The following is a 56,699-nucleotide window of genomic DNA, read 5'->3' on the forward strand; positions in this document are numbered from 1 at the left end:
TCCCAGCCGGTCAGTTGCGATGCAAGGCGCACATTCTGGCCGCGACGACCGATTGCCAGGGATAGCTGGTCATCCGGAACCACAACTTCAATACGTTCCGCATCTTCATCAAGCACAACCTTGGCGACTTCCGCCGGCTGCAGCGCGTTGACGATGAAGGACGCCGGTTCAGGCGACCACGGAATGATGTCGATCTTTTCACCCTGGAGTTCACCGACAACCGCCTGAACGCGCGAGCCGCGCATACCAACGCAGGCGCCGACAGGATCGATCGAGGAATCGCGCGAAATCACGGCAATCTTGGCGCGCGAGCCGGGATCACGGGCAACCGACTTGATTTCGATGATGCCGTCGTAAATCTCAGGCACTTCCATGGTGAACAGCTTCGCCATGAACTGCGGATGGGTGCGGCTCAGGAAAATCTGCGGGCCGCGCTGTTCGCGGCGCACGTCATAGACATAGGCGCGAACACGGTCACCGTAGCGGAATGTCTCGCGCGGGATCAGTTCGTCGCGGCGGACGATGGCTTCACCACGGCCGAGATCGACGATCACATTGCCGTATTCGACGCGCTTGACGCTGCCGTTGATGATTTCGCCGACACGATCCTTGTATTCGTCATACTGGCGGTCACGCTCGGCTTCACGCACCTTCTGCACGATAACCTGCTTGGCGGACTGGGCGGCAATACGGCCGAAATCCATCGGCGGCAGCTGATCGGCAAGGAAATCGCCGGGCTGCGCATCGGGATTGCGGTCGCGCGCGGCATCCATGCTGATCTGCGTCACCGGATCTTCAACATCTTCGACAACTTCCAGCAGGCGCTGCAGCTTGATCTCGCCGGTCTTGGCATTGATATCGGCGCGGATATTGGTTTCCTGACCGTAACGCGAACGCGCGGCCTTCTGAATGGCATCGGCCATTGCCGCAATGACGATCTCGCGGTCAATCGACTTCTCGCGGGCCACCGCATCGGCGATCTGCAGAAGTTCTAGCCTGTTTGCACTGACTGCCATGTCTTTCTCCTTGAAGTTCCCCTTGGGGGTTCATCGCACCGCTTCTCCCGCGGCGTATGAAGATCAATCCTGTTTTGTCTGTTCCCGCTCAGCGGATTCGGCGTCGTCAGGCGCTACGGCGCCCTCCTCGGGAATCCGGCCTTCGCGTAAGTCCTTGTCGCGGCGCAAGGCATCGCGAATAAGATCGTCCGTCAAAATGAGCCGTGCATCCGAGATCAGCTCGAATGGCACCTCGATCACCGGCTCATCACCATAACTCGCCTGATCGCTTTCTATCGTGACACTGCCGTCGGTAACGGCAGCGATGCGGCCGCGAAATTTCTTGCGCCCGCTCAGAACCGCAGAAGTATCAACCTTGACGACATGACCGGACCACGTGTTGAAATCCGACTTGCGCACCAGCGGGCGATCGATACCCGGCGACGATACTTCCAAGTGGTAATGACGGTCGATTGGGTCTTCCACATCAAGAACCGGCGACATCGTCCGGCTGACCAGTTCGCAATCCTCGACGGTCATGGTGCCGTCGAAGCGTTCGGTCATGATCTGCAAGGTCAGGCCGTTCAGTCCGGAAAGCCGAACACGCACAAGGCGGAAACCAATGGATTCCAGCACTGGCTCGATAATACCGGCAATACGGGCATCGACGCCCGTCTCGGTGATAATGCGCTCTTCATGCGCGGTTGTTTCAACCGCTTGGTGTTCTGTTTTGGTGCCGTCTGTCACGCAGAATTTTCCCTGTTTCGGCCCCAAGAAACAAAAAAGAGCGGGACCTGTGTGGACCCACCCCTGTTCTATCGACCAAGAATATGACTTCTATATATCGAAATGAGGGGAGAGTTTCAAGCTCTGTGACGAATTTCTGCGCGGCTGCAGCCGTTCTGCGATTTCAGCGCCGCATGCAGCCGCACATACCGCTTCCCGCCTGGCAAGAGCCGGCCGTTCAACCTGCGATATGCCGAGCTGGTCAAAAATCATCCAGACAAACGGATTCAGGCTTTTATAAGGGCTGAAAATGCCGAATTCATGCTGCCGCAATGCATTTTCGCATGGCTGCCGTGCGCTGCAGGACCTAACCCTTTCGAGTTAACTCGCCTATCTATGCTGCATCGCAACATAACTGCGAAAGGAATGAGCCATGACCAAGAGACATATGCCTTACAAGATCAGCCGCTTTCTCAACGTATTCGGCAGTGCCGTTGCTGTTGCTTCTGCAACACGCCTCGGTCATCAGCCGGTCCCGTCGGATCTGCGCAATCTCGGCATTGACCCTGTTCAGTTCAGCACAATCCACCGGAACTAATCGATAGAACCGGTGGACCGGGCTGATCGCTGATCAGTCTTCGTTTGCGGCAAGCTGCGACAGCACCTTGCCTTTGCCCCGTGCCCGCAAGATCAGTGGCACGACCACGGCACAGACCGCCAACACCAGCAGAATGATCGCAATGGGCGACCCGACCAGCACGGTAATGTCGCCCTGGCTGATCGCCAGCGCACGGCGCAGTTGCTGCTCGGCCATCGGCCCGAGGATCAGGCCGACCACAACCGGCGCGATCGGATAACCGAACCGGCGCAGAATATACCCCATGACACCGAATGCCAGCAGCATGCCAAGCTCGAATGTCGACGGGTTGGCACCGATGGTGCCAAGCGTGGCAAACACGAGAATGCCGGCATAGAGCCAGTGCCTCGGGATGGACAGCAAGCGCACCCAGAGCCCGATCATCGGCAGATTCAGCACCAGCAGCATGAAATTGGCCACGAGAAGACTGGCAATCAATCCCCAGACAATTTGCGGATTGGTGGCGAACAGCAACGGTCCGGGCTGCAGACCGAACTGCTGGAAACCGGCCAGCATGATCGCTGCGGTTGCCGTCGTCGGCAGCCCAAGCGTCAGCAGCGGGACCAGTGTTCCGGCAGCCGATGCATTGTTGGCGGCTTCCGGGCCTGCCACACCTTCAATGGCGCCATGGCCAAATTCCTCCGGCTTCTTCGCCAGCTGCTTCTCCACCGAATAGGACAGGAATGTACCGATCTCGGCGCCGCCTGCCGGCATGGCGCCGATGGGAAAACCGATGATCGTGCCACGCAACCATGGTTTCCATGACCGCGACCAGTCTTCCCTGTTCATCCACACCGATCCCTTGACCGGCTCGATCTTTTCATCCCCGCCGTAGCGGGCAGCCGCGACACTGAGGGTCTCGCCGATTGCAAACAGGGCAACAGCAAGAGTGGTGACTTCCACACCATCCAGAAGGTCGGGAATACCGAAAGCCAGACGCGCCTGCCCGGTCTGGAGGTCGATACCAACCAATCCGAGGGCAAGGCCGAGAAAAAGCGCAGTGAGACCGCGCAGGGTTGAATCGCCGAAGGCGGCGGATACGGTCATGAACGCCAGGATCATCAGGGCAAAATATTCGGCCGGACCGAACGACAGGGCAAATTTGACGATTGTAGGCGCAATCAGTGCAAGCCCAAGCGTTGCGATCAGGCCGGCAACGAAGGAACCGATGGCGGCCGTTGCCAGCGCAGGCCCTCCACGGCCGGCGCGGGCCATCTTGTTGCCCTCCAGCGCCGTGACGATGGAAGCGCTTTCCCCAGGCGTGTTCAAAAGGATCGATGTGGTCGAGCCCCCATACATGCCGCCATAGTAAATGCCGGCAAACATGATGAGTGATCCCGCGGGGTCAAGCTTGTAGGTGACCGGCAAAAGCAGCGCCACCGTCAGCGCCGGCCCGATGCCGGGCAGAACGCCGACAGCGGTACCGAGCGTGACACCGACGAGCGCGTAAAACAGGTTCATCGGCTCCAGCGCGACCAGAAAGCCGTGGGCGAGGAGTGTAAATGTATCCATGGCTGTGATGCCTTTTAAATGAGGTGCTCAAGCGGCCCGGCAGGAAGCGACAATTGCAGCCCCTTGGCGAAAATGATCCAGACGACGAAAGAAAGGGCGATCCCGATCGGAATGGTCATCCACAGCGGCCTTTTGCCAAAACCGCGGGCTGTCGCCGCAAACAATATGCCGGTTGCAATGGAAAAGCCGACCGTGTTCAGGAGCAGCATCTGCGCGGCAAGCCCGCCGACAATCCAGATGACAGGGCCAAATTCCTGCGCCTCGCGCTCGGGAAAATCCCCGCGCCAGGCTTCAATGCCGGTCCAGACGGACAACACGAAAAGGCAGCCGGATATGGTGTAGGGAAATGCGCCGGGGCCGATGCGCGTGGTGCTTCCGCCGTGGGCGGTCGCGGTGCTGTAGACAATGACAGCCGCAACCACGGCGAGAACGACGGCTATGACAAGCGCCGCCCGGTCGGGGCGGCGCGTTGCGGATGCAGACACGTTGTTTGTCATTTTACAAGGCCGATATCTTTCAGGATTGCCGATGTAGCTTCGGTATCTTTCGCCAACTGCGTCTTGAACGCATCACCTGCAAGATAGGTGTCTGCCCAACCCTTGGTGGCAAGCTGATCCTGCCACGCCTTCGACTTCACCATCTTCTCGACATCGGCGCTGATCACAGCTTCCTGTTCTTTGGAAATGCCGGGGGCCGCAGCAACCATGCGCCAGTTCTGGATGGCCACATCAATGCCGCCCTCCTTGAACGTCGGTGCATCGACGCCTGCTACCTTCGCATCGCTGGAAATGCCGATAATGCGCAGCGTACCAGCCTTGATCTGCGATTCGAATTCACCATAACCGGAAATGCCCACCGTCACCTGATTGCCGAGAATAGCAGCCAGCGCTTCGCCGCCGCCAGAGAAAGCGATATAATTGACCTTGGTCGGGTCAACACCCGCTGCCTTGGCGATCAGGCCCGCCGTGATGTGGTCCGTACCGCCAGCCGAGCCGCCGCCCCACGACACCGAACCTGGATCGGACTTCAGCTTTTCCACGAGATCGGCCATGTTCTTGATGGGCGATGCGGCGGGGACAACCAGCGCTTCGAATTCGCCGGTCAGCCGGGCAATGGGGGTAACCTGGCTGAGATTGACCGGCGACGCATTGGTCAGGATGGCGCCGACCATGACATATCCGCCGACGATCAGCTGAGCCGGATCACCTTTCGCCGAATTGGCAAACTGGGCAAGACCAATGGTGCCGCCAGCGCCCGGAACATTGACCACCTGAACGCTTCCGGAAATCTTCTCATCCTGTAGCACGGACTGGATGGTGCGGGCGGTCTGGTCCCAGCCACCGCCGGGGGCAGCCGGTGCCATGATCTTGTAATCGGCAGCAAAGGCCGAACCCGACACAATCATCGCGCCGGCAGCAGCGAAAGCAAGCAACATTTTACGCATTGTAGAAATCCTCCCGTGACAGCATTTCGCCGTCTGTTTTTGCTGGATCTTTGAAGAAGCCGGGAGGCGGTAACAGTCAAAGTCGTGAACTGACGCTAAGCCGCGCAGTTCAACGTACACCAATAAACTATAGGACAGCCTCCCAGCGGTCTCCTCATGCTCAGATTGACAGGAGAAAACTGTCTGGAAGCTGTCACGTATTGGGGAAGACCGGCCAATATCGGCCGGATCGGCAAATCAGCGGCGTGAAAAAGTCAGGTAGGCACCGACACGCCCTTCGCGATGCGCTTTCTGCTCATAGCGGGTGCTGGGCCAGGCCTCATAGGGCGTGTGCCAGTCGGCGGATGTCTCAGCCTGCCACGCGAACGCCCCATGAGCGCGGCAATGCTGCAATGTCCAGTTGACGTAAGTATCGATATCCGATGCAAAACGGAACGGGCTGCCCGGCTTCAACACCCGGGCAAAACGGTCAAGGTTCTTCTGGCTGACGAAACGGCGCTTCCAATGTTTCTTTTTCGGCCAAGGATCCGGATAAAACAGATCGATACCGTCAAGCGATGCGTCCGGCAGCCAGTCCAGGACCTGCGTTGCATCGTCATCGTACAGGCGGATGTTCTGCAGGGGATTTTCGTGCAGATCGACAACCAGCTTTGCCATGCTGTTGACGAAAGGCTCGACACCGATAAAGCCGGACTTGGGAAAACGGGCAGCTTCATGCAGCAAATGTTCGCCGCCGCCAAAGCCGATTTCGAGCCGAACCTTGTCGACCTCCGCAGTAAAAAGACTGCGAAGGTCGCCGGGTGCAGGTTCCGACAGATCCAGTTTCAGCAGCGGCAGCAACTCGTCGCGGATGGAGCGTTGCAGGGGCCGCAGTGTCTTGCCATTGCGTCTGCCGAAAAACGCTTCCGTTGAGCGCTCGCGCCTGGGCTCTTCTGTATCTGTCATCATCTTCAATCAAACTGGCTGCTTACGCAGCCAGTGCACTCTTCAACTGCTTGGCCAGATCGGTCTTTTCCCAGGAGAACGAACCGTCACGACCGGGCTTGCGGCCGAAATGGCCATAGGCGGATGTCTTGGCGTAGATCGGCTTGTTCAGGTCAAGATGCTTGCGGATGCCTGTCGGCGACAGGTCCATGACCTTGCGCAGGGCAGCTTCCACGGCATCCTCGTTCACCTTGCCGGTGCCGTGCAGGTCAACATAGACCGACAGAGGCTGGGCTACGCCGATGGCATAGGACAGCTGGATCGTGCAGCGATCGGCAAAGCCGGCGGCGACAACATTCTTGGCGAGATAGCGTGCCGCATAGGCAGCCGAGCGATCAACCTTGGTGGTGTCCTTACCGGAGAAAGCACCGCCGCCATGGGGCGCCGCACCGCCATAGGTGTCCACGATGATCTTGCGGCCTGTCAGCCCTGCGTCACCATCCGGTCCGCCGATGACGAACTTGCCGGTCGGGTTGATGTACCAGACGCAATTGTCGGCAATCTTGAGATCGCCCAGCGCTTCACGGATGTAGGGTTCAACGACCTTGCGAACCTTCTTGGAATCCCAGCTTGCATCCAGATGCTGTGTCGAAAGAACGATCTGCGTCGCTTCCGCCGCTACGCCATCGACGTAACGAACCGTCACCTGGCTCTTGGCATCGGGGCCAAGCCGGCCAGCCTCGCCCTCGCCCTTGTGGCGGGCAGCGGCGAGAAGCTCGAGAATCTTGTGCGAATAATAGATCGGAGCCGGCATCAGGTCCGGTGTTTCCCGGCAGGCATAGCCGAACATGATGCCCTGGTCGCCTGCACCCTCTTCACCCTGACGGTCAGACGCATTGTCGACGCCCTGCGCGATGTCGGCCGACTGCGGATGGAGCAGCACGTCAATCTTTGCAGTCTTCCAGCTGAAGCCATCCTGCTCATAGCCGATATCGCGGATCGCACGGCGGGCGGCAGCGCGGAAGCGGGAGGGATTGATGACCGGATGCCCCTTGGCGTCATGAACAACGGCGCCGTTCTTGTCCTTCTTGAGCAGCGTGTCGGGGACACGCACTTCACCGGCAATAACAACCCGGTTGGTCGTTGCCAAGGTTTCACAGGCAATACGCACAGTCCACGGATCAACACCCGTTTTCTTTGCTTCCTTATAAATCATGTCGACGATTTCATCGGAAATACGGTCGCAAACCTTATCTGGATGACCTTCCGATACAGACTCACTGGTAAAAAGATAGGAACTGCGTGTCACGGGAAACCCCTCTTGAAACAAACGTACGCCCATTCCACAGGGAACGAGCCTGCGTAGTGTTTGCCAAGGTCCAAGGATTCAGTCAATCGCTTTCGTTTTCAAACAAACAGCATTGGAAGAATTTTTCTACTGTTTGAACGGAAAGATCGGCAGGCTAACGGGAATCTATCCTTCGGGATCTTCTTCGTGACTCAATGTCCGCACCAGATCGAGGATTTTCCGGCGAATCTTCGGGTCGCCGATCTTGGCGAAGGCACGCGCAAGCTGTATCCCCTCGGAGCTGTTGAGAAAGCCCACAACGTATGTGTTGTCACTTTCCTCCTCGAAACCCTGCACCTTTTCCGGCTGGTCGGGCATATCATCAAAGAAAAACGTGACGGGTACGTTGAGAACGTTGCCAATCGCTTGCAGACGGCTGGCACCTACCCGGTTGACACCCTTCTCGTATTTTTGAATTTGCTGAAATGTAATTCCCAGGCTATCGCCTAGTCTTTCCTGGCTGAGGCCAACCATGTTCCGGCGCAGACGGATTCGGGCGCCCACGTGGACGTCAACTGGGTTCGGTCGCTTTTTATTATCGGGCATGAAAATCTCATTCGTATGAAATGGGGCTGAAAACTAATTTTATCATCAATGTATCAACAGACCAAATATAACGGTATTCGACAGGGCAAAGGTAAAAAAGTCAACCGAGACGCCTTCTATCCCGATAAAAATACGCCAGTACGGCAGCAAAAAGCAGACCGAGTACAATCAGAAATTGAAATCTGCGTAAGCCTTCACTTAATGGTAGTTGAACCCTACCGGGAAGCGCCACATCGACCACACCCACTGCATTCAATGCCAGGGCATCGATGATTCGACCGTAGGGATCGACAACCGCTGATAGTCCATTGTTGGCGGCGCGGACAAGCGGCAAACCCTGCTCGACCGCGCGCAATTGCGCCTGGCGGAAGTGCTGATACGGACCTGGCGTATCGCCATACCATGCATCATTGGTCACATTGATGATCGCGTCGGCCGCCGGCCCCTGATACCCCATTTCAGCCGGAAAGATCGCTTCATAGCAGATGAGCGGCAAAGCGGTGAGATTATCGCTCACCTTGAGCGACTGCTTGGAGGCGCCTGCGGTAAACCCGCCAGGCATTCCAGCAATTTCGTTCAAACCCAGGCTGCGCAGAATGCCTTCGAGCGGCAGATATTCGCCGAACGGAACCAGATGCACCTTGTCGGCAGCACCGGTAATCTCACCGGCATCATTGATGCTGTAGATCGTGTTGTAATATAGCGGCGGCTGATTGCCTCCCGGCTCCTCCATCCGCACGGCCCCGGCGAGCAGGACTTGCCCCTCTTTCAGCATTCCGGCAATGGCCCGCAACGCGTCGGGTGTTCTCGTCAGGATATAGGGGACCGCTGTTTCCGGCCAGACAATCACGTCGGGTGCCGGGGCACCGGATCGGGGCGGCTTGCCGCTCATGGCGAGATATTTATCAAGAATATCGCGGCGCGCTTCCACGTCAAACTTCAGATCCTGCGCGATCGACGGCTGAACGATACGAACATTGGGGCCTTTTGCGACAAGGCTGGCTGTCTGCAGCCTGTAAAACCCGTAACCCGCATGGGCGCACACCAGGATCAGCGCGACAACCAGGCCCGTTCTGATATCCCGGCGGCCAGCAAGCAGGGCAGGCATGGAAAACACCGCGACGGCCAGCGCATTCATGCTCAGGAGGCCGACAAAAACCGATGACTGCATGAGAACGGGAACCGGCATCGCCGCATAGCCGATCGCATTCCAGGGGAAACCGGTGAGCACAATGGAACGCAGCCACTCGGTAATACCGAAGGCAAACGCCAGCGACAGAACACGGCCCATCCCTTCACTCCAGAACAGTCGGGCCAGCGCTGCGGCAAAAGCGTAGAAAACGGCGAGAACGGCCGGCAGTCCAAGCACGGCAAGCGGAATTGCCCAGGCAAAGCCGGCAGCGTCCACCAGCAGTGCATTCCCCAGCCACCAGAGGCCAAAGACGAAATAGCCGAAACCAAACCACCAGCCAATCATGGCAGCCGGCCAAAGCCTGCGGAGAGGCCCGGCACCCGCATTGTCAACGGCACCGTCAATCAGCCAGACAAGAACCGGAAAGGAGATGAAGCAGACGGCAAAAAAATCATAGGGCGGCAGCGCGAAACTGGCCAGCGCACCCATGAGAAATGCCAGCGCAACACGCTTCCATCCCCACAGCAGGATGATTTTTCCGGCCAGACGCTGGATCATGCCATGCCCCACCCTCGGTGATTTTTCGTCAGTATAAGCGGGTGAGACTTGCGCCAATCATTCGTCCATTTCAGCAGGTTCATCCGCCGCGCCCGGACGCGGCGCGCGCGGGCGGCGCTCGGCATGGCGCAGCGGCACGATGCGAACCTTGCGGATACGGCGCGGGTCGGCTTCGAGCACATGGAACTCATAACCCGGAACCGCCTGGACCATCTCGCCGCGCACGGGAATACGCCCGAGAATCGAGAAGATCAGACCGCCGACCGTGTCGACGTCTTCGCCATGCTCGCCAACGACAAAGCCGGGCCCGATCTTTCCGGCGACCTCTTCAAGATCGGCGCGGGCATCGGCGATGAAGACGCCTTCCGGCTCCTCCATGATCATCACTTCATCGTCGTCGTGCTCGTCTTCAATATTGCCGACGACCATTTCGACGATATCTTCCAGCGACACCAGGCCGTCGGTCCCGCCGTACTCATCGATAACCAGCGCGATCTGAATGCGCTGTGCCTGCATGCGGCCCATCAGGTCATTGGCAAGCATCGAGGGCGGCACGAAAAGGATCGGCCGCATGAGACTGAGCTCTGCAATGGTCTTGGTCAGCTCAACATTGCCCAGATCAAACTTGGCAGCAGCCGGTGCCTTGGGTGCCTTCGCCGAAGTTCGGCGCTGGGTCTTCACCCTGGAAATCTTGGTGATGTAATTGACCACATCACGGATATGCACCATGCCACGCGGATCATCCAGGGTTTCCGCGAAAACCGGCATGCGCGAATGGCCGGATTTCTCGAAAACCTCCAGCAGATCGCCGAGAGTCGTGGTGATATCGACCGCCTCGATATCAGCGCGGGGGATCATCACATCCTCCACGCGCAATTCACGCAGGCGCAGGATGTTGTGAAGCATGGCGCGTTCTTCCGGCGAAAACGCCGTATCGCCATTATCCGTGCCTGCCAGCGCCGCATCGATATCCTCTCGCAGGGATGTGCCCGGGCGAGCGCGCAGAAATGGAAAGATTGCAGTGAGAAGCGAGCGCTTTTCGGTTGCGGGCGCTCTGGTGCTACTTTGCCCCTCGGCGTCACTCTCCTGCCCGGTTATGCCCTTGGCGGGCGCGGCAGGATCGTTCTGGTGCGACGTGTCAGACATGGTCCTCAATCGGATTGATCGTCAGTGACCGATAGCGCATATGGGTCGGGAATGGCAAGATGCGCGAGAATTTTACGCTCCAGATCTTCCATCTCTTCCGCTTCGCTCTCGATAATATGATCATAGCCCAGCAGATGCAAAAAGCCGTGTACGATCAGATGCGTCAAATGATGGTCGAAAGGTTTCTGTTCATCGGCAGCTTCACGCTCGACCGTTTCCCGAGCGATGACGATGTCGCCGAGCATGGGGCCGGGTTTCTGGCCGGGCTTGATCGGAAAGGCGGGGAATGACAGCACATTGGTTGGCTTGTCCTTGTCGCGCCAGTCATTGTTGAGTTCGCGGATCGCCGCGTCGTCGGTGAAGACGAGGCTGAGTTCACTCACCGGTTGCGGGCCGCCGTCCAATGTCTGCCATGCAGCAGCAATGGCCATTTCGGCAAGCGCCTGCAGGGTGGCCTCCTCGGGCCAGCCGTCGGTTTCAACGAGAATATCGGTATCGATCAAAATTGTACCATCAAGCGTTGGATATCTTTCGAGCACTCAGCCCGTTGAGTCGGATAATGCGGTTTTCAAGAACCGGAGCGCCGTGGACATTGTAGTCCATAAACGCCGGAAGTGCAGAAAATCGCATCAGACCGCCAACGGGATGAAGTGATCGAAATATCTCAGGGCTTGGCGCCTTCCTTGTCGTAGGCACGGACGATTGCCGCAACAAGCGGATGGCGGACAACGTCCACATCCGAGAAGCGGACTGTGACAATCCCGCTGACGCCGTCGAGAATTCTCAGCGCTTCAACCAGACCAGATTTCTGGCCAGGAGGAAGATCGACCTGACTGGGATCACCGGTGATGATCATGCGTCCGTTTTCACCAAGGCGGGTGAGAAACATCTTCATCTGCATGGCTGTCGTGTTCTGCGCCTCATCAAGAATGATGGCAGAATGCGCCAGCGTGCGTCCGCGCATAAAAGCCAGCGGTGCAATTTCGATGACACCGGCAGCAATGGCCCGCTCGACCTTGTCGGCGGGCATCATGTCATACAGCGCATCATAGAGCGGCCGCAGATACGGATCGACCTTTTCCTTCATGTCACCGGGCAGGAAGCCAAGACGTTCACCAGCCTCCACGGCCGGACGCGACAGAATGATCCGGTCCACCAGGCCACGCTCCAGAAGCATGGCGGCATGGGCAACGGCCAGATAGGTCTTGCCAGTACCGGCAGGGCCGACGCCGAACACCATTTCCGAGCGGTCCATTGCCCGCATATAGGCATCCTGCGTGGGCGTGCGGGCAAAAATCGTCTTCTTGCGGGTCGATATCTGGGCTGCAGCCATCTTGCTCTTGTTTTCCATGCTGGGAAGCGTCAGTTGATCGTCGGCGGCAATAGCCATGCGCAATGCGCCATCCACATCGGATGCCGAAATATCATGGCCCTTCTGCAGCTGTTCATAGAGCTGATCGAGAGCCCTTCGGGCCTGTTCGGTCGCGCCCGGTTCACCGCGAATTGCAAGCTGGTTTCCCTTGGAGCGGACATCGACACCCAGTTTCTGCTCGATGCGGGCAAGGTTCTCGTCGAACTGACCGAACAAGGCGCTTGCCAGCCGGTTATTGTCGAATGTCAGTACGATATGCGCCAGATCCGAGGCCCCTGACGGAGCGGGTTTCAGCTTTTCGGTGGCGGTCAATCGGCTCTCCTTACCAAAAGGTGTTCAGTGCTTATATAGTCCCGTCGCTCGTCGTTTCCATCTCACGAACCCCAATCAGGCTGTTGGTTCCCGTGCTGATGATTCGTACGCTGATTATGTCGCCGATTTCCCCGCCATGTACATCGATAATTACAGGTTGTAACCAGGGAGATCGGCCAACCATCTGTCCGGGTTCCCGCCCGGCCTTTTCGATCAGCACGTCCATGGTTTGACCGACCAGACTGCGCTGGAATGCATATTGCTGTTCGGACAGCAGTGCCTGCAGGCGCTGCAATCTTTCGTCCTTCACGGCTTCGGGGACATGGTCTTCCATATCTGCACCGGGCGTGCCGGGGCGGGGCGAGTATTTGAACGAATAAGCCGCGGCATAGGTGACGTCGCGCACGATCTGCAGTGTCGCTTCGAAATCCTCGTCGGTCTCGCCGGGAAAGCCGACGATGAAATCCCCGGAAAGGGCAATGTCCGAGCGCGCCTCGCGAATCCGGTTGATCAGCCGCACATATTCCGCAGCCGTATGTCTGCGGTTCATGGCCTTGAGAATGCGGTCCGACCCAGCCTGTACTGGCAGATGCAGATAGGGCATGAGCATCGGCAGGTCGCGGTGGGCATGGATCAGCGTGTCGTCCATATCGCGCGGATGGCTGGTCACGTAGCGCAGGCGCGCAATGCCGGGTATCTCAGCCAGCCGGTAGAGCAGCTCGCCCAATCCCCACTCGCGCCCGTCGGCACCTTCGCCATGCCAGGCATTGACGTTCTGACCGAGCAGGGTTAGTTCGCGCACACCGGCATCAGCCAGCTTTTCGGCTTCCTTCAAGATCTGCGCGACCGGCCGCGAGACTTCCGAACCGCGGGTATAGGGCACCACACAGAATGTGCAGAACTTGTCGCACCCCTCCTGGACAGTCAAAAAAGCCGTCACACCACGGCTTCTTGTCTGCTCCTTGCGGGGCGCCGGCAGATGCTCGAACTTGTCTTCGATCGCATATTCCGTCTCGACGACCCGCTCGCCCTGCCGCACACGGGCAAGCGCCTGCGGCAGGCGATGATAGGTCTGCGGACCGACCACCAGATCCACCACCGGCGCGCGGCGGGTGATCTCGTCGCCTTCCGCCTGCGCCACGCAACCGGCAACACCGACGGTCAGCTCGCGGCCTTCTTTGGCGCGGGCGTCCTTCATCTTGCGCAGGCGGCCGAGCGCTGAATAGAGTTTTTCGGAGGCTTTCTCGCGAATATGACAGGTGTTGATCAACACCAGATCGGCGTCCTCCGCCGTATCGGTGGGGCTGTAGCCTTCCGCCGCCAGACTGTCCGTCATACGCTGGCTGTCATAGACATTCATCTGACAGCCATAGGTCTTCACATAGACCTTGCGCGTGTTCGCAAGTGCTGGCGAAATGGGTACGGTTCCGGATGTCGCGTCCGGCTTATGCGAGGTGCTGATATCATCCATGCGAGGCTTCTAAAGCTTTTTGAGGCCTTTGAGAATAGCAGAGTCACCCGGAATGGCTGACTCCGGCGTTTCTCCTGCCGCCGTGACAAGATCCCGGCCAAGGAGCGACGACAACATCATCTCCCTCACCCGCTTCTCCATCAACCGTGCCAGCATCTTGCGGTTTGTCTTGCTGTCGATGGTCATCGGTTCGCCGAACCAGACATCGACATCGATCGCACCGTCCTTCAAAAGCCCGATCAAGCTCGGTCCCAGCGGCACGTCGCCCGGCCAGGAAATGATCGGGCGATGGAAGCGGCCCATCGGCACGCCATGCACCCGCGTATAGGCAATCGCGACGGGTTGCACCGTCACTGTTTCCACGCTGGTTTCGCGGATTGCCACCTGGGCGGCACCGAAAAGCGACGTCTTGAAGGGCAGGACACGATTGCCGTCGGACGTGGTTCCCTCGGCAAACAGCACCATGACGTCACCGGCGGCCAGACGCGTTGCAATCTCGCTCGCCTGATCATGGGTCTTGCCGCGCTTTTCCCTCTCCACGAAGACGGAGCGCTGCAGTTTGGAGAGCATGCCGAACAGCGGCCAGCTCGCCACTTCGATCTTGGCGATGAAGGACAATTCCTTGAGCGCACCCAGCACCACGATATCGGTCCACGATGCGTGGTTTGCCGCCAGCAGCAGCGGGCGCTGCGTTGCCATGTCCCCATGCATGTGGATGCGCAAGCCAAGCAGTTTGGCGACGATGCGGTGATAGAAAATCGGAAACCGCTTGCGCAAGCCCCAGCCGGCCTTGAGGAAAAAGTACTGCAATGGCACCGAGATCAGGGTGACCAGCGCAAAAGCCGTTGCCGTGACAGTAAAACGGACCCAGGACATCATGTCAGCGTGCCCGCTTCAGGTCACGGCGCATGGTCAGGGCCGCGGAACGGCCGCCCGCAGTTTCATAATAGCCGGGACGTTTGCCCACCTGCTTGAATCCAAGACGGCGGTAGAGCGCCAGGGCCGGCATATTTGTCTCGTCCACCTCCAGAAACAGCATTTCCGCCCGGGCATTGTGCAGATGGCGCAGGGTCGCGTCCATCAAGGCATGACCAAGACCACGCCGTTGCGCGGACGGCGCCACCGCAATCGTCAGGATTTCCGCCTCGTCGACAACGAGCCTTGCCAGCACGAAGCCGCCGGGAGGCGCAGATCGCCTGCCCTCTTCCCGCGCAATGAAACCGAAGACATTCCCTTGCATCATCAGCGCGTGGAATTCCTCATCGCTCCATGGCTGGCTGAACGTCAGGGCGTGAAGCTTTGCCAGGTGTATCGAATCCGTGCTTGCCAACGGTTCAATGACAAAAGGACGGTTGCGCAGATTACCCAGGGGAAAGCCCATCATTCCGAGACCTTCCTTCGCAGGACAAAACCCTGCTGCGGCTTGACGTCGAGCCCGCGCAGATAAAGCGGCTTCGGCGCTTCACCATCAACCGCGCGCAGAGCGCCCAGCCGGGCAAAGGCTTCAATCGTTCCCGTCGACGTGGTCACGGCCACATCGAGCTTGTGTTCCCTGCCATCATTGACGAGGGCCGCTCCCGAACCGGACAGCACGACATCGTCCGGCCGTTCCGACAAGGCAGAGAACACGTCCGGTAGGGTTGTCACACCGGGCGCCGAACCGGCAGAACCATCCGGCGCAAAGAACTGCGCATAGATCTCGTCGCGCCGTGCATCGATGATCGACAGGACAGGACGTTCCGGAAACACACGCCGTGCATCAAAAGCCAATGCTTCAAGCGTGCTGACACCCACGACCGGACATTGCAAGGCAAGACCAAAGCCGCGCGCCGTGGAAACGCCGACACGCACGCCGGTGAACGATCCGGGACCGATGCTGACCGCGATCTTGCCGACGGCACTGATCGATACTGCTGCATGGTTCAACGTCTGTTCAATGAAGGCCATCAAACGCTCCGCATGTCCCTTGCCAATATCCTCACTCGTTGCGGCAAGCACTGTCCCGGTTTCGACATCGAGAACAGCAACGGAGCAAAGAGTGGAGGCCGTATCAAGCGCAAGCAGTTTCATGGCCAATCGCGTAAACAAGAATCAGCCAGCAAACAAGTAGTGTTCGGGGCGGCACGCATTAATCTGGTCAAAATTGCACAAGGCTATTCAGTCCTGTTGTTGATTGCCGCCTCGATCGCGAACACTGAATCCGGTGCCTTGTCCGCATCACGGAAAGTCAACGTTGAGTTGCAGGCGAGCGGCAGCGGCAGCCAATCTCTTGTCTCTGCTCCACAACCGCGTGCCGGGTGTTAGCCGCGTTGCCGCCAGCAAGTGCGCGTCGACATAGCCGATACCAAGACCGAACAACGCTTCGGCATCGATAAAATGCAGGACTTCCTCCTCGTTGGCTATTTTCACCTTCGGCAGATCACGAAGGGCAGCCAGGATGAGGTCACGTTGCCGTAAAATGCCTAAAGCAATTTCACCCACAATGAATGGGTGGACCATTATCTGATTGGTGTTGAGACGCAGTTTTAATTCGGCATCGCCTAGGCGCAAATGATCGATCCATATCGATGTATCGGCGAGGATCACGCCTACGCGTCCGATCCGATGCGGCGGCGGGGTATCGTGTTCAAACCTGGTTCGCTCCCTCCAAGGAGCGCCAAGCGGCGTGCGCTTTCACGTTCGATCAAAGCCTTGAGGGCTTCCCGAACGAGGGCGGACTTTTCATGCAATCCCGTGAAATCCTGTGCTTTGGCAATAAGCTCATCATCAAGAGCAAGTGTGGTGCGCATTTCCGGCTTCCTGGTTCAGGCATAATTTTAGCATCGAATGATGCGGCAAACAATGCATACCAAAGTCGAACCAGGCGCCGCCAACCGCTCGCAGGATTGACCAAGGATGCTGATTAGTTATCCATGATCAGTGCCAGCGGCGCCCTGAACCGCGCCACAAGCCCTTCTTTCTCATATTGAATATCGGCATCCCCGGTGCCCGACAGGCCGAAACGGATCAGGCGCGAGCCAAATCCTTTCTTTTCGGGAGCAGTTGCGGCCGGGCCGCCGCTCTCGCGCCATGTCAGGACAAATTCCATCTGCGACGGAGCACGCTGGATTTCCCAACTGATCTCCACCTTGCCCTGTGTGTTGGACAGCGATCCATATTTCAGCGCGTTCGTGGCAAGTTCATGCAGCAGCAACGACAGGGAAAGAACGGCCTTTGGCCCGAGATTGAGATTGGGTCCGCGCAAGACAAACTGCGCTGTTTCGCCGTGCAGCGCCAGGACGCTCTCCAGCACCGAACGGATACGCGCCGCCGACCAGTTCTGGTGCAGCAGCACATTATGCGCCGAGCTAAGCGCCATCAGGCGCTGCTTGAATGCCTCGACCGCGTCCTGCGGCGCATCGCGCAGCGTTTGCGTTGCAATGGCCTGAACCATGGTAAGCGTGTTTTTCAGGCGATGGCTCAATTCCTGATTGAGAATACCCTGTTCATGCTCAGCCTGCAGCTTGGCAATCGCCGCGTAGGTTCGGTCGGCAATGCTGACGACAAACTGAATCTCGTCTGTCTGCCAATCCCTCGGATTCTCGCCGTGAACAAACATCAGCCCCACGAGTTCACCGGCGTGCATCAGCGGTACATTGATGAACGACCGGGCTTGAAGGGCGGCATAGCCGTCATAGTCCTGCGCCAGCCAGTCCGTTCCTGGTATGTCGGAGACGGCAATCGGAATCCCGATCTGCGAGTTCTTGATCGTTGCCTTGAAATTGACCAGGGAGTGGCGGCCGGCCATGGACTTCAGTGCGGCCGCTGTCCAATCCCGCTCGACATTGAAAAGATCCGCCGTCAAATCGATGATGGCAAATCCGGCGCGACCGGCATTCAGGTTTTCACCGAGAATCCGTGAGGCAATTTCCGCAGCTTCGCCCGTTGTATGGGCATCGCGAATACTGTCACCCAGTTCGAGAAGGGCAGCCTGGCGGATCTCCGCCTGCTTGCGCTTGGTGACATCCTGGACCGTGCCGCGGAAGAACGCGGGTTGGCCAACGTCGTCATAGGCAAGCTCGCCACGGCGGCTCAGCCAGCGCAGCGACCCGTCATCGGCACGGCGGATCCGGTATTCGATATCAAGCATGACGTTGCCATCGAGGCGCGATGGTTGATCGGAGACCAGATGCCTGTCGTCCGCATAGGTCAGCACCTCGAACGTCGGAGCGGAATATTGCTCGCTCTCCGGCAGTCCGTATAGCCGGCACATTTCGGGTGTAACGCGCGCAATATTGGTTTTGAGATTGAGTTCGAATGCCCCGATGCCCCCCGCCTGTTGCGCCGGACCAAGCCATCCGTCGACCCGGTACTGCTTGTTGCGCGCCGCTTCACTCGACAGGGCTCGTTTCAGGCTGGAGCGAATCGAACGCCGCTGCTGGAGAACAACGTCGTTGCGGTCTTCCAGCACCCGGCGCAGTTCGAGGATGGTAATGACCTGCTCGGCAAGGTCTTGAAGGGCCTCGGTCTGCGCATCGGTAAGCCCGCCGGGGCGCGGCACGCTGTCGATCACGCACAGGGTTCCGATCGCCTCGCCGCTGGGTGTATTGAGAACGGCCCCGGCATAAAACCGGATATGGGGTTCTCCCGTCACCAGGGTGTTGTGCCTCGTGCGCTCATCCAGTGTGAGGTCCGGAATGACGAGGACAGAGCCCGTCGGCAGCGCATGTGCACAAACCGATTGCTCCAAAGGTGTTTCACACGTCTCAAAGCCGGACCGCGCCTTGAACCATTGCCGGTCTCCGGCGACCAGGCTGATCAAAGCAACCGGTGTCTCGCAAATCTGCTTGGCAAGAGAGACAATATTATCGAATGCCGGCTCTGACGGCGTATCGAGAACATCATATTCAGCAAGGGCAGCCAGCCGATGGGCGTCCTGAAGAACTGAATGGGGCAAATCGCTCATGGATAAACCCAATCGCCAGATTATGTGAGAGACACGGGAGTTTTCGTGATTATCAAATAGTCTAATTTTACTCCGTGACAATTGCTATTTGCGAATTCCCGCGATCCGCGTCGCCGCAGAGAGGGAAATGCTCATCCAGCCCGATATCCGGAAGGGCTCAGCCATTATCAGGATATGGGACAGCTGCCGGCGGTCACGTCGAAACTCCTGGTGGCAAACTCGCGTCCATGCGTGTCCTGCAGGGAAAAGGTCCAGACACCGGAAACCAGTTCGTAGCTCTTTTCGAACACCCAGCCCGCATAGCGCTGCTGACGGATGGCGCCGTCGGGCCAGCTGCTGCGCTGCATGCTGCGGCCATCAGGCGTGTGAATCACCGGATGCCGGACAACGATCATGATCGGCACGACCTGGAAATCGGGAACATTGAACGCGGCATACATCACGCCGAAACTGGTCCCGAGGCAGGCGGTTATTTTGTCGGCCCTGACAACGTCCACCGGCCCGTCGACAAGCCGGTTATAGCCTGTCGGCGTATCAGGCGCCGCTTCAGTGCCGACATCCTTGGCCCGCGTCAGACCCCAGTTGAGGATTTCAATGACCGGTTCTGCGCCCTGCGCCCTCGCAAGCCCCGCCCCGGTCAACAATGCCGGAAACACCAGGGCCAGGAGGCGAACAGCGCGCATCGGCTGCTATGCAGCCGCGCGCTTGGCTTTCAGTTCCAGTCTGCGGCGGTGCAGGACCGGTTCGGTGTAGCCGTTCGGCTGTGCCCGCCCCTTGAACACCAGATCGCAAGCCGCCTGAAACGCCACCGATGCATCGAAATCCGCAGCCATCGGCTGATAGTGCGGATCGCCCTCATTCTGCTTGTCGACGACCCCGGCCATGCGCTTCAGCGTTTCCAGAACCTGTGCCTCGCCGGCAACGCCGTGATGCAGCCAGTTGGCGATGTGCTGGGCGGAAATGCGTAACGTGGCGCGATCCTCCATCAGGCCGACATTGTTGATGTCCGGCACCTTGGAGCAACCGACGCCCTGATCCACCCACCGCACGACATATCCCAGAATGCCCTGGGCATTGTTGTCGAGCTCGCGCTGGATATCTTCCGGTGTCCAGTTGGGCCGCGACGCGACCGGCACCGACAGGATATCGCCGAGTTTGGCGCGGCCGCGCGACTTCAGCTTTGCCTGTACCTCGGCCACATCAACCTTGTGATAGTGGGTGGCATGCAGCGTGGCGGCCGTCGGTGACGGCACCCATGCGGTGTTGGCACCGGCCTTCGGATGGGCAATCTTCTGTTCAAGCATGGCTGCCATCAGGTCCGGCATGGCCCACATGCCCTTGCCGATCTGCGCGTGGCCGGAAAGGCCGCATTCAAGCCCGACATCGACATTCCAGTTTTCATAGGCGCCGATCCACGATGCCTGCTTCATGTCACCCTTGCGGATCATCGGACCCGCCTCCATCGAGGTGTGAATCTCGTCGCCGGTGCGGTCGAGGAAGCCGGTATTGATGAAAACAACCCGCTCCTTCGCCGCGCGGATGGCTTCCTTGAGGTTGACCGTCGTGCGGCGCTCCTCATCCATGATGCCCATCTTCATCGTGTTGGGCTGCATGCCGAGCAGGGCTTCAACGCGTCCGAACAGCTCCGAGGCAAAGGCGACTTCTTCCGGGCCGTGCATTTTCGGCTTGACGACATACATCGAACCGGCGCGCGAATTCATGCGGCGGCCCTTGGGGCCGACGTCGTGCAGGGCGATCAGGCCAGTGATTGCCGCATCCATGATGCCTTCCGGCACCTCGTTGCCATCCTTGTCGAGGATGGCCGGATTGGTCATGAGATGACCGACATTGCGCACCAGCATGAGCGAACGGCCGGGCAGCGTCAGCGGCTTGCCGTCTTTCCCTGTGTAGTCCCGGTCGGGATTGAGCTTGCGCGTGACGGATTTGCCGCCCTTTTCAAACGTATCCTGCAAATCGCCGTTCATCAGGCCGAGCCAGTTGCGATAGACAACAACCTTGTCTTCCGCATCGACGGCAGCAACGGAATCCTCGCAATCCTGAATCGTGGTGAGTGCCGATTCCAATACCACGTCGGCAATATTGGCCGGGTCGGTTTTTCCAATGGGATGATCGGCGTTGATGACGATCTCCACATGCATGCCGTTCTTCACCATGAGAATGGAGGATGGCCTGGAAGCATCGCCCTTATAGCCAACGAACTGTGCCTGCTCCTTCAGCGACGGTGAGACCCCATCGGCGGTCTTGAGCACAAGCGTGCCGTGATCAACGGAAAGACCGGTCACATCAGCCCAGTGTGCGCCATCGAGCGGCGCACTGTCATCGAGAAAGGCCTTGGCCCAGGCAATGACCTTGGCGCCGCGCAGCGGATTGAATGCCTTGCCCTTTTCCGCGCCGTCGGTTTCCGGAATGGCATCGGTGCCGTAGAGCGCATCGTAAAGCGAACCCCAGCGCGCATTGGCCGCGTTGAGCGCATAGCGGGCGTTCATGACAGGCACCACGAGCTGCGGTCCGGCCGTTACCGCGATTTCCGGATCCACATTGTCGGTCGAGACGGAGAATGTTCCGCCCTCAGGCAGCAGATAGCCAATTTCCCGCAGGAACGCTTCATATTGCTCTGGCGTATATCCTGTCTGCCGCTTTTCGCGATAGAACGCATCGAGCTTTTCCTGAAATGCATCGCGCTTGGCGAGCAAGGCCCGGTTCTTCGGCGACAGATCATCGACAATTGCTGCCAGACCCTGAAAAAAGGCGTCGGCATTGACCGATGTTCCGACCACCGCTTCATTAGCCACGAAGTCGTAGAGCTCTTTCGCCACCTTCAGACCATCGATCTCGACCCGCTCGCTCATGCCATACTCCTTAAGATTTTCTGTTAGCGTACCCTTGAACACACCAAAGCATTCCCCGTCAATTCGGCCTAAATGAACATGATTTATGCCAGAAGGGAAACAATCAATCAGTGGGCAATGCGAGGTCTGCCGGTTGCGGTTGCGACCAGCACCGCTTCGATGAATTTTCGCTGGTCTTCAACGGTCGCAGCGCTGATGTTTCGGGCGATGGTGACCTGTGCCTCGTCGGTGCCAGCTTCCAGCGCGAAACTGCGAACCTGCCCTTGCAGCGTTTCTTCGGCGAAGGCAATCGCGAGATCTTCCTCCTGAAAATCCTTCACCGCCTCTCCCGCTGCCACGCGAAAAATCCCTTCGGCGGGCTGGCTGATGTAGGCTTCGACCGATACGCGCACCTGCCCGACCACGGCACCGAGCGCATTGGCAACGTCCGTATCGACGGGAACAATGCTTGGCGCACCCAGCATGGCTCCAACGGCGGGATAATAGACGGGAGCGGAAGCACCCAGGCCGATCAGCGGCCGGTCGATATCAAGCTTGACGCCGGCAATACCGCCCTGCCCGGAAAGCGCGCGCTGGGTCAGCGGACTGGCCACCATGTCAGGTCCATCCAATCCATCTTCGGCAAAGACGGTTTCCAGCACCACTTCCGATGAACGGCGGATGAGCGCGTCATAGGTGCGCCGCGAAATTTCCTCCGGCGTATCGCACAGCGGGCGGCCCGCGCCGTCCTTGCGCCTGGCATAGAGAATGGCGCCATAGCGCGCCGCTTCGCCGTTCCAATTGTTCTGCAGATGGAGAACATGGCAGGCATCGGACGGCGTGAAACCGGAGAGATGGACAAGCCCCCGCGCGACCAGCCGATTGATCGTCGCGGTCTGGGAAACGGAGTTCAGAAGCCGGTCGAGCGGCTGCGGTTCCCGGGTAATCCGCTGGTAGAGCTCGGCTTCGCCCTTGCTCAATCCGGATGCCATTTGCTCGGGAACGCCGGTCAACAGAGCGAACCGGCCATCCAGGCGGCCGGGATTGGCCGTCTTCACCTGCCGCGCCAGATGATCGATGACGATGGCACCGTGATTGGCCGCAAGCAGGGACAGCGGCACCAGCCGCCTTGGTCCAAGCATGATGCGCGGTGCCATGGCATTGTCGTCCAGCGACACCTCTGAATCGCCGCCCAGCCCGAACGTGCGCATGGCCACCGCCTCGACCATGGTGCGGAAACCGCCAACGGTGGCGCCATTGGGATCGAGCCGGGGACGGCCATTGTCGAGAACGGCAACGTCCGTGGTCGTCCCGCCAATATCGGACACGATGGCGTTGTCGAGTCCCGTCATGTGGCGTGCGCCGACAAGGCTGGCAGCCGGTCCCGACAGGATCGTTTCGATCGGGCGGTGCCGTGCAAAAGCCGCCGAGACCAGTGCGCCATCGCCGCGCACCACCATGAGCGGCGCGTGAATGCCGCGCCGGTCGAGGAAACCTTCCGTTGCCGCCACCAGACGGTCAATCATGGCGATGAGCCGCGCATTGAGGACCGTTGTCAGGGCCCGGCGCGGGCCGTTCAGCTTGGCCGAAAGTTCGTGACTGCAGGTAACAGGCAGACCCGTCTCAGCGCGCACAAGATCACGAATGGCAATTTCATGCTCGGGGTTGCGCACCGCAAAATAGGCGCAGACTGCAAAACCCGTCACCTCCTCCTTGAGGCGCGGCAAGGCCTCCTGCAGCGCCGAGACGTCGAAAGGTTGCGGGCGGCCGTAGACATCGTGCCCGCCGGGCAGGAAGACGACGGGATCGGAGCCAAGGGCAGACCCGAGGTCCGCCTTCTCCAGGTCGGCCGGCGAGAACCCGACCATGACAAGCGCGATCCGCCCGCCCTGTCCTTCGACAAGGGCATTGGTGGCCAGGGTCGTCGACATGGACACAAGGCGTATATGCCCGGGATCAACCGAAGCCTCCTCGACAATGCGCTCGACCGCGCCGGAGATGCCGACACTCAGATCGTGGCGTGTCGTCAAAGCCTTGGCCTTGGCGATAACGCCGCGCGCTTCCGACCAGAGGACCGCATCCGTATAGGTGCCGCCCGTATCAATACCGAGGAAAATTGCGTTCTCTACCTGTGAATCAGCCATGATGCCCTGCGCCGTTTGTGGCAGGGTTATCCCATGACGGCACCAACGACTAGCGTCATTCCGACCATTTGCCGCCGCAACGACACAACACTGCCGGAACCATTCAACTCCTGCTACGTTGACGCGTGGGTAAAGGGGGCTTTAATGGCATCACAATCTGGCAGTCATGCGGGATCGAAGAAGGTTATCTATGCCGCCATCCTCGGCAATCTTCTGATCGCGGCTACCAAGTTCATTGCCGCCTTCTTCACCGGCAGTTCCGCCATGCTGTCGGAAGGCGTTCATTCGCTGGTGGATACGGGAAATGGCGGCCTGCTTCTCTACGGTCTGCGGCGGGCCGCCAAGCCAGCTGACAAGGCGCATCCGTTTGGCCATGGACGCGAGCTTTACTTCTGGAGTTTCATTGTTGCGCTGCTGGTGTTTGCCGTGGGTGCCGGTGTCTCGTTCTATGAAGGCCTCACCCATATTCTCGAGCCGGAGCCCATCGCCAATCCCACTGTCAATTATGTCGTGCTTGGCTTTGCGCTGCTGTTCGAGGGCATCTCATGGACAGTCGCGCTGAAAGAATTCCGAACCATGAAGGGCAAGCTTGGCTATCTCGAAGCCGTGCAGCAGAGCAAGGACCCGAGTGTCTTTACCGTCCTCTTTGAGGATACGGCGGCCCTGCTGGGACTCATCGTAGCGTTTGCCGGCATTTCAGCGGCGCAATTCTTCGACATGCCCGAATTCGACGGGGTTGCCTCCATCGGCATTGCCATCATCCTCGGTGCAACCGCAATTTTCCTCGCCCGGGAAAGCAAGGGCCTACTGATCGGCGAGTCCGCGCTGCCGGAAGCGGAACAGCAAATTCTTGACATCGCCGGCAAGGACCCAGCCATTCAGCAGGCAAATGGGGCGCTGACCGTCCATATGGGACCCAAGCAGATCGTTGCCGGGCTCAGCATTGAATTTGAGGATCATCTTACCGCACCCGACATCGAAGCCTGCGTCGAGCGTATCGAAACAGCGATCCGTCAGGCCAACCCGGACATCGTGTCCGTCTTCGTCAAACCGCAGACTGCAAGTACCTGGAAGACGCGGCGGCAAAAAATCGTTGAGGGCTAATCTTCATCCACCACGCGCAGGCGCAACTGGCCCGTTGCCGATGCTGCCGAGCGGTTGGCATCCGGCCCCTTCGCGGGTTCACCGGCGGCCGGATCGACAAACTCCAGCGCCTCGATCTTCTGGCCGCGCTTCGTCACCTTGCTGGACGAGACGAGAATATCGTCAATATCCTTGCTCGCCTGACCGAAATGCGTCTGCAGCCGCCGGACCCGGTCGTCCAGGCGCCCGACATCTTCCATCAGGCGGATCACCTCACCCTGGATGAGATGTGCCTGTTCGCGCATGCGCACATCCTTGAGCACCGCCTGAATGACCTGAATGGACAGCATCAAAAGGGATGGCGAAACGATGACGATGCGCGAACGATGGGCTTTCTGCACAATGCCTTCGAAATTCTCGTGAATTTCGGCAAAAATGGATTCCGAGGGGACAAAGAGAAATGCCGTATCCTGGGTTTCGCCATTGATCAGGTATTTCTCTGAAACATCGCGAATATGGATTTCGATATCCCGGCGGAACTGGGCAAGCGCCAGTTTCTTCGTATCCGGTGTCTCGGACTCGCGGATGGCGTTCCATGCTTCAAGCGGAAATTTGGCGTCGATGACCAGATTGGGGGCGCCATTCGGCATGCGGACGATACAATCCGGGCGGCTTCCATTGGAAAGCGTAGCCTGGAACTCATAGGCCCCTTGCGGCAAGCCATCGGCAATAATGGTTTCCATGCGCGCCTGACCGAAAGCGCCGCGCGTCTGTTTGTTGGCGAGAATCGCCTGCAGCTGGACAACCTGTCCTGCCAGCGACTGGATATTGTTCTGCGCGGTATCGATGACCGCCAGCCGCTCCTGCAATTTGGCCAGGTTTTCATGGGTCGACTGCGTCTGTTCCGTCATGGTCTGGCCGATACGGCTGGTCATGCCGTCGAGGCGTTCGCGGATCGACTGATTGAGCTCCGCCTGGCGCGAACCGAAAAGTTCCGCCATGGTCTGCATGCGGCCTTGCATCTCTGACTGGCTCTTCAGTATTTCGGCCATCCGCACTTCCGCATCACGCGCACGGTCTTCCGCCTGGAATTCCGCGATCAGCCGTACCCGTGCCGAACGCCAGAGAGCAATCCCGCACAGGACAATGGCAAGTGCAACGATGACAGCCGCCATTACCAACGCGCTACCGACCGATATCGACGTGGCACCGAGCTGAAACAATGGCTGGTCGAGTGAATGTGATGTTTCCATGGGAAGCAGACTAACCGATTCGGATGGCAAATGTGAGATCAAAACGAGAACATTTTCACAAATGCCATTTATGCCGGGATTGACGGTTGAAAGCCGAGATATTAGGTGATGCTCATGTCTATCAAACCGCTTGTCATTCTTCCCGATCCGCTGTTGCGCCAGGTTTCCAAACCCGTGGAGCGCTTTGACGCCGATTTGCGCAAATTCTCCAACGACATGCTCGACACCATGTATGACGCGCCGGGGATCGGCCTCGCCGCCATTCAGGTGGCGGAACCGCTGCGCATGCTGGTGATCGACCTTGCCAAGGAAGACGAACCGAAGGCACCCCAGGTTTTCATCAACCCCGAGATTTTGTCTTCCAGCACCGAACGCAACGTCTATGAAGAAGGCTGCCTCTCCATTCCGGACTATTATGCGGAAGTGGAACGTCCGGCAAAAGTGCGCGTTGCCTATTTCGATATCGAAGGCAAGAAGCACGAGATCGAGGCTGACGGTTTGCTGGCAACCTGCCTTCAGCACGAGATCGACCACCTCAACGGCGTTCTGTTCATCGATTACATCTCGCGCCTCAAGCGTGAAATGGTGATGAAGAAATTCAAGAAGCTTGCCAAGGATCGCGTTCCGAGCCGGCTGGCGGTGTAAGCCATGAGCCTGCGTATCGTCTTCATGGGAACCCCGGAATTCTCCGTGCCGGTTCTCAACGCGCTCATTGGCCAGGGCCATGAGATCGTCGCCGTCTACAGTCAGCCGCCGCGTCCGGCAGGCCGGCGCGGACTGGAACTGACCCCCTCGCCCGTTCATCGCAATGCCGAAGAATTCGGCATTGAAGTGCGCACGCCCAAAAGCCTTCGCAGCCCCGAGGAACAGCAGGCGTTCCGCGATCTCAATGCGGATGTTGCCATCGTGGTGGCCTATGGCCTGATCTTGCCCACCGCCATTCTCGAAGGCACGCGCCTTGGCTGCTACAACGGCCATGCCTCGCTTCTTCCGCGCTGGCGCGGCGCCGCACCGATCCAGCGGGCCATCATGGCGGGTGACAGCGAAACCGGCATGATGATCATGAAAATGGATGAGGGGCTGGATACCGGCCCGGTCGCCATGGCCGAAAAGGTCAAGATCACGCCCGACACGACCGCGGGCGAGCTGCACGACCAGCTCAGCATGATCGGCGCCGACCTGATGGTGCGCGCCATGGCCGCGCTGGAACGGGACAGCCTCACCCTGACACCGCAATCGGAAGACGGCGTCACCTACGCGTCGAAGATCACCAAGGTTGAAACCCGTATCGACTGGACCCTGCCGGCCATTGACATCCATAACCGTATTCGCGGTCTGGCACCGTTTCCGGGCGCCTGGTGCGAGATGGAGATCGGTGACGGCCTTGAACGCGTCAAGTTGCTGCGCTCGCTGCTTGCGACCGGCGCCGGCGTGCCGGGCACGGTGCTCGATGACGATCTGCGCGTCGCCTGCGGAGAAGGTGCGGTGCGTCTGCGCGCGCTGCAGCGGGCGGGCGGCAAGGCGATGGACGGGCAGGAATTCCAGCGCGGCGCCAAGATTGCGCAAGGGGCGAAGCTGCCATGAGCAGCATCACCATTCGTCGCGTACAGCCCGCGGACCGCGCCTTGATCTCAGCTATCGTCGAAGACGCCTTTGCGGGACCGGATGAGGCAAGGCTGGTCGAGCAACTCAGTGGCAACGGCGATATCGTGCTCGAACTGGTTGCGGAGTTCGATGGTGCCGTGGCGGGCCACATCCTTTTTTCAAGGCTGCGCGTTGAGAATGGAACCAGCTTTGACGCGGTTGCACTGGCGCCGCTCAGTGTTGTCTCCGGTCACCAGGGCAAAGGCGTCGGATCGGCACTGATCAGGGCCGCGCATCAGGAATTGGTGCTCATGGGCGAAACCCTTTCCATTGTCCTCGGCGATCCCGGCTATTACGGCCGCTTCGGCTATACGAATGCACGGGCATCGGGTTTTGCCAGCCAATATCAGGGCGAGTATCTCCAGGCGCTGGCTTTCGCTGATGCACCTCTGTCGGGAACGCTGGTCTATTCCAGAGCGTTCGAGGGCCTTTGATGCCGCGCTACAAACTCACCATCGAATATGACGGCACCCCCTATGCGGGTTGGCAGCGGCAGGAAAACGGCCATACCGTTCAGGCAGCCATCGAGCAGGCCATCTTCAAGTTCTGCGGCGAAACCATCTCCCTTGGCGCAGCGGGCCGCACCGATTCCGGCGTGCATGCGATTGCCCAGATTGCCCATGTGGATCTGACCAAGGACTGGAGCAGCGCCAAGGTGCGCGAGGCGCTCAACGCCCATCTGGTCGTGGCCGGAGAAACGGTCGGGATCATCAATGTCGAGCGGATGACCGAGAATTTCGATGCGCGTTTCTCCGCGACGGGCAGGCATTATCTCTACCGCATCATCAATCGCCGTCCGCCGGCACCGCTGGAAGCATTCCGCGCGTGGTGGGTGAAGAAGCCGCTCGATGCGGAGGCAATGCACGAAGCGGCACAACGGCTGGTCGGAACCCACGACTTTACCACCTTTCGCGCCACCCAGTGCCAGGCAAAAAGCCCGGTCAAATCGCTCGATCACCTCAGTGTGCTTCGCAACGGGGAAATCATCGAAATCAGGGCATCCGCGCGCTCGTTCCTGCACAACCAGATCAGGTCATTTGCCGGAACGTTGAACGAAGTGGGTTGCGGGCGCTGGACAGCCGATGATGTCAGCGATGCCCTTGCCGCCCGGGACCGCAAGGCCTGCGGGCCTGTCGCGCCGCCTTACGGGCTCTACCTCGTCGGCGTGGATTATCCGAGTGTGACCGGCTCCGGCATGGCAATGCCCAGCACACTCTGAAGAACAACCACCAGAACAATATATCCCGTGACCAGAATGGCGAAGAACGCAGTCGTATAGGCGTAGGTTTTCTTCAATGCCACATGCGTCAATCGATAGGTCAAAACAAGCGCAACGGCGTTGAGGATGAGGTCGACACCCAGCGAGAGCTGGGGCCGGGTCGGAATGAAAATGTGAACCAGTGTGGCCGGCACAACCAGCCAGTTCACCAATGCGGAACCCCAGTTGCTGGTGATCACATAGACACTGAAACGGTTGCGCAGGCCAATTCGCGGTGCAACAAACAGCAGCACCACCAATGGCAGGACCCACGCGGTCAAATCGACAAAGGCGATCCGGCCGATCAGGGACAACCGGGTTCCTGTTTCGGGCCGGAAGGCCACCGCATCATTGGCAAAAACAATCCAGCTCAAAATCAGGGGCGGCAGCGACACCGTGATGGCCTGGAATGATTGCCAGAAACCGTCTTCCGAAAGGTCGAACAATTCCAGACCGTCGGCATGGCCGTTCATGATCCGCCATGAGCCCCAGAAATAACGCTGGATGTCTTCAAAATTCAGCATGGTCGCTCAGGCAAAAAAGTCGGCAATGAACCGCTCGTAAATTTGTGTCAGCGTTTCCAGGTCTGCGACCGCCACGCGCTCATCCACCATGTGCATAGTCTGCCCCACAAGCCCGAATTCGACCACCGGGCAATAATCCTTGATAAAGCGCGCATCGGATGTACCGCCCGAGGTGGACAGCTGCGGCCGCTTGCCGGTCACGGCTTCGACCGAAGCCGTCAGCGTGCCGATAAGTTTTTCATCATGGGTGAGAAAGACGTGGCTCGGCCGGTCGCGCCAGACAAGCTCGTAATTGACCGGGGTTTTCCGGCCCGGCCGCAATTTGCGCCGCCCGGATGCCTTGTCGAGACGGTTGTGGATTTCCGCCATCAGCGTCTCATCGGTCCATGTGTCGTTGAAACGGATATTGAACGTTGCGGTTGCCTTGGCCGGGATGACGTTGACCGCCGGATTTCCGACATCGATCGTCGTGACTTCCAGGTTGGTCGCCTGAAAGTTCTTCGTCCCCTTGTCGAAAGCCGGATAAAGCAGGCTGTCCACCAGCGTCACCAGCCCGCGAACCGGGCTGTCGGCCAGATGCGGATAGGCCGCGTGTCCCTGGACGCCATGGACGGTGATTGTTCCAGAGAGCGAACCGCGCCGGCCGATCTTGATCATATCGCCCAGCTTGTCGGGATTGGTCGGCTCGCCGACGATGGCCGCATCCCAGGTTTCGCCCCTCGCCTTGGCCCATTCCAGCAGCTTGCCGGTACCGTTGATCGACGGGCCTTCCTCATCGCCTGTGATCAGGAAGGAAATCGAGCCCTTCAACGCACCGTTCTTCGCGATGTGCCGGGCAACGGCGGCGGCAAAGCAGGCGATGCCACCCTTCATGTCCACCGCACCGCGACCGTACATCTCGCCCTTGTGGATCGCCGCCGAAAACGGCGGATAGGTCCAGGCCGCCGCGTCACCGACGGGAACAACGTCGGTATGACCGGCAAACATCAGATGCGGCCCGTTGCCCGAACGTCTGGCGTAGAGGTTTTCAACGTCCGGCGTCCCGTCTTCGCTGAAGATGGGGCGCTCGACGGAAAAGCCCAGCGGCGCCAGCATGGCTTCGAGCATGGTGAGAGCACCGCCCTCCGCTGGCGTAACCGACGGACAAGCAATGAGTTGGGCGAGGTTTTTTACGGGATCTGTCGAGGATGTCATGTGCAAAGCGATAATCCAAAAGCAGCATCCTGTCACGCACTGGATCACAATGCGTGCATCTGTTTTAATGGCTGACGATTGCGTCAAACCGGGGCCCGCCAATGCTTGAAAACACCAGCCGCATTGTTGTCGCAGGTGCCGGTTCCATTGGCTGCTATGTCGGCGGGCAGCTTGCCGCCGCTGGAAAAGCCGTCACGTTCCTAGCACGGCCTCGGGTGGTGGACGAAATCCGGCGCGCCGGCCTGAAGGTGGTCAATCTCGATGGCACGGAGCGGCTTCTATCGCCGGACCGGCTTTCCCTCACGCAGGACCCTGCCACTGCCTTCGACAAGGCGCAGATCATTCTCGTTGCGGTCAAGAGCGGCGCGACACAAGAGATGGCGGGACTGATCGCCAGATACGCTCCTGCTGACAGCATTGTCGTCAGCCTGCAGAACGGCGTTGGCAATGCTGACGTTCTGCAAAAGAACCTCCCGGAGAGCATGACGGTGATTGCCGGGATGGTGCCGTTCAACGTTGTCCAATCGGATGCGGGCGCACTGCCGCTGAGCGTACGCCGCACCACGCAGGGCACGATCCTTGTCGAAAACAAGGTCGAAGGCCTGGCCGAAGCCCTGTCGACGCCGGACCTTCCGGTCAGCCACCACGAGAATATGCAAGGCATTCTCTGGGGCAAGCTGATGATGAACCTGAACAACGCGCTCAACGCTCTATCAAACCTGCCGCTTGCCGCACAGCTTGCGGACCGTGACTGGCGCGTCTTGCTTGCTGATCAGATGGGCGAAGGCCTCAAAGTCATGCGTGCACATGGCATTGTTGCAGCCCCGGTCCAAGGCGTATCACCCGCGATACTCCCATGGATTCTGCGATTGCCCGATTTTCTCTTCCGCCGCATCGCCCGCCGGATGCTGGCCATAGACCCGCGTGCCCGCTCATCCATGTGGGAGGATTTTTCCCGCGGCCGGACCACCGAAATCGATTACCTCCAGGGTGTCATCGTGGAACTGGCTCGGGAAAAGAATGTCCCCACGCCCCTCGCGCAAAAGGTCATTGCCTGCGTCAAACAGGCCGAGGGGCAGCCGGTCCGCTGCCATGCGGTGGCCGAGATCCGCCAGAAATTCGTCGCGTAAACGGTTCAGTCGATCGGCTTTCCCGTCTTGTCCTTCATGGTCAGAAGCGTCAGCGCGCTCACCAGCGCCGCCGCCATCACATAAAAACTCGGAGCCAGTTTCGTACCTGTTGCCTCGATCAGGAGCGTGACAATCACAGCGGCAAAACCGCCGAAAATGGTCACGGCGAAATTATAGGCCAGTGACAGCCCGGTGGAGCGCAGCCCGGCAGGAAACTGCTCGGCCAGCAGTGCTGGTGCCGGACCGGTGAATGCGGCGAGAAGCAGCCCGAGAATGCCCTGGACAATAGCCAGGGTCATCAGATCTGGCTTGGCATTGACCCACGCGAACAGAGGATAGATCAGCACGCCGATGGCAATGGCGGCGGCCAGCAACAGCCGCTTGCGCCCCACGCGGTCCGACAAGGCTCCGGCAATGGGACAACCCAGCATCAGCACCAGCCCGCCAATGGTCGTCGCAACGAATGCATCGGCGAGCGGAATGTTGAGCTGCTTGACCGCATAGGTCGTCATGTAGAACAGCAGCACATAGGTGCATACCGTCCAGAGAATGGTGACGCCAAAGCCGGATGCGATACCGCGCGGATGATCCTTGAGCGCGTCACGCAGCGGCGACTCGCTCTTCTGCGTGTGGCTGTCGGTAAAGACCGGCGTCTCATCGACGCGGGCACGGATATAGAACCCGACCGGTCCGATCAGCAAACCCAGAAGGAACGGCACCCGCCAGCCCCAGCCGTCGATGGCAGCCGGATCAAGCGCGTGCGTGACGATGGTGCCGCAGATACCGCCGAGCACGACGGCCAGTGCCTGACTTGTCTGCTGCCAGCTGGCATAGAACCCGCGTTTTTCCGGCGGCGCATACTCGATGAGAAAAGCCGTCGCGCCACCAATCTCTCCACCGGCGGAAAAGCCCTGGATCAGCCGTGCCAGAACAATAACCAGCGGCCCGACAATGCCTGCTTGCGCATAGGTCGGCGCAAAGCCGAGCAGTGCCGTGCCGAACGCCATCATCAGGATTGTCAGGGTCAGCGCCGCCTTGCGCCCCTTCCGGTCGGCGTAGACACCAAGAACCACTGCCCCGACCGGACGCATGAAAAAGCCGACGCCATAGGTGCCGACCGTGAGCAGGATCGAGGTCAGGTCATTGATCGCGGGAAAGAACAGGCGCGCGATGATCGGCGTGAAGAAGCCATAGACGGTAAAATCAAACCATTCGAGGCCATTGCCGATGGTGGCGGCGGCAATGGCATGGCGCCGCTTGGCGTCATAATCGCGGGTCAGAAGGGAAGCCTGCACAGTCATACTGGTACCTCAGCTGAGATGGAATCGGCTTGGGCACCAGCTTCTGTCGGGAATCTCCGTCTGTCCAGATGTAAATCGCCTAATCAGTCGCGCAGCAATTCATTGATCGAGGTCTTGGAGCGGGTCTTCTCGTCGACGCGCTTGACGATCACCGCGCAATAGAGGCTCGGGCCCGGTTCATTGTTCGGGAAAGGCTTGCCCGGCAAGGTGCCCGCGACAACGACCGAATAGGGCGGTACCTCGCCATAGAAAATCTCGCCGGTGGCGCGGTCGACGATCTTTGTCGATTTGCCGATGAACACGCCCATGCCGAGGACCGCGCCTTCACGCACGATGCAGCCTTCGACCACTTCCGAGCGGGCGCCGATGAAGCAATTGTCTTCGATGATGGTCGGGCCTGCCTGCATGGGCTCGAGAACGCCGCCGATGCCGACGCCGCCGGAAAGGTGCACATGCTTGCCGATCTGCGCGCAGGAGCCCACCGTGGCCCATGTATCCACCATCGTCCCCTCGCCGACATAGGCGCCGAGATTGACGAAGGACGGCATCAGGATGGCGCCGGGAGCAATATAGGCCGAACGGCGGACAATCGCGCTCGGCACCGTGCGGAAGCCCGCCTTGCTGAACTCGGTCGCGCCCCAGCCATCAAACTTGGAGGGAACCTTGTCCCACCACGGTGCACCGCCAGGTCCGCCATCGATGATGCCCATGTGATTGAGACGGAAGGAAAGAAGCACAGCCTTTTTGAGCCACTGATTGACGGTCCATGCACCATCCGCCTGCCGTTCGGCAACACGGGCTTCGCCGCTGTCGAGAAGCAGCAATGACGTGTCAACCGCGTCGCGTATTTCGCCGCGCGTTTCGGTGTTCACAGCATCGCGTTCGTCAAAGGCCTTGTTGATGGTCTTTTCAAGACTGGCCAGGTCGGGCTTGGACATTTTCAGGTCACTCCATTGCACGGGCGGTTAAGGCTGATGTAAGGCCTAGTAAGATAAGTCTGTGAGAGGGTCAATCGCAGCGCCACAATGTTGGACGACGAATAGGATTTAATGTCTGTAAGCGTCACTTGCGTCCGCAGAAGGAGAATATAATTGAATACCGATGAAAAAAACGGCTGGACGCCATTTTCCCACTCCACAGAAGCCGTACGGCGGGTAGAGACCGCTCCCGAGACCCCGCAAACACAATCGGACACCTATCGTCTTGCCTTTGCCGATCCGGAGTTCATGACACGCCGTGATCTGCGCGCAGTACGGTTGCAGCTCGAATTGCTCAAGCCGGAAATGGCACTGACCCAGCGGGGTATCCGTTCGACCGTCGTGCTTTTCGGCGGCGCGCGTATTCCCGAGCCCGGCGGTGAAGCCTGGGCTGCGAAGAACGAAGTGCAGAAGAAGAACCTTGAAGCCAATTCGCGCTACTATGCCGAAGCGCGCAAGTTCGCCCAGCTGTGCTCGACCTATTCCGCGACCACCTACAACCGCGAGTTTGTCGTTGTTACCGGTGGCGGTCCCGGCGTGATGGAAGCGGGCAATCGCGGTGCAGCCGATATCGGAGCGCCGACGATCGGTCTCAACATCGTCCTGCCGCACGAACAGGCGCCCAACGAATATGTGACGCCCGAGCTCTGCTTCAACTTTCACTATTTTGCCATCCGGAAAATGCACTTCCTGATGCGGGCAAAAGCGCTTGCGATTTTCCCCGGCGGCTTCGGCACCATGGACGAGACATTCGAGACGCTGACACTCATCCAGACAGGGCGCATGGAGCGCATCCCGGTCCTCCTCTTCGGCCGGTCATTCTGGGAAAAGGCGATCAATTTTGAATTCCTGGCCGAACAGGGTGTCATTTCGCCGTCGGACAGGGAATTGATCACCTTTGTCGATGACGCCGAAGAGGCGTGGGACGTGATCAAGACCTTCTACGAGCTGCCCTGACCCTCTGCCTCGTCGCGGCTGCGGGGGGCCGGGCCAGGACCCGGTACCCCGCAGCGTCGATGAACGCTTCGACCGATGTAAATCGCTTCAGGCGGGCATGCCTGCGCGGACCTGCCCCGGCTGGATCGCATTGAGGAACGATGCCAGATCGTCGGTCACGTAATCGACATGATCGGTGTAGTCCGGATCGCGTTCCCATATCTCGGAGAACGTCGGCTCGAAATTGTGCGGCACGATCAGGACTGTCTTCATGCCGAGCGCCTTCGGCTCGACCAGATTGCGCGCGAGGTCCTCGAACATGGCGCTGCTCTTGGCGTCGATCCCGTGCAGATCAAGAAAACGGTCATAGGCCTGCCGCGCCGGCTTGGGCATCAGTTCGGCCGCGACAATATCGAAAATATCGTCGAACTGGTCGAGGACACCGAGTTGCCGGGCCGCCCGCTCCGCGTGGCCACGGTCGCCATTGGTGAAAATGAACTTGCGCCCCGGCAGATGTTTGATCGCCATGGCCAGTGCCGGATTGGGAACCAGCCATGAATAATCGATATCGTGGACCTTCTGCAGAAAATCGTCCGGATCGATATTGTAGCGATCCATCAGCCCTTTGAGGGTCGTCCCGTAATCCTTGTAGAACTGCTTCTGCATCTGGCGGGCATCCGCATGGGAAAGTTGCAGGAGATCCGCGATATAGCCCGTCATCTTCACGTCGATCTGCGAAAACAGATTGGAATGATGCGGGTAGAGCGTGTTGTCCAGATCGAACACCCAGTCCGTTACATGGGCAAAATTCAGAGGATCGGGATTTTTCGTCATGCATACTCGCCATTGCAGGGACATCGGTAACGGGACAGGCAGTCTGTTGCCATAACGACTCAATAGACGAAAAAAGTCCGAACTACGACCGTTTTTACATTTTCCGCTAACAGCCGCTTCATGAATGCAGCATAGTAATCAGGTAGCAGCATTAGGGGTGAAATGTTCAGAATTCTGTACAAATGTGCGCTTGTCACACTGATCGCGATTGTCTGTTCTTTGCTGATCACCGGGAGCATCATGAGTGCTTTCGACATGCACAACAAAATGGGCTTCGTGATCGCCACGATCTGTCCGTTGACCATTACCCCGCCGATCTCGCTGATGGTGTTCCGGCAGTCCGAGCGACTGCGCGTGACCCTGCTTCAACTCAGTCAGGTCATGCTGCAGCTTGAGGAAACCAATGCCAAGCTGCTGGAGAAAGCCTCCCGCGACAGCATGACAGGCCTGCTCAACCGTGAAGCTTTTTTCACCCATGTGGACAGGGTCCGCCGGCAGATACCGGGATCCCTGCTGATCATTGACGCGGATCATTTCAAGAAAATCAACGACCAGCATGGCCATTACAATGGCGACGGCGCGCTGACCGCCATTGCCCACTGCATTTCACGCAGCATCGGCGAGAACGACAGCATCGGCCGCATCGGCGGCGAAGAGTTTGCGGTTTTCCTGGCGACGGAACACGAGGATGAGGTACGCGCCATTGCCGAAATCATTCGCAAAGATGTGACGTTGATTGAATTCCGGACGCCTGAAAATGAGCGGGTTCCGCTCAGCGTCAGCATTGGCGGGGTGATCGATGTCTCGACAGGGGCGATCGCCGATCATTTCCAGACCGCCGATCGCAGGCTTTACGAGGCCAAGCGCAATGGCCGCAACTGCGTCATCGTGAAACCAGCGATGAAAACCGCAGCCTAGATTGCCGATGGGTCCAGCGGCGCGCTGTCCTTCCACCGGGCAACAAGGGTAGCCATATCGGCGGTTTCGAAGGCATCGCGCAGCGCGGCAAAGCTTGGGAGAACAAAATAGGCGCGCTGGAACTTGTCGATCTCGTAGGCGGTCCGCATGACCGTTTCCAGATCGAATGGAACGTGGTGTGCATCCGGGCTTTCGACCGCAAACCGCAATTCGCTGAACGATGACATCAGGCCGGCGCCGAAAGCCTTGAGGGGGGCGCCCTCTTCCTGCATCAGACCGAATTCAGCCGTGTACCAGTAAAGCCGTGCGACCATCTGTTCACCGCCGATCCGGACCGCAGCGGCACCCTTTTCACCGTAGAGTTGCATGAAATCCGCAAACACCGGCTGGCTGAGAATGGGAACATGGCCGAAGAAGTCATGGAACATGTCCGGCTCGACGATGTAGTCCAGCTCCTTCTTGCTGCGCAGCCAGTTGGTGACCGGGAAGCGGCGGTTGGCAAGATGATCGAAGAACGGCTCGTTCGGGATAAGACCGGGGACCGCCACGATCTCCCAGCCCGTCAATTTGCGCAGCCGTTCGCTTACTTCATGAAAGTCGGGGATACGGTCGAGCAGGCCCAGCGCATCGACGCCGTCGAGGTAACTGTGATGGGCAAGCCGCGATGTGAGCTTTGTCTGACGGTCACAGAGGGTACGCCACACCTCCTGATCTTCCGCCGAGTAGTCATATTGCTGTTCGACGGTAAAATCCGGCTGGCAGGCATGATAGTCGCCGCGCAACCCTTGTGCTGCACATTCACGGGCATAGGCCTCAACACTGATGGTCATGAATTCCTCCTCGATTCCCATTCTGACATCCAGAATACTCCGAGAAATCGAGTGAATTTGACCTTATTGCCTCAATGAACCACTATCTGGAGAGGAAAATATAATATCCCGGAGAAAAACAAGTGACATCCCCTCGATTTGACGAATTTGAAATCAAGATGCTGCAGGTCCTGCGCGACAATGGCCGCGTGCCGATCACCGATCTGGCGCAGGCCATCGGGCTTTCGGCCACGCCCTGCGGCCGACGTTTTGACGCCCTGCAGGAAACCGGCGTCGTCAAAGGCTTTGCCGCCGTGATCGACCGCCGGTCCATCGGGCTCATGGTCGAGGTCTTCGTTCAGGTGCGGCTGACATCGCACAGCGATGAATCGCCGGAACGGTTCATCACGGAAATACAGCGCATGGACGAGGTATCATCCTGCTGGACGATGACCGGCGAGCACGATTTCCTGCTGCACGTGATGGTGCCGACTGTCGATGATCTCAACGATTTCGTCATGCACCGGCTGATGCGCCTCAAGGGTGTGCGCGACGTGCACACCCAGCTCGTGCTGCAGAACATCAAGGGGCCGGGCAAGATTCCGCTCGACCATCTGAAACGATGATCAGGGAACGATCAGCGTTCCCGCACCACGTTCCGTGAAGAGCTCGAGCAGAACCGAATGCGGGGTCTTGCCATTGAGGATGACGACCCCTTCGACACCGCGATTGATCGCATCGATGCAGGTTTCGACCTTGGGGATCATGCCGCCTGAAATCGTGCCGTCCTTGATCAGCGCGCGGGCCTGACCGACGGACAGTTCCTTGATGAGCTTCTTGTCCTTGTCGAGAACGCCGGGGACATCCGTCAGGAACAACAGGCGCGAAGCGGCCAATGCACCGGCAATGGCGCCCGCGAAGGTGTCGGCATTGATGTTATAGGTATGGCCGTCGCGGCCTGGCGCAACCGGAGCGATGACCGGGATCATCTCCGAGCGGGCCAGCAGGTCCAGCAGGGTGCGGTCCACTTCCACCGGTTCACCAACAAAGCCAAGGTCAACAATCTTCTCGATATTGGAATCAGGATCGACAATCGTCTTCTTGGCCTTTTCGGCGAAGACCATGTTGCCATCCTTGCCGCACAGGCCAATGGCCCATTCGCCTTCCGCATTGATCAGCGCAACGATTTCCTTGTTGATCGAACCGGCAAGAACCATCTCGACGATTTCGAGCGTCTTCGCATCGGTAACGCGCAGGCCGCCTTCGAATTTCGATTCGATGCCCATGCGCGCAAGCATCGATGCAATCTGCGGGCCGCCGCCATGCACAACGATCGGATTGATACCGGATTGCTTCAACAGGGCGATATCGCGGGCAAAGGCCTTGCCAAGCTCCACGTTGCCCATGGCATGGCCGCCATATTTCACAACAACGGTCTTGTTTTCGTACCGCTGCATATAGGGAAGAGCCGCGGATAGAAGGCTTGCCTGAATTTCTGCGGTGTGCTCAGTCTCGGACATGGGGGAAGCAAGCTCCAGCTTGAAAAGGACGGGGTCTCATAACCCTAAAGACGGTCATGGGCAAACATGATTTAGGGTGGGCGGGAACGTTTTTGCATGCGGCCCATTGACAGGACAACATATCCGCAGATTTAACTTAGGGGCAGGACTCTGGATAGTCAAAGAGTTGGAAACGCCGGTCGCATGACACCCGAAGGCATATCAGAGCTGATTTCACGGGTCGCTTTGCGGGATCGCTCGGCGTTCGATAAGCTTTATACCTCCACGAGCGCGAAACTATTCGGCGTATGCCTGCGTATCTTGGGCAATCGCTCGGAAGCAGAGGATGCACTGCAGGATATTTTCGTCAAGATCTGGAACAAGGCTGACCGGTTTGCCGTCACGGATACAAGCCCCATCTCGTGGCTGGTGGCTATTGCGCGCAATCATTCGATTGACGTACTGCGTGCCCGCAAGCCAGCAACAGCCGAACTGGAAAAGGCGGTCGGTCTCGCGGAACCGTCCCTCAATCCCGAGCAGTCTGCCATTGCATCCGGTGAAACAAAGCGCATCAACGAGTGTCTCGATCAGCTGGATTCTGACCGGGCCGCAGCCGTACGGGGCGCCTATCTGAACGGCGAGAGCTATGATCTCCTGGCGATCCGTCACCGGGTGCCATTGAATACGATGAGAACCTGGTTGCGCCGCAGCCTGATGAAACTGAAGGAATGTCTGGAACGATGAGCACGATACCACCCGATGACACAATGCCGGAAGGCGACGATTTCGTCGCAGCCGAGTATGTGCTGGGCGTGCTGCCGGATCAGGAGCGGCAGGATGCCGCCCGCCGCATCGAAACCGATGCTTCCTTTGCGCGCCTCGTATCCGACTGGCAGAACCGGTTCGACCCATTGAACCTGCAATTTCAGCCGGTGACGGCGCCCAGCTATCTGAAGAGCCAGATCGACCAGCGCCTGTTTGGCATCGACTCGGGCCGCGTGGCGGCCGGCGCCTCCTTCTGGAACAGTCTGGCATTCTGGCGAACGGTTGCCGTTGCAGCGCTTGCACTGGTCCTGTTCAACTTCGGCAGGGAGTACGTTCTGCGCCAGACCGGACCAGCCCCTGCGCAGCTTGTTGCCTCCATGGCAAGCGACAGTGGCCCAATGCGAAGCCTTGCTGTTTTTGACAGCAAGTCGAGAAAGCTCAGGATTACGCTGGTTTCCGGCGATATTCCGCAGAACAAGTCGCTGGAACTCTGGCTGATTGCGGGAAAGGACGCTCCGGTGTCGCTGGGCGTTCTCAAATCGCCCAAGGTGACGGAGTTCGATGTACCCGCGCCAACCGCCGCAAAGCTTAGGGATGGAACGACCCTGGCCATTTCGGTTGAACCGGCAGGCGGCTCTCCAAGCGGAGCGCCCACCGGCGCTGTCGTCGCAGCGGGCGCTGTGAGCAGCATCTGAAATCAAGGAAGCTGGTAAGGCTCTATTCTTCGAGGAGAAGTGCGATTGCGGCGCGCAGCTCATCCAGTCCGCCGCCCTTTTCCGACGATGTGGCAAGGATCGTTGGATAGGCAGCGGCGCGCTTTTTGATGGCCTGCGCCGTTTCTTCCATGAGGCGCGGCACACCGGCAGGCTTGATCTTGTCGATCTTGGTCAGAACGATCTGGTAGGACACCGCCGCACGATCCAGGAGATCGAGCACTTCCGCATCGTTCTTCTTCACACCATGACGCGCATCGATAAGCAGATAGACGCGCTTCAGCGTCGTACGGCCGCGCAGGTAATCGAAGACAAGCCGCGTCCATGCATCGACCTGTTCCTTCGGTGCTTCCGCAAAGCCGTAACCCGGCATATCGACCACAGCGAGCGGCGGCAGATCGCCATTTTCACCGGAATGGCCATCCGGGACGAAATAGTTGAGTTCCTGCGTGCGCCCCGGCGTGTTGGAGGTGCGCGCCAGACCCTTCTGGCCGATGATCGCATTGATGAGCGACGACTTGCCTACATTGGAGCGCCCGGCGAAGGCGATTTCGATGGGTCCTTCGGGCGGCAGGAATTTCATGGACGGAACGCCGCGAATGAAAACCCAGCCCTGCGCAAAGAGCATCCGGCCCTTCTCGATCAGCCGGTTCGTATTGTCGTTGGTTTCGCTCACGTTGTTTTCCGTCCGTTCATGGGGTGGCCGCAGCCATCTGCATTCAATGTTATCGCCGCCTTGTCAACTGAACGGCGCCGTTCACCGGCAAATGAAAAGCCCCCGGTATGACGCGGGGGCTTTCGGCATTCGAGTGAAACCCGCCTATTCCGCGGGTTTGGGTTTCTTCTTGAAGAGCCCCGCGAGATTGTCCCACAGTTCGATCTTCGCGCCCTGCCGCTTCATGATGATGCCCTGCTGGGTGATCGACAGGAAGTTGTTCCACGCCCAGTAAATCACCAGACCGGCCGGGAAGCTGGACAGCATGAACGTGAAGATCAGCGGCATCCAGTTGAAGATCATGGCCTGCGTCGGATCGGGAGGCGTCGGGTTCATGCGCATCTGCAGGAACATCGTCACACCCATGATCAGCGGCCAGACACCGATCATCAGGAACGCCGGAACAGTCCATGGAATGAGACCGAACAGGTTGAACACCGATGTCGGATCCGGCGCGGCCAGATCCTGGATCCAGCCGAAGAACGGCGCGTGGCGCATTTCAATGGTGACGTACAGCACCTTGTAGAGCGCGAAGAAGACCGGAATCTGGATCAGGATGGGCCAGCAACCGGCGATCGGGTTGATCTTCTCGGTCTTGTAGAGCTCCATCATGGCCTGCTGCTGCTTGACCTTGTCATCCGCATATTTTTCGCGGATTTCAGTCATCTTCGGCTGAACCAGCTTCATGCGCGCCATCGACGCATAGGACTTGTTGGCAAGCGGGAAGAACAGCGCCTTGAGCAGGACCGTGACAACGAGAATGGCCACGCCGAAGTTACCGATGGCCTTGTACAGCCAGTCGATGAGGTAGAACATCGGTTCGGTGATGAAGTAGAACCAGCCCCAGTCGATCAGATTCTTGAACAATGGAATATGCAGGTTGTTCATATAGCCGTTGATCTTGCCAACTTCCTTGGCGCCGGCAAAAACGAGGTTCTCGATCGTTGTGGATTGACCTGGCTCAATCGTTGTCGGATCGGACAGATAGTCGCTCTGATACTGCGGACGGCCATTGTCGAAGTAGGACATGCGCGCCTTGAAAGGCTTCGTTTGCGATGGAACAAGCGCAGCGGCCCAATATTTATCGGTGATGCCGATCCAACCGCCAGTATCCGTTTTCTCCGGAGAAACCTCTTTTTCCTTCTCGATCGCCGCGAATTTGTATTCGACCAGCTTTCCAGCGATCACGCCGATCGGACCTTCATGCAACACATAGGTGCTGGCATGCAGAGGCTTGTAGAACCGCGTGACACGACCGTAGGAGGCCAGTGAAACCGGTACGGACGTCCCGTTCGTCACGGCATCCTTGACCGTGAACATATAATTGTCGTCGACACTGAAGGTACGCTTGAAAACCAGGCCCTTTTCGTTGGTAAACGTCAGGGTAACCGGGGTCGACGGGCTAAGCTTGCTGTTGCCGTCCACTGTCCATGCGGTCGTCGGACCGGGAACCGTGCCCGATGTCTCGTTGCCGGTGAACCCGATTTCGACAAATTGCCCGTCTGCCATTTGCGAAGGGCTTAACAGCTGAATGGTCGGTGAATTGTTGTCGACAGTCTCATGATACTGCTTGAGCTGCAGGTCATCCAGACGCGCGCCGGTCAGGCTGATGGATCCGCTGAGGCTTGGCGTGTCGATCTGCACGCGCGACGTCTGCCCGAGCGCGGCGGCACGGGTGATGCTGCCGGCCTGAGCGGCATCCGGCGTCTGGCCGGGAATATTGGCACCGGGTGCGGCGGGTGTGGATGCCGGCAGATTGTTTGCTGGCGTAGCGGGCTGCCCGGCGGCCTTGGTCTGCGCCTGGCGCGTGGCTTCAATCTGTGCCTGCTGCCGCTCGGCCTCGATCTTGGGGCCCATATAGAACACCTGCCACAGTCCCAGAATAACGACGGACAAGGCGATGGTGATAAAGAAATTACGATTGGTTTCCATTATCGGGTCCTGTTGGGCCGGTCATGTCTTGGGGAAACGCCGGTTTGGTATTTTTTGGAAACCCGTTTCGAGAGTTCCCGGGATAAGTCCGCAAATGGCGCATCAAGCGCGTCACGGCGAGCAACGATCACATAGTCGGTTCCGGGGGCCATGTCACCTGCAACATTGACGCGTACAGCCTCTTTCAGCCGGCGCTTGATGCGATTGCGGATAACGGCATTTCCGTTCTTTTTTGTGACTGTAAAACCAACACGCGGCGGACCTTTCCGGTCTTCGCGCTCCTTGACTTCGAGCAGAAAAAAGCCGCCGCGGCGTTTTTCTCCGGCCCGAACAGCCAAAAACTCCGCTCTCTTGCGAAGGCGGAGTGGTTTTTGATCATTCATTCCTGTAATGCCAACTTCGGCCAACCGCGCAAACCTGCGCGGAACGCCTTATGCCGACAACCGCTTGCGACCGCGAGCACGACGTGCTGCGATAACCTTGCGGCCGCCTGCAGTAGCCATACGGGCGCGAAACCCGTGACGACGTGCGCGGACAAGTTTGGATGGCTGATAAGTACGCTTCATTTGTTTAATACCGCGGTGTGCGGCCCTTCTTGTGGTCTGTTCTTTGACAGGAGCATATCAGGACCGCCATTGGCGCATAACAACACGCCGCCGGGGCGGTCAACCCGGACGTGCGCGGCTTATAGAGGCATGATACAGAGAAGTCAATTGATACCGGACAATTCACGCATAGGCAAAAATCGGGAAGTGATTTATTGTACCGGCGCAACGTTTGTCCTACATCGGGCATTGATGGAGCAAATATGGCGGTAACGCAACAGGATCAGCAACCGGCAGGCGCGCGTATGCACGCGGGTCGGCGCTTGCCGATCCTCAAACGCCTTTCGGGCAAGCTGTTGCGCCTCACCATCCTGTTCGGCCTCTTGGCCGAAGTGATGATTTTCGTTCCGACCATGGCCGATATGCGCATGCGCTGGCTTTCGGACCGCCTCAATACCGTTGCTGCAGCAAGTGTCGTGCTGGCGGCAAGCGACGACAAGGATATTCCGCAGAGCGTACAGAACGATGTGCTTCTTGCCACGGGCACCAAGGCGATTGCCCTGCGCGAAATGGGCGCGTCACGATTGCTGGCGGTGTCGGACATGCCGTCCAAGGTCGACCGGCATATCGACATGAGCGTCACTGACCCGTTGACCACGATCCGCGACGCATTCGATACGCTCATCAATGGCGGCAACCGCATCATCCGCGTTTACGGTCCTATCGGCGAGACGGGCAAGGTCATCGAGCTCATCACATCCGATGCGCCCCTGCGCAACGCGATGTTGCGTTATGCCCGCAATCTGACGCTGATTTCGATGTTCATTTCGGTCATTACCGCCGGCCTGGTCTTCCTTGCCATCAGCCACCTGCTTATCCGGCCGATCCAGCGCATGAGCGCAAACATGCTGGCCTTTGCCCAGCAGCCGGATGATCCGCAGCGGGTCATCCAGCCGGACAATCGCGAGGACGAGCTTGGCATTGCCCAGCGCGAGCTGGCCGACATGCAGCAGCGCTTGCAGCGCACATTGTCCGAGCAGAAACACCTGGCCGACCTTGGACTTGCCGTTTCCAAAATCAACCACGACATGCGCAACATTCTTGCGTCTGCCCAGCTCATGTCCGATCACCTCGCCAATGCCAGCGACCCCGCCATTCAGCGCATGGTGCCGAAACTCGTACGGACGATCGACCGAGCCATCAACTACTCCCAGACCGTGCTTGCCTATGGCGGAACACAGGAACCGCCGCCACAGCGGCGCCGGGTGAAGCTGTACACCATCGTCAGCGACGTGGAAGAAATGCTCAATCTTGATACAAAGTCGGGGATTGAATTCAAAAACCTCGTACCGGAGAGTTTTGAGGTCGACGCGGATCCGGACCAGTTCTTCCGCGTGATTTCGAATCTCTGCCGCAATTCCGTTCAAGCCATGAGCGGCGTTACGGGTGATGACATCTCCATCGTCAAACGGCTGACAATTACGGCAGGACAAATTGGCGCCACATCGATCATCGGCATTGAGGATACCGGCCCGGGACTGCCGCCCAAGGCGCGCGAGAACCTGTTCACCGCATTCAAGGGCTCGGCCCGCTCCGGTGGTACCGGGCTCGGCCTTGCCATTGTGCACGAGCTGGTTCGTGCGCATGGCGGCACCATTGAACTGCGCGGCGGCGAAGGCGCCGGCACAAGTTTTGAAATCCGCATACCGGATCAACCCGTCTCTCTCGCCGAATGGCGCTCGCGCCGGGATTCAATATCGTGATATGACACTCGCAAATGAGTGATTATCTTCCCACCTACTGGCCCCAGATCTTCTTTGTCCTTTCCATCGTCCTCGGCGTTCCCGCCGCGGTCCATGCGGCCATGACGAAGGAGGAGGTGCGCGCGGCCATTGGCTGGGTCGGCGTCATCATCCTCTCCCCGGTGATCGGCGCGGTCATTTATGCGGTCGCCGGCATCAACCGGATCAGGCGCTCCTCCATAAGCTCGCAGCGCGCGTTCCTCCACGAAATCGGTCAGGATCACCTGATGCGTTTCGATGCGGACGAAGGGAATGTCCTTGCGCATTTCGGGCAACGCTTTGCCGCCATGAAAACGCTCGGCGACCGGGTGAGCCGCTGCCGCCTGACAACCGGCAACGACGTCGCCATGCTGCAAAGCGGAGACGATGCCTACCGTTCGATGATCGACCACATCAACGCAGCTCAGCGCAGTATTCTGCTCGAGACCTACATTTTCGACCGGGACAAGATCGGTTTTCGCGTGGCGGATGCGTTGATTGCTGCCGTTCAGCGCGGCATTGAAGTCCGTGTTCTCATCGACGCTGTCGGGGCCCGCTATTCCATACCGAGTATTGTCGGCTATCTGAAAAAAGGCGGCGTGCGCACCGACGTGTTCAACGGCAACATCATCATCGGCTTGCGCCTGCCCTATGCGAACCTGCGGACCCACCGCAAGATTCTGATTGTCGACGGGACGACGGCGTTTACCGGTGGCATGAACATTCGCGCCGGTTTTTCCGAAGAAATTGCCGGCAAGGACCATGCGCGCGATACCCATTTCAAATTGACTGGCCCGATCGTTACCGACCTCTTCCATATCGCGTCGGAAGACTGGCGCTTCACCACGGGCGAACAGCTGGCTGGCGATCCCTGGTTGATTGCTTCGCCGGACACGCCGGCGGGCGATCCCGTCTTTATCCGGGCTGTCCCGGCCGGACCGGACAAGAGCGTGGAAGCCAATCATCGCATGCTGATGGGGGCGTTTTCCGTGGCGCGAAACCATATCCGGATCATGTCGCCCTATTTCCTGCCGGATCGCGAACTGATCAGCGCTCTGGTGACCGCAGCCCGGCGGGGTGTCGAGGTCGATATCGTCGTGCCGGCGGTCAACAATCTGAAACTCGTTGATCGCGCGATGACCGCGCAATTCGACCAGATTCTCAAGAGCCATTGCCGCATCTGGCGCGCCAGCGGCAATTTCAACCATTCCAAACTCCTGGCCATTGACGGACAGTGGGCCTATGTCGGGTCGTCGAATCTTGATCCGCGGTCATTGCGCCTCAACTTCGAAGTTGACCTGGAGATCATAGACGCGGCATTTGCGGAAAAAGTGGAAGGGCTCATCGAGACGGCCATTGAAACCGCAAAGCCGGTCCTGTTGCAAAGCCTGCGCGCCCGTTCATTCTGGGTACGGCTGCTTGACCGGATTATCTGGCTAGGCTCGCCCTATCTCTGATCTCCGCCGTTTCGGCCAAGGCCCCCTTTAGGTCGACATAGGCCTTGATCGGCAGGTGATCCGATGCCACGCGGGCAAGCGGCGTGTCATGCACCTCGATGCCGGTGACCAGACTGTGCGGATGGCCGAGCACGCGATCCAGCGCCAGCACCGGAAAACGCGAGGGAAAACTGGGCACTGCATTCTTCATCGGATCGAAGACCGGATGCAGGAAATGCAATGACGACCCCCTGCCGACGCGCCATTCATTCAGGTCGCCGAGCAGAAGCGTCGGGCGAGAAGGATCCGCATGAACCGCATCGAGGATCGCCTCGGATTGCTGCATGCGGGAATGCCGCAGCAGGCCAAGATGCGCCGCGATGATGCGCAGAGGGCCAGCTTCGAGATCGAGGTCGACCACCAGAGCGCCGCGCGGCTCAAGCCCCGGCAGTCTCAGCTGCTGCACCCGCCGCACGACACCTTCACGGAAAAGCAGCAGATTGCCGTGCCAGCCGTGCCCCTTGGGGTAAAGCGACGCCACACGCACGGGCACAAGATTGTTCTCTCGTTCCAGCCGGGCAAGATCGAGCAGGCCGGACCGTTCGCCGAAGCGTTTGTCCGCCTCCTGCACAGCGACGACATCTGCGCCAAGTTCGCCGATGACATGGGCAATGCGGTCCGGATCGAACTTCTTGTCGATGCCGACGCACTTATGGACATTGTAGGACGCAATGACGGTATCGTTCCGCACGACCTTGGTCACGCCAGTCGGGCGCTTGTTGCGGTTCTTGACCGCCGCGAGGATGCTGGCTGAGACACTGGGTCTTGTGTGCCGCATTGGCTTCTTGCTGTCCATGCATAAGAGATATGTCGGGTTCATCCGAATGGCAAGCAAATGAAGTGGGCGCGCCGCCAAGATAGCGATTGCTCCTTTCGTCTCTGCTACCAAGTACCAATTTCACCCAAAATATTCCGCTGATACATAGTTCTGACTACAGCAACTGACATCAGGCTATGAGCAAACGGTTTGAGCAAATGCAACGCAATCCGAATGCCGATTGGCGGATTGAAGATGTTGCAGCGATTTGCCTGGAGTTTGAACTGCTGTGCGAAAAACCTCGTTCCGGCAGTTCCCACTATAAAATCTCGCATCCGTCGCAGCGCGCAATTTTGACCGTGCCTTTTAATAGACCCGTCAAACCTGTATATATACGCAAACTCATTGAGTTCATTGAAGCGGTGAAAAGTGCACCATGACCTACTATGATTATTCGGTGATTGTTTCCCCGCTACCCCATGCAGACGGTGGCGGTTTCATTGCCTATGTTCCAGATCTACCCGGCTGCATGAGCGACGGGAACACGCCCGAGGAAGCGGTGCGCAATGCGCACGATGCCATAACGGCATGGCTCGAAGCCGCAACCGATCACGGATTGCCCATTCCACCGGTATCGCAGAAACCAGCGCTCGCGAAATAACGCTCGAAAACAGCTGCAGATTTGGTCTAAACCCGGTTGCCAACGAAATGCGCCAGCTGGGCACCCACTTCGTAGTATCCCTCGCGCAGGGTGCGCAGGCCTTCTTCCCGGGGTTTCGTCACCGGCAAAGGCAGGTCGGCATCGGATATCCTGCCGGCGATGTGTTCCGCCAGGATCCGGCCGAAGACCGTACCCGGAGCGATGCCGCGTCCGTTGTAACCGCTGAAACTGATGATCTTCGGCGCGAGGGCATGGAATCGCGGCAGGTTGTCGTTGGTCATGCCGATCTGGCCGTACCAGCCCGCCTCAAACGTCACATCCCTGATCTGCGGGAACAGTTTGCGGATCGACCGGGCAGCCCACGCCTTGTGGACGGCCATTCCCGTACCGCGCAGCGCACCAACACTGCCGAACACCAGACGGCCGCGCTGATCCATCCGGAACGAGCTCAGTATCTCCTTGGTGTCCCAGCCGCCCTGGCGCTCGGGCAGAACCGTGTTGCGCACGTCTTCCGGCAGCGGCGTCGTGGCAAAATTGAAATAGGGCAGATGCAGGAGTTCGGCCCGCAGTTCCGGCCAGGGTGACGTCGTATAAGCGTTGGTTGCCACGACAACCCATTCGGCCGACACGGTTCCCGACGGCGTATTGACGATCCAGCGGTCGCCGGAGCGGGTCGTGGATGTCACCGGGGTTCCCGTATGGACGGCAACGCCAGCGGCAATGGCAGCGGTTGCAAGGCCGCGTACATAGGCCAGCGGCTGGATCGTGCCGGCGCGATTGTCCAGAAGCGAAGCGGCATAGGCGGTCGAGCCGACCTTCTCTGCGGTTTCCTCTGCGCCCAGCAGGCGGACGGCCGCGCCGCGTGCCAGCCACTGCTCAGCCCGTTGTTCCAGCTGTTTGACGCCGCTCTTGCCGACGGCGCAGTGCAAGGTACCCTTGCGCTCGAGTTCGCAGGCGATCTTGTGCTTGTCGACAAGGTTGAACACGGACTGGGGCGCATTGCCGAGCAGTTCCAGCAAACGTTCGCCATGCACCTGCCCCAGAACCTGCGGCAAGTCGTTGGGCATCACCCACATGCCGGCATTGACCAGACCGACATTGCGGCCTGATCCGCCATAGCCGATATCGACGGCATCGAGAACGGCAACGCTTGCGCCTGTTTCAGCCAGATGCAAGGCGGCGGACAATCCGGTAAAACCGGCGCCGATGACGGCGACGTCAACGGAAATATTGCCCGCCAGCTTCTGTGTTGCGGGCGCAGGTGGCGCGGTCTTTTCCCAGAGGCCGTGGGAGCGTTCATCATTCAGCATGGGGTCACCGTCAGGTCGGTCCGGCCTTTGCCGGCAATCTTGCACAGACTCATCGTCCATTCTGCTTATAAGCCGCGTTTTCGGCAACGAAAGTGAAATTCGTTGAAGAGGTGATGCGGTGGGCGAATGACCCACAAGGTCTGGACCCTAGGGACGTTTGCTGACCTGATCGGCGATCCATGCAAAAAAGCTCTGGGCCATGGGATTTTCCTTCTTGTGGTCCGGCACGACGAGATAGTAGCTGTTCTCAGTCGTCAGCGGCTGATCGAACAACACCTGCAAGCGGCCGGACGCCAATTCGTGCTCGATGAGATAACGCGGCACCAAGGCAAAACCGAGTCCTGCCAGCGCGGCTTCGATCACCATGGAAAAATGCTCGAAACGATGGCCCTTATAGGGGCTGACAACCTCCGCCTGTACCGATTCAAACCAGTCGGCCCAGGCTTTCGGCCGCGTCGAAAGGTGCAGCAGCGGTGCCGAGCCGGCAAGCTCGGCCGGGGTGACGACGGGATTGGCGGCCAGCAGTTCCGGGCTGCCGACGGGAACAATCATTTCACTGCAAAGATATGTGCAGGTGGCATGAGCCCAGACCGGCTGACCGTAATGGATTGCCAGATCAAACGGCTCCTCCTCGAAATCAAAGGGTTGCGAGCGCGATGCAACACTCAAGGCCATATCAGGATAGAGCCGCAGAAAATCCGGCAGGCGCGGCATCAGCCAGCGGCTGCCGAAGGTCGGTAATGTTGCAATGCTCAGGGATGACGCCGATTGCGATGCCGCCATGGCCCGCAGCATGGTTTCCTCGGTCAGCCCAAGCAGGCGGCGCACTTCGGGCAGGAATTTCTGCCCGGCGTCGGACAGAACCACTCTTTGCCGGATACGCTCGAAAAGCAGGACGCCGATCTGACTTTCCAGCTCGCTCATCTGGCGGCTGACGGCACTCTGCGTGAGGTTCAGCTCCTTTGCCGCCTGCGTGAAGCTGCCATGGCGCGCCGCGCACTCGAAGGTTTGCAGGATATCGATGTCAGGAATCAGACGGCGGCTCAACTTCATTCTTATCTCGCATCAACCCAGTTCAATTCATCGCAATCTTTGGCGATATCATCACTCTATAATCCAGTTTGAGCATGACAGCGATAGTTTATGCTGTTGCAGCAACAAAGCGGAACAGAACACGATGAAATCAGGCACGTTTACGTCATCCGACGTGATCAGGGCGTCCTTTTCGGCCGCCATGTCATCCATGTACCGGACAGAGGTTCCTGCCTATGGCACACTCATGTCTCTGGTTGCCGAGGTGAACAGCAAGACACTGGCAGCTTCACCGGAATTGAAAGACCAGTTGCAGGAAACCGATACGCTCGACCGCATATCGGAAGAGCGCCATGGCGCGATCCGCGTCGGCACGCCGGAAGAGCTGTCCATGCTGCGCCGCGTCTTCGCTGTTATGGGCATGTATCCCGTCGGCTACTACGATTTGAGCGAGGCAGGCGTTCCGGTCCATTCCACGGCTTTCCGTCCGGTCGATGATGCCGCGCTGAAGATCAATCCGTTTCGGGTGTTCACGTCGCTGCTGCGCCTCAACCTGATCGGCGATGCCGGCTTGCGGAAAAAGGCGCGCGCCATTCTGGATGCGCGGCAGATTTTTACCGACAAGGCCATTGCGCTCGTTGAAAAGGCCGAAGCTGAGGGCGGCCTTGGTTCTGACGACGCGGCAATATTCGTGAGCGAGATTCTCGAGACATTTCGCTGGCACGACCGGGCGAGCGTCAGCGGCACGCTGTACCAGCGCCTGCACGATGCCCACCGGCTCATTGCCGATGTCGTCTCGTTCAAGGGACCGCACATCAATCACCTGACGCCGCGCACCCTCGACATCGATGCGGTGCAGGAGCTGATGCCGGAACACGGCATTTCTCCCAAGGCCGTTATTGAAGGCCCGCCCACGCGCGCCTGCCCCATCCTCTTGCGCCAGACATCGTTCAAGGCGCTGGAAGAGAATGTATCGTTTCAAAATCCCGACGGCACATGGGAAACGGGCTCGCATACCGCACGCTTTGGCGAAATCGAGCAGCGCGGCATTGCACTGACACCAAAGGGCCGGGCCCTCTATGACAGGCTGCTGAATGACACCCGCAAGATCATTCGTCCGGCGGCTGATGGCTCCAACGCGAAAGCTTATATCGCCGCCCTGTCGGACACGTTCAAAGCGTTTCCCGACAGTTGGGCGGACATTCGCCGCGACGGTCTCGGCTATTTCCGCTATTCGGTCGTCGAGAGCTTTGCGGGCCGCGTGACCACGCGCGAGGCTGGGGATATCGAGACCTTGATCGCACGCGGTGCCGTGCGGTTCGACCCTATCGTCTACGAGGATTTTCTCCCCGTCAGCGCAGCGGGTATTTTCCAGTCCAATCTCGGTGACGAAGCGAGCCAGAAATTTGTCGCCAGCCCCAGCCAGCGCGAATTCGAAAATGGTCTCGGTACGGCGGTCCTCGACGAATTTGCCCATTATGCCGGGCTCGAACAGGCCTCCATCCAACAATGCCTGCAAATACTGCGCCCTGCGGCACTTGCAAGTTGAACACTCATTTGACCTTATTGCGGCCTCTCCGGCAAAAGTCCGGCGCTCACCGCACGGTCAGACAAAAGATATGTAAAGGGAAGGCAAAATGACGATTGCTCAAGATGTAAAAACACTCCTCGCAAAGCTTGGCGTGGCCGAAGCCGCCTATACCGGTGGAACAATGGCTTCCTACAGCCCGGTCACCGGCGAGAAGATTGCCGATATTGCCGTTCATTCGGCGGCCGATACAGCCAAGGCCATTGAACAAGCCGATGCGGCCTTCCGCGAATGGCGCCTTGTTCCGGCACCCAAGCGCGGTGAACTTGTTCGCCTCTTTGGCGAAGAGCTGCGGGCACTGAAGACGGAACTCGGACGCCTCGTCTCGATTGAAGCGGGAAAAATTCCATCCGAAGGGCTCGGCGAAGTGCAGGAAATGATCGACATCTGCGATTTCGCGGTCGGCCTTTCCCGCCAGCTCTACGGCCTGACCATTGCAACGGAACGTCCGGGGCATCGCATGATGGAAACCTGGCATCCCCTCGGCGTTGTCGGCGTCATTTCCGCCTTCAACTTCCCGGTTGCCGTCTGGTCGTGGAATACGGCGCTTGCCCTCGTCTGCGGCAACGCCGTTGTCTGGAAGCCATCGGAAAAGACACCGCTCACCGCCCTCGCCTGCCAGGCCATCTTCGACCGCGCGGTCGCGCGCTTCGGTGACGTGCCGGCCGGCCTGACCAAGACATTGATGGGTGACCGGACCATCGGCGAAGCCCTGGTCGATCATCCCAAGGTTGCGCTCGTCTCGGCAACCGGCTCGACCCGCATGGGCCGCGAAGTCGGCCCGCGTCTGGCCAAGCGTTTTGCCCGTTCGATCCTTGAACTCGGCGGCAACAATGCCGGCATCGTCTGCCCGTCAGCTGATCTCGACATGGCGCTGCGCGCCATCGCCTTCGGCGCCATGGGAACGGCCGGTCAGCGCTGCACCACCCTGCGCCGCCTCTTCGTGCATGAAAGCGTCTACGACACGCTCGTTCCACGCCTGAAGAAGGCCTATGAGAGCGTTTCCGTCGGCAGCCCGATCGAGACATCGGCCCTCGTCGGCCCGTTGATCGACAAAGCCGCTTTCGACAATATGCAGAAGGCAGTGCAGGAAGCCGTCGCCCACGGCGGCAAGGTTACCGGCGGCGCCCGCGTGGATACATCGCATCCGAATGCCTACTATGTCCGTCCTGCCCTTATCGAAATGCCGAAGCAGGCCGGTCCGGTGACGGAGGAGACCTTTGCTCCAATCCTCTACGTGATGAAATACAGCGATTTCGACAAGGCGATTGCCGATCACAACGCGGTTGGCGCGGGCCTGTCGTCGTCCATCTTCACCCTCGACCTGCAGGAAGCCGAACGCTTCCTCAGCGCGGATGGATCGGACTGCGGTATTGCCAACGTCAACATCGGCACCTCAGGCGCTGAAATCGGCGGCGCTTTCGGCGGCGAAAAGGAAACGGGCGGCGGCCGCGAATCCGGCTCGGATGCCTGGAAGGCCTATATGCGCCGCGCCACAAACACCGTCAATTACTCCAAGGCATTGCCTTTGGCCCAGGGTGTTTCCTTCGACATCGACTGATCGATATCCCTGACTGCAATAATACAGCCCCCGGCCCTTCAGTCCGGGGGCTTCTTATTGTCGAGACAAGACTCAAGCAGCGTCTATTCGAATGGAGTCATCGCCAGCAGGCTGCATGTTTTATTAAAATTTTATACTTTGGATAATCCCATCCATTCATTTGCGTAAATACTTCTTACGCTCATTTTATATTTGTTTACTTAAATATCACTCTGACCATTTCAAACCTGCTCAAAACGGCAAATAACTCTCCTCTTAAGTTAGACTTAAGATGACAAACAATAGAGTTATCCAAGAAAAGAATTCAAAGCAGGGAACAAACGTATGTTGACAGTATACAATTGTATCGTCAATCAGCACGATATCAGGCTTGTCTTTCTTGCCGCCGCCATCTGTATCTTTTCTTGCCTGACAGCTGTTGATCTTCTTCGCCACGCCCGCAACTCGGCACATCAGGCCGTTTGGCTGAGCGTTTCCGCGGTTTCCTGCGGCTTCGGCATCTGGGCCACGCATTTCATTGCGATGATGGCGTTTTCACCCGGCCTGCCCAACGGCTATGACGGCCTTCTCACCATACTATCCCTCGTCATAGCCGTGCTCGTCACAGGCCTTGGTGCGCATACCGCAATTACTGCCAGATGGCAGAATGCGGATCTTGCCGGCGGCGCCATTATCGGCGCCGGTATCGCCGCCATGCATTTTACCGGCATGGCCGCCTTTGAGGTTGAAGGCAGGATTACCTGGGACCCCACTCTTGTCGCGGTGTCCATCGGTACAGGCATTGTCCTTGGCGCTTTCGCCGTCCGCCTGGCGCTGGCCAAAGCGGAGGACAAAACCCGTCATGCGGCAGCCGGCATGCTGACCCTGGCGATTTGCAGCCACCATTTCATTGCCATGGGTGCGGTTGCGATCATTCCGGATTCGTCCATCTCCGTTCCGGCAAATGCATTACCCGCCAGCCTTATTGCCATAACCGTGGCGCTGGTGAGCACCCTTATTCTCGTCGCCAGTTCGATTGCGTTCACGGTCGACGTTCATAACCGTAGAAACAAGCTCGAACTGCAGCGCATGCACAAGCTGGTCAACGCAGCAGTGGAAGGATTGGTCATCTGCGACGGAGACATCATTGTAACCGCCAATGAAAGTTTCCTGACATTGGCAACCATGGAGAGCGCCTCCCTTGAAGGCACCTCGCTGGCAACCTTCCTGCCCGATACGCGCCTGCGCTCCAAATTACTGAGTGATCAGAATGAACTGATCGAGGCCGATCTTGTGGGCGGCGATGGTCAACTCGTCCCTGTGGAACTCATCGCCCACACGATCGACTTCAATGGCAAATGGCATCGCGCTCTTGCAGTCCGCGACCTGCGTTCGCGCAAGGAAGCGGAGGCGCACATCAGCTATCTCGCGCACCATGACGCGCTCACCGGACTGCCCAACCGCCGCAATTTCAATGCCCGTCTCGACCAGTTGATTGCAACTGCGGCAAGCGGCGAAGAAACCTATCTCGCGTTGTTCTGCCTGGACCTTGACCGGTTCAAGGAGGTCAACGACCTGTTCGGCCATGCGGCCGGCGACGATATACTGCAGCGGGTTTCGGGGGCGATCACGCGGCTGCTCGGCAAGGACGACATGCTGGCGCGCCTTGGCGGCGATGAATTCGCCGTTCTCGTCCCCGGGCTCGTCACACCGACGGCGGCCTGCCGTCTGGCTGACAGAATCCTCGAAGCACTGCAGTCGGAGAATTCGAACTCCCCGATCGGTTTCCTGATTTCAACCAGCATCGGCATTGCCATCTTTCCTGTCGACGCGACCGATCGCGAAACCTTGCTGAACCAGGCCGACACGGCCCTTTACCAGGCCAAGGCGGAAGGCCGTAACACCTATCGTTTCTTTGAAGCAAAAATGGGGGCCCAGGCCAGGGAGCGGCGCCTGATAGAGCACGACCTGCGCAATGCCCTGCAGCGCAACGAGCTGCGGCTGGTCTATCAGCCGCAGATCCGGATGGACACAGGCGCGATCACCGGCTTCGAAGCCCTGATGCGCTGGCACAATCCGCGCCAGGGCGATATTTCGCCTACGGTGTTTATCCCCATCGCCGAAGAGAGCGGCATCATTTTGCAGCTTGGCGAATGGGCGTTGCGGGAAGCCTGCCGCGAAGCGGCCAGCTGGGACAAGCCCCTGTCTGTTGCCGTCAATGTCTCGGCCGTGCAGCTTTACAGCCACGATTTCACCCAGCGCGTGCACAGCGCCTTGCTGCACACGGGCCTGCCGGCACACCGGCTTGAGCTCGAGATCACCGAAACCGCACTTATAAAGGATACCAACCGCGCCCTGACCACGTTGCGCCAGTTGAAGACACTCGGCGTGCGTATCGCGATGGACGATTTCGGTACGGGCTATTCCTCGCTGTCGAACGTCC

General features: G+C 58.9%; 55 protein-coding genes and 1 pseudogene (2 of these 56 running past the window's edge). 19 read left to right on the plus strand and 37 right to left on the minus strand.

Annotation, left to right across the window (positions count from 1 at the left end):
• A protein-coding gene (gene nusA / locus ACZ25R_RS19035) for a transcription termination factor NusA (protein WP_464662508.1) crosses the window boundary here: on the minus strand, positions 1–1,016 show its 5' portion. 586 nt of this gene lie to the left of the window's left edge; only the first 1,016 of its 1,602 coding nucleotides appear in the window; it begins with the start codon at positions 1,014–1,016; its stop codon lies beyond the left edge, outside the window.
• Positions 1,017–1,079: 63 nt separating this feature from the next.
• The gene (gene rimP, locus ACZ25R_RS19040) at positions 1,080–1,742 is read right to left on the minus strand and encodes a ribosome maturation factor RimP (protein ID WP_472461885.1); all 663 of its coding nucleotides are present in this window, start codon (positions 1,740–1,742) and stop codon (positions 1,080–1,082) included.
• A 412-nt stretch (positions 1,743–2,154) separates the two neighbouring features.
• Here rimP and ACZ25R_RS19045 point away from each other — a divergent pair, with 412 nt between their 5' ends.
• Positions 2,155–2,319, plus strand: coding sequence for a hypothetical protein (locus ACZ25R_RS19045; RefSeq protein ID WP_165401755.1), 165 nt, complete (start codon positions 2,155–2,157; stop codon positions 2,317–2,319).
• A 33-nt stretch (positions 2,320–2,352) separates the two neighbouring features.
• Here the strand turns inward: ACZ25R_RS19045 and ACZ25R_RS19050 are convergent, their stop codons facing one another.
• From ACZ25R_RS19050 to ACZ25R_RS19145, 20 genes are all read right to left on the minus strand, one after another.
• On the minus strand, positions 2,353–3,870 hold the full coding sequence (locus ACZ25R_RS19050; RefSeq protein ID WP_472461886.1) for a tripartite tricarboxylate transporter permease: 1,518 nt from the start codon (positions 3,868–3,870) through the stop codon (positions 2,353–2,355).
• 14 nt (positions 3,871–3,884) lie between these two features.
• Complete coding sequence (locus ACZ25R_RS19055; RefSeq protein ID WP_472461887.1) at positions 3,885–4,367, minus strand: tripartite tricarboxylate transporter TctB family protein; 483 nt, start codon at positions 4,365–4,367, stop codon at positions 3,885–3,887.
• Positions 4,364–5,314, minus strand: coding sequence for a Bug family tripartite tricarboxylate transporter substrate binding protein (locus ACZ25R_RS19060; RefSeq protein WP_288191782.1), 951 nt, complete (start codon positions 5,312–5,314; stop codon positions 4,364–4,366). The genes ACZ25R_RS19055 and ACZ25R_RS19060 overlap by 4 nt, the downstream gene beginning before the upstream one ends.
• 237 nt (positions 5,315–5,551) lie before the next feature.
• Positions 5,552–6,259, minus strand: a complete 708-nt coding sequence (gene trmB / locus ACZ25R_RS19065) for a tRNA (guanine(46)-N(7))-methyltransferase TrmB (protein ID WP_472461888.1) — start codon at positions 6,257–6,259, stop codon at positions 5,552–5,554.
• A 22-nt stretch (positions 6,260–6,281) separates the two neighbouring features.
• Positions 6,282–7,547: a methionine adenosyltransferase gene (gene metK, locus ACZ25R_RS19070; protein ID WP_199537979.1), complete on the minus strand. Its 1,266-nt coding sequence runs from the start codon at positions 7,545–7,547 to the stop codon at positions 6,282–6,284.
• Between the two features lie 165 nt (positions 7,548–7,712).
• Positions 7,713–8,132 (minus strand): helix-turn-helix domain-containing protein, encoded by a 420-nt coding sequence (locus ACZ25R_RS19075; RefSeq protein WP_223612073.1) that lies wholly within the window; start codon positions 8,130–8,132, stop codon positions 7,713–7,715.
• Positions 8,133–8,232: 100 nt separating this feature from the next.
• The gene (gene lnt / locus ACZ25R_RS19080; protein ID WP_472461889.1) at positions 8,233–9,822 is read right to left on the minus strand and encodes an apolipoprotein N-acyltransferase; all 1,590 of its coding nucleotides are present in this window, start codon (positions 9,820–9,822) and stop codon (positions 8,233–8,235) included.
• A gap of 57 nt (positions 9,823–9,879) precedes the next feature.
• Positions 9,880–10,968, minus strand: coding sequence for a hemolysin family protein (locus ACZ25R_RS19085; protein ID WP_346305927.1), 1,089 nt, complete (start codon positions 10,966–10,968; stop codon positions 9,880–9,882).
• Between the two features lie 5 nt (positions 10,969–10,973).
• Positions 10,974–11,471 (minus strand): rRNA maturation RNase YbeY, encoded by a 498-nt coding sequence (gene ybeY, locus ACZ25R_RS19090; RefSeq protein WP_472461890.1) that lies wholly within the window; start codon positions 11,469–11,471, stop codon positions 10,974–10,976.
• A gap of 161 nt (positions 11,472–11,632) precedes the next feature.
• Positions 11,633–12,652, minus strand: a complete 1,020-nt coding sequence (locus ACZ25R_RS19095; RefSeq protein WP_463011880.1) for a PhoH family protein — start codon at positions 12,650–12,652, stop codon at positions 11,633–11,635.
• A gap of 31 nt (positions 12,653–12,683) precedes the next feature.
• Complete coding sequence (gene miaB / locus ACZ25R_RS19100) at positions 12,684–14,123, minus strand: tRNA (N6-isopentenyl adenosine(37)-C2)-methylthiotransferase MiaB (RefSeq protein ID WP_472461891.1); 1,440 nt, start codon at positions 14,121–14,123, stop codon at positions 12,684–12,686.
• A 9-nt stretch (positions 14,124–14,132) separates the two neighbouring features.
• A complete protein-coding gene (gene olsA, locus ACZ25R_RS19105) occupies positions 14,133–14,999 on the minus strand; it encodes a lyso-ornithine lipid O-acyltransferase (RefSeq protein WP_374042656.1) in 867 nt (288 codons plus the stop codon).
• 4 nt (positions 15,000–15,003) lie between these two features.
• Positions 15,004–15,507: a ribosomal protein S18-alanine N-acetyltransferase gene (gene rimI / locus ACZ25R_RS19110; protein ID WP_288191787.1), complete on the minus strand. Its 504-nt coding sequence runs from the start codon at positions 15,505–15,507 to the stop codon at positions 15,004–15,006.
• Entirely contained in the window at positions 15,504–16,193 is a 690-nt protein-coding gene (gene tsaB, locus ACZ25R_RS19115; protein ID WP_472461892.1) for a tRNA (adenosine(37)-N6)-threonylcarbamoyltransferase complex dimerization subunit type 1 TsaB, read from the minus strand. Before tsaB ends, rimI begins: the two co-directional genes overlap by 4 nt.
• Positions 16,194–16,340: 147 nt before the next feature.
• Positions 16,341–16,709, minus strand: coding sequence for a type II toxin-antitoxin system VapC family toxin (locus tag ACZ25R_RS19120; RefSeq protein WP_472461893.1), 369 nt, complete (start codon positions 16,707–16,709; stop codon positions 16,341–16,343).
• A 2-nt stretch (positions 16,710–16,711) separates the two neighbouring features.
• Positions 16,712–16,912, minus strand: coding sequence for a type II toxin-antitoxin system VapB family antitoxin (locus ACZ25R_RS19125; RefSeq protein ID WP_223612090.1), 201 nt, complete (start codon positions 16,910–16,912; stop codon positions 16,712–16,714).
• Positions 16,913–17,025: 113 nt separating this feature from the next.
• The gene (locus ACZ25R_RS19130; protein WP_472461894.1) at positions 17,026–19,068 is read right to left on the minus strand and encodes a GAF domain-containing protein; all 2,043 of its coding nucleotides are present in this window, start codon (positions 19,066–19,068) and stop codon (positions 17,026–17,028) included.
• Between the two features lie 167 nt (positions 19,069–19,235).
• Positions 19,236–19,751 (minus strand): DUF3859 domain-containing protein, encoded by a 516-nt coding sequence (locus ACZ25R_RS19135; protein WP_472461895.1) that lies wholly within the window; start codon positions 19,749–19,751, stop codon positions 19,236–19,238.
• A gap of 6 nt (positions 19,752–19,757) precedes the next feature.
• A complete protein-coding gene (locus ACZ25R_RS19140) occupies positions 19,758–21,938 on the minus strand; it encodes a malate synthase G (protein ID WP_472461896.1) in 2,181 nt (726 codons plus the stop codon).
• Between the two features lie 107 nt (positions 21,939–22,045).
• Positions 22,046–24,061: a hydantoinase/oxoprolinase N-terminal domain-containing protein gene (locus ACZ25R_RS19145; RefSeq protein WP_472461897.1), complete on the minus strand. Its 2,016-nt coding sequence runs from the start codon at positions 24,059–24,061 to the stop codon at positions 22,046–22,048.
• A gap of 144 nt (positions 24,062–24,205) precedes the next feature.
• On the opposite strand from ACZ25R_RS19145, the gene ACZ25R_RS19150 reads away from it, so the two are divergent.
• A complete protein-coding gene (locus ACZ25R_RS19150; protein ID WP_472461898.1) occupies positions 24,206–25,165 on the plus strand; it encodes a cation diffusion facilitator family transporter in 960 nt (319 codons plus the stop codon).
• On the opposite strand, the gene ACZ25R_RS19155 is transcribed toward ACZ25R_RS19150, so the two are convergent.
• A complete protein-coding gene (locus ACZ25R_RS19155; RefSeq protein ID WP_223612099.1) occupies positions 25,162–26,397 on the minus strand; it encodes a DNA recombination protein RmuC in 1,236 nt (411 codons plus the stop codon). The two genes, ACZ25R_RS19150 and ACZ25R_RS19155, sit on opposite strands and share 4 nt — an antisense overlap.
• 114 nt (positions 26,398–26,511) lie before the next feature.
• Here ACZ25R_RS19155 and def point away from each other — a divergent pair, with 114 nt between their 5' ends.
• From def to truA, 4 genes are read left to right on the plus strand one after another with little or no spacing between them, the layout of a single operon-like run.
• Complete coding sequence (gene def, locus ACZ25R_RS19160) at positions 26,512–27,042, plus strand: peptide deformylase (protein WP_105737786.1); 531 nt, start codon at positions 26,512–26,514, stop codon at positions 27,040–27,042.
• 9 nt (positions 27,043–27,051) lie between these two features.
• Positions 27,052–27,981, plus strand: a complete 930-nt coding sequence (gene fmt / locus ACZ25R_RS19165) for a methionyl-tRNA formyltransferase (protein ID WP_472462524.1) — start codon at positions 27,052–27,054, stop codon at positions 27,979–27,981.
• Positions 27,978–28,475 carry a GNAT family N-acetyltransferase gene (locus tag ACZ25R_RS19170; RefSeq protein ID WP_472461899.1) on the plus strand — a complete coding sequence of 166 codons (498 nt, stop codon included), beginning with the start codon at positions 27,978–27,980 and terminating at the stop codon, positions 28,473–28,475. Before fmt ends, ACZ25R_RS19170 begins: the two co-directional genes overlap by 4 nt.
• The gene (truA, locus tag ACZ25R_RS19175) at positions 28,475–29,260 is read left to right on the plus strand and encodes a tRNA pseudouridine(38-40) synthase TruA (protein WP_346308141.1); all 786 of its coding nucleotides are present in this window, start codon (positions 28,475–28,477) and stop codon (positions 29,258–29,260) included. The genes ACZ25R_RS19170 and truA overlap by 1 nt, the downstream gene beginning before the upstream one ends.
• On the opposite strand, the gene ACZ25R_RS19180 is transcribed toward truA, so the two are convergent.
• Both ACZ25R_RS19180 and dapE read right to left on the minus strand, forming a co-directional pair.
• Entirely contained in the window at positions 29,212–29,823 is a 612-nt protein-coding gene (locus ACZ25R_RS19180; protein ID WP_346308142.1) for a hypothetical protein, read from the minus strand. The genes truA and ACZ25R_RS19180 overlap by 49 nt on opposite strands.
• Positions 29,824–29,829: 6 nt before the next feature.
• Entirely contained in the window at positions 29,830–31,017 is a 1,188-nt protein-coding gene (gene dapE / locus ACZ25R_RS19185; protein WP_472461900.1) for a succinyl-diaminopimelate desuccinylase, read from the minus strand.
• Positions 31,018–31,118: 101 nt separating this feature from the next.
• On the opposite strand from dapE, the gene ACZ25R_RS19190 reads away from it, so the two are divergent.
• Positions 31,119–32,147: a 2-dehydropantoate 2-reductase gene (locus ACZ25R_RS19190; protein ID WP_472461901.1), complete on the plus strand. Its 1,029-nt coding sequence runs from the start codon at positions 31,119–31,121 to the stop codon at positions 32,145–32,147.
• Between the two features lie 5 nt (positions 32,148–32,152).
• Here ACZ25R_RS19190 and ACZ25R_RS19195 read toward each other — a convergent pair whose 3' ends face one another.
• On the minus strand, positions 32,153–33,448 hold the full coding sequence (locus tag ACZ25R_RS19195) for an MFS transporter (RefSeq protein WP_472461902.1): 1,296 nt from the start codon (positions 33,446–33,448) through the stop codon (positions 32,153–32,155).
• Between the two features lie 83 nt (positions 33,449–33,531).
• The gene (gene dapD / locus ACZ25R_RS19200; RefSeq protein WP_223612111.1) at positions 33,532–34,386 is read right to left on the minus strand and encodes a 2,3,4,5-tetrahydropyridine-2,6-dicarboxylate N-succinyltransferase; all 855 of its coding nucleotides are present in this window, start codon (positions 34,384–34,386) and stop codon (positions 33,532–33,534) included.
• A 153-nt stretch (positions 34,387–34,539) separates the two neighbouring features.
• On the opposite strand from dapD, the gene ACZ25R_RS19205 reads away from it, so the two are divergent.
• The gene (locus ACZ25R_RS19205; RefSeq protein ID WP_223612113.1) at positions 34,540–35,382 is read left to right on the plus strand and encodes an LOG family protein; all 843 of its coding nucleotides are present in this window, start codon (positions 34,540–34,542) and stop codon (positions 35,380–35,382) included.
• 87 nt (positions 35,383–35,469) lie between these two features.
• Here the strand turns inward: ACZ25R_RS19205 and ACZ25R_RS19210 are convergent, their stop codons facing one another.
• The gene (locus ACZ25R_RS19210; RefSeq protein WP_223612115.1) at positions 35,470–36,195 is read right to left on the minus strand and encodes a pyrimidine 5'-nucleotidase; all 726 of its coding nucleotides are present in this window, start codon (positions 36,193–36,195) and stop codon (positions 35,470–35,472) included.
• 240 nt (positions 36,196–36,435) lie between these two features.
• Between ACZ25R_RS19210 and ACZ25R_RS19215 the strand changes: the two genes are divergently transcribed.
• Complete coding sequence (locus ACZ25R_RS19215; RefSeq protein WP_288191802.1) at positions 36,436–37,113, plus strand: GGDEF domain-containing protein; 678 nt, start codon at positions 36,436–36,438, stop codon at positions 37,111–37,113.
• On the opposite strand, the gene phhA is transcribed toward ACZ25R_RS19215, so the two are convergent.
• Positions 37,110–37,943: a phenylalanine 4-monooxygenase gene (gene phhA / locus ACZ25R_RS19220; RefSeq protein ID WP_472461903.1), complete on the minus strand. Its 834-nt coding sequence runs from the start codon at positions 37,941–37,943 to the stop codon at positions 37,110–37,112. The two genes, ACZ25R_RS19215 and phhA, sit on opposite strands and share 4 nt — an antisense overlap.
• 122 nt (positions 37,944–38,065) lie before the next feature.
• Here phhA and ACZ25R_RS19225 point away from each other — a divergent pair, with 122 nt between their 5' ends.
• Positions 38,066–38,548 carry an Lrp/AsnC family transcriptional regulator gene (locus tag ACZ25R_RS19225; RefSeq protein WP_223612120.1) on the plus strand — a complete coding sequence of 161 codons (483 nt, stop codon included), beginning with the start codon at positions 38,066–38,068 and terminating at the stop codon, positions 38,546–38,548.
• On the opposite strand, the gene argB is transcribed toward ACZ25R_RS19225, so the two are convergent.
• Positions 38,549–39,442, minus strand: a complete 894-nt coding sequence (argB, locus tag ACZ25R_RS19230) for an acetylglutamate kinase (RefSeq protein WP_105737814.1) — start codon at positions 39,440–39,442, stop codon at positions 38,549–38,551. It abuts the gene before it with no gap.
• A 183-nt stretch (positions 39,443–39,625) separates the two neighbouring features.
• Between argB and ACZ25R_RS19235 the strand changes: the two genes are divergently transcribed.
• On the plus strand, positions 39,626–40,165 hold the full coding sequence (locus ACZ25R_RS19235; RefSeq protein WP_464662465.1) for a sigma-70 family RNA polymerase sigma factor: 540 nt from the start codon (positions 39,626–39,628) through the stop codon (positions 40,163–40,165).
• Positions 40,162–40,881, plus strand: a complete 720-nt coding sequence (locus ACZ25R_RS19240) for an anti-sigma factor (RefSeq protein WP_472461904.1) — start codon at positions 40,162–40,164, stop codon at positions 40,879–40,881. Before ACZ25R_RS19235 ends, ACZ25R_RS19240 begins: the two co-directional genes overlap by 4 nt.
• 22 nt (positions 40,882–40,903) lie before the next feature.
• Here the strand turns inward: ACZ25R_RS19240 and yihA are convergent, their stop codons facing one another.
• The 4 genes and pseudogenes from yihA to rpmH all read right to left on the minus strand — a co-directional run bounded on the left by yihA (position 40,904) and on the right by rpmH (position 44,112).
• Positions 40,904–41,527, minus strand: coding sequence for a ribosome biogenesis GTP-binding protein YihA/YsxC (gene yihA / locus ACZ25R_RS19245; RefSeq protein ID WP_288191831.1), 624 nt, complete (start codon positions 41,525–41,527; stop codon positions 40,904–40,906).
• Positions 41,528–41,719: 192 nt separating this feature from the next.
• Positions 41,720–43,546, minus strand: coding sequence for a membrane protein insertase YidC (gene yidC / locus ACZ25R_RS19250; protein WP_472461905.1), 1,827 nt, complete (start codon positions 43,544–43,546; stop codon positions 41,720–41,722).
• Positions 43,530–43,929 (minus strand): annotated as a pseudogene (rnpA, locus tag ACZ25R_RS19255) (ribonuclease P protein component). Before rnpA ends, yidC begins: the two are co-directional and overlap by 17 nt.
• A 48-nt stretch (positions 43,930–43,977) precedes the next feature.
• Positions 43,978–44,112, minus strand: coding sequence for a 50S ribosomal protein L34 (rpmH, locus tag ACZ25R_RS19260; protein WP_040853797.1), 135 nt, complete (start codon positions 44,110–44,112; stop codon positions 43,978–43,980).
• 242 nt (positions 44,113–44,354) lie between these two features.
• Here rpmH and ACZ25R_RS19265 point away from each other — a divergent pair, with 242 nt between their 5' ends.
• Positions 44,355–45,854 (plus strand): ATP-binding protein, encoded by a 1,500-nt coding sequence (locus tag ACZ25R_RS19265; RefSeq protein WP_472461906.1) that lies wholly within the window; start codon positions 44,355–44,357, stop codon positions 45,852–45,854.
• 14 nt (positions 45,855–45,868) lie between these two features.
• Positions 45,869–47,329, plus strand: coding sequence for a phospholipase D-like domain-containing protein (locus ACZ25R_RS19270; RefSeq protein ID WP_472461907.1), 1,461 nt, complete (start codon positions 45,869–45,871; stop codon positions 47,327–47,329).
• Here ACZ25R_RS19270 and ACZ25R_RS19275 read toward each other — a convergent pair.
• Positions 47,301–48,146, minus strand: a complete 846-nt coding sequence (locus tag ACZ25R_RS19275) for an endonuclease/exonuclease/phosphatase family protein (RefSeq protein WP_346308419.1) — start codon at positions 48,144–48,146, stop codon at positions 47,301–47,303. The two genes, ACZ25R_RS19270 and ACZ25R_RS19275, sit on opposite strands and share 29 nt — an antisense overlap.
• A 176-nt stretch (positions 48,147–48,322) precedes the next feature.
• Here ACZ25R_RS19275 and ACZ25R_RS19280 point away from each other — a divergent pair, with 176 nt between their 5' ends.
• Together ACZ25R_RS19280 and ACZ25R_RS19285 are read left to right on the plus strand one after the other, a co-directional pair.
• Positions 48,323–48,565, plus strand: coding sequence for a type II toxin-antitoxin system HicA family toxin (locus ACZ25R_RS19280; protein WP_472461908.1), 243 nt, complete (start codon positions 48,323–48,325; stop codon positions 48,563–48,565).
• The gene (locus ACZ25R_RS19285; protein WP_464662456.1) at positions 48,562–48,786 is read left to right on the plus strand and encodes a type II toxin-antitoxin system HicB family antitoxin; all 225 of its coding nucleotides are present in this window, start codon (positions 48,562–48,564) and stop codon (positions 48,784–48,786) included. The genes ACZ25R_RS19280 and ACZ25R_RS19285 overlap by 4 nt, the downstream gene beginning before the upstream one ends.
• 26 nt (positions 48,787–48,812) lie before the next feature.
• Here ACZ25R_RS19285 and ACZ25R_RS19290 read toward each other — a convergent pair whose 3' ends face one another.
• Entirely contained in the window at positions 48,813–50,096 is a 1,284-nt protein-coding gene (locus ACZ25R_RS19290; RefSeq protein WP_472461909.1) for an NAD(P)/FAD-dependent oxidoreductase, read from the minus strand.
• Positions 50,097–50,243: 147 nt separating this feature from the next.
• Complete coding sequence (locus ACZ25R_RS19295) at positions 50,244–51,149, minus strand: LysR family transcriptional regulator (protein WP_288191811.1); 906 nt, start codon at positions 51,147–51,149, stop codon at positions 50,244–50,246.
• A gap of 124 nt (positions 51,150–51,273) precedes the next feature.
• Between ACZ25R_RS19295 and hglS the strand changes: the two genes are divergently transcribed.
• From hglS to ACZ25R_RS19310, 3 genes are all read left to right on the plus strand, one after another.
• On the plus strand, positions 51,274–52,677 hold the full coding sequence (gene hglS, locus ACZ25R_RS19300) for a 2-oxoadipate dioxygenase/decarboxylase HglS (RefSeq protein WP_472461910.1): 1,404 nt from the start codon (positions 51,274–51,276) through the stop codon (positions 52,675–52,677).
• 88 nt (positions 52,678–52,765) lie between these two features.
• The gene (gene amaB, locus ACZ25R_RS19305; RefSeq protein ID WP_472461911.1) at positions 52,766–54,277 is read left to right on the plus strand and encodes an L-piperidine-6-carboxylate dehydrogenase; all 1,512 of its coding nucleotides are present in this window, start codon (positions 52,766–52,768) and stop codon (positions 54,275–54,277) included.
• Between the two features lie 324 nt (positions 54,278–54,601).
• A protein-coding gene (locus ACZ25R_RS19310) for an EAL domain-containing protein (protein ID WP_472461912.1) crosses the window boundary here: on the plus strand, positions 54,602–56,699 show its 5' portion. Its footprint extends 290 nt past the window's final position; the window shows 2,098 of its 2,388 coding nt (coding positions 1–2,098); it begins with the start codon at positions 54,602–54,604; its stop codon lies off the right edge, out of view.

Source organism: Phyllobacterium sp. RCAM01083, assembly GCF_055685835.1.

What these genes read in the sequence shown, in the direction of transcription:
- ACZ25R_RS19045 (WP_165401755.1), top strand. Translation starts at nt 2,155, where the DNA reads ATGACCAAGAGACATATGCCTTACAAGATCAGCCGCTTTCTCAACGTA.
- ACZ25R_RS19050 (WP_472461886.1), bottom strand. Translation starts at nt 3,870, where the DNA reads ATGGATACATTTACACTCCTCGCCCACGGCTTTCTGGTCGCGCTGGAG.
- ACZ25R_RS19055 (WP_472461887.1), bottom strand. Translation starts at nt 4,367, where the DNA reads ATGACAAACAACGTGTCTGCATCCGCAACGCGCCGCCCCGACCGGGCG.
- ACZ25R_RS19060 (WP_288191782.1), bottom strand. Translation starts at nt 5,314, where the DNA reads ATGCGTAAAATGTTGCTTGCTTTCGCTGCTGCCGGCGCGATGATTGTG.
- trmB (WP_472461888.1), bottom strand. Translation starts at nt 6,259, where the DNA reads ATGACAGATACAGAAGAGCCCAGGCGCGAGCGCTCAACGGAAGCGTTT.
- ACZ25R_RS19075 (WP_223612073.1), bottom strand. Translation starts at nt 8,132, where the DNA reads ATGCCCGATAATAAAAAGCGACCGAACCCAGTTGACGTCCACGTGGGC.
- lnt (WP_472461889.1), bottom strand. Translation starts at nt 9,822, where the DNA reads ATGATCCAGCGTCTGGCCGGAAAAATCATCCTGCTGTGGGGATGGAAG.
- ACZ25R_RS19085 (WP_346305927.1), bottom strand. Translation starts at nt 10,968, where the DNA reads ATGTCTGACACGTCGCACCAGAACGATCCTGCCGCGCCCGCCAAGGGC.
- miaB (WP_472461891.1), bottom strand. Translation starts at nt 14,123, where the DNA reads ATGGATGATATCAGCACCTCGCATAAGCCGGACGCGACATCCGGAACC.
- olsA (WP_374042656.1), bottom strand. Translation starts at nt 14,999, where the DNA reads ATGTCCTGGGTCCGTTTTACTGTCACGGCAACGGCTTTTGCGCTGGTC.
- rimI (WP_288191787.1), bottom strand. Translation starts at nt 15,507, where the DNA reads ATGATGGGCTTTCCCCTGGGTAATCTGCGCAACCGTCCTTTTGTCATT.
- tsaB (WP_472461892.1), bottom strand. Translation starts at nt 16,193, where the DNA reads ATGAAACTGCTTGCGCTTGATACGGCCTCCACTCTTTGCTCCGTTGCT.
- ACZ25R_RS19125 (WP_223612090.1), bottom strand. Translation starts at nt 16,912, where the DNA reads ATGCGCACCACACTTGCTCTTGATGATGAGCTTATTGCCAAAGCACAG.
- ACZ25R_RS19130 (WP_472461894.1), bottom strand. Translation starts at nt 19,068, where the DNA reads ATGAGCGATTTGCCCCATTCAGTTCTTCAGGACGCCCATCGGCTGGCT.
- ACZ25R_RS19135 (WP_472461895.1), bottom strand. Translation starts at nt 19,751, where the DNA reads ATGCGCGCTGTTCGCCTCCTGGCCCTGGTGTTTCCGGCATTGTTGACC.
- ACZ25R_RS19140 (WP_472461896.1), bottom strand. Translation starts at nt 21,938, where the DNA reads ATGAGCGAGCGGGTCGAGATCGATGGTCTGAAGGTGGCGAAAGAGCTC.
- ACZ25R_RS19145 (WP_472461897.1), bottom strand. Translation starts at nt 24,061, where the DNA reads ATGGCTGATTCACAGGTAGAGAACGCAATTTTCCTCGGTATTGATACG.
- ACZ25R_RS19150 (WP_472461898.1), top strand. Translation starts at nt 24,206, where the DNA reads ATGGCATCACAATCTGGCAGTCATGCGGGATCGAAGAAGGTTATCTAT.
- ACZ25R_RS19155 (WP_223612099.1), bottom strand. Translation starts at nt 26,397, where the DNA reads ATGGAAACATCACATTCACTCGACCAGCCATTGTTTCAGCTCGGTGCC.
- def (WP_105737786.1), top strand. Translation starts at nt 26,512, where the DNA reads ATGTCTATCAAACCGCTTGTCATTCTTCCCGATCCGCTGTTGCGCCAG.
- ACZ25R_RS19170 (WP_472461899.1), top strand. Translation starts at nt 27,978, where the DNA reads ATGAGCAGCATCACCATTCGTCGCGTACAGCCCGCGGACCGCGCCTTG.
- truA (WP_346308141.1), top strand. Translation starts at nt 28,475, where the DNA reads ATGCCGCGCTACAAACTCACCATCGAATATGACGGCACCCCCTATGCG.
- ACZ25R_RS19180 (WP_346308142.1), bottom strand. Translation starts at nt 29,823, where the DNA reads ATGCTGAATTTTGAAGACATCCAGCGTTATTTCTGGGGCTCATGGCGG.
- dapE (WP_472461900.1), bottom strand. Translation starts at nt 31,017, where the DNA reads ATGACATCCTCGACAGATCCCGTAAAAAACCTCGCCCAACTCATTGCT.
- ACZ25R_RS19190 (WP_472461901.1), top strand. Translation starts at nt 31,119, where the DNA reads ATGCTTGAAAACACCAGCCGCATTGTTGTCGCAGGTGCCGGTTCCATT.
- ACZ25R_RS19195 (WP_472461902.1), bottom strand. Translation starts at nt 33,448, where the DNA reads ATGACTGTGCAGGCTTCCCTTCTGACCCGCGATTATGACGCCAAGCGG.
- dapD (WP_223612111.1), bottom strand. Translation starts at nt 34,386, where the DNA reads ATGTCCAAGCCCGACCTGGCCAGTCTTGAAAAGACCATCAACAAGGCC.
- ACZ25R_RS19210 (WP_223612115.1), bottom strand. Translation starts at nt 36,195, where the DNA reads ATGACGAAAAATCCCGATCCTCTGAATTTTGCCCATGTAACGGACTGG.
- ACZ25R_RS19215 (WP_288191802.1), top strand. Translation starts at nt 36,436, where the DNA reads ATGAGTGCTTTCGACATGCACAACAAAATGGGCTTCGTGATCGCCACG.
- phhA (WP_472461903.1), bottom strand. Translation starts at nt 37,943, where the DNA reads ATGACCATCAGTGTTGAGGCCTATGCCCGTGAATGTGCAGCACAAGGG.
- argB (WP_105737814.1), bottom strand. Translation starts at nt 39,442, where the DNA reads ATGTCCGAGACTGAGCACACCGCAGAAATTCAGGCAAGCCTTCTATCC.
- ACZ25R_RS19235 (WP_464662465.1), top strand. Translation starts at nt 39,626, where the DNA reads ATGACACCCGAAGGCATATCAGAGCTGATTTCACGGGTCGCTTTGCGG.
- ACZ25R_RS19240 (WP_472461904.1), top strand. Translation starts at nt 40,162, where the DNA reads ATGAGCACGATACCACCCGATGACACAATGCCGGAAGGCGACGATTTC.
- yihA (WP_288191831.1), bottom strand. Translation starts at nt 41,527, where the DNA reads ATGCTCTTTGCGCAGGGCTGGGTTTTCATTCGCGGCGTTCCGTCCATG.
- yidC (WP_472461905.1), bottom strand. Translation starts at nt 43,546, where the DNA reads ATGGAAACCAATCGTAATTTCTTTATCACCATCGCCTTGTCCGTCGTT.
- rpmH (WP_040853797.1), bottom strand. Translation starts at nt 44,112, where the DNA reads ATGAAGCGTACTTATCAGCCATCCAAACTTGTCCGCGCACGTCGTCAC.
- ACZ25R_RS19265 (WP_472461906.1), top strand. Translation starts at nt 44,355, where the DNA reads ATGGCGGTAACGCAACAGGATCAGCAACCGGCAGGCGCGCGTATGCAC.
- ACZ25R_RS19270 (WP_472461907.1), top strand. Translation starts at nt 45,869, where the DNA reads ATGAGTGATTATCTTCCCACCTACTGGCCCCAGATCTTCTTTGTCCTT.
- ACZ25R_RS19275 (WP_346308419.1), bottom strand. Translation starts at nt 48,146, where the DNA reads ATGCGGCACACAAGACCCAGTGTCTCAGCCAGCATCCTCGCGGCGGTC.
- ACZ25R_RS19280 (WP_472461908.1), top strand. Translation starts at nt 48,323, where the DNA reads ATGAGCAAACGGTTTGAGCAAATGCAACGCAATCCGAATGCCGATTGG.
- ACZ25R_RS19285 (WP_464662456.1), top strand. Translation starts at nt 48,562, where the DNA reads ATGACCTACTATGATTATTCGGTGATTGTTTCCCCGCTACCCCATGCA.
- ACZ25R_RS19290 (WP_472461909.1), bottom strand. Translation starts at nt 50,096, where the DNA reads ATGCTGAATGATGAACGCTCCCACGGCCTCTGGGAAAAGACCGCGCCA.
- ACZ25R_RS19295 (WP_288191811.1), bottom strand. Translation starts at nt 51,149, where the DNA reads ATGAAGTTGAGCCGCCGTCTGATTCCTGACATCGATATCCTGCAAACC.
- hglS (WP_472461910.1), top strand. Translation starts at nt 51,274, where the DNA reads ATGAAATCAGGCACGTTTACGTCATCCGACGTGATCAGGGCGTCCTTT.
- amaB (WP_472461911.1), top strand. Translation starts at nt 52,766, where the DNA reads ATGACGATTGCTCAAGATGTAAAAACACTCCTCGCAAAGCTTGGCGTG.